Raw genomic sequence first — 41,955 nt, 5'->3', positions numbered from 1 at the left:
GCGCCAGACAGCCGTCTGGCAATCGTGGGACGCCGACGCCAGCACGGCCACGGGCGAGCGGCGCACGGTGCGCCTGCCGGACGGCGGCACGCTGGTGCTCAATACCGATAGCGCCATCGCGCTGCGCTACGACGCCAGCGTGCGCGCGGTGCGGCTGCTGCGCGGCGAGGTGCTGCTGCAGACGGCGCCCGATGCGCGGCAGCGGCCCTTCCTCGTGCACACGGCCGACGGCACGGCGCGGGCGCTGGGCACGCGTTTCATCGTGCGCCAGCACGAGGGCTACGTGCAGGTCGGCGTGCTGGAAGGGATCGTCGAGCTGCGGCCCGCGGCGGCGCAGGGCCGGCCGCGCGTGCTGCAGGCGGGCGAGGAGGGCAGTTTTACCCGCGATGGCGCGGGCGCGGCGCATGCGCTCGATGCGGGCGCGGGCGCCTGGGCCGACGGCATGCTGGTCGCCGCGCACATGCGCCTCGACGCCTTCCTGCGGGAGCTGTCGCGCCACCGGCGCGGCCACCTGGGATGCGATCCGGCGCTGGCGCACCTGCTGGTGTCGGGCGCCTATCCGCTGGCCGACACCGACAGGGTGCTGCTGGCGCTGGTGGAAGCCTTGCCCGTCGAGCTGCATTACCTGACGCGCTACTGGGTCACGGTGCGGCCGCGCGCCGCGAAAAAATAAACTGAAAATACATGGACTGTTTTGGCGCGCTGCCTTGTCAAGGGAAGTGAGGACGCGGGTTACGGCCCGTCCCACCCATTCCATGATCCGAGGGCATACCATGAACGACCGCAGCACACTCCATCCTTCCACGCGCAGCCGGGTACCGGGCCTGTCGACTATGAAACCGCTGGCCCTGCTGGCGCACGCCCTGTGCCTGGGCGCCCTGGCCAGCGTGGCCGGCGCGCCGGCGCAGGCGCAAACGGCAGGGCAGGCCGGACAGCCCGGGTCCCTGCGCCATTACGCCATCCCGGCCGGGCCGCTGGAAGCGACATTGAACCGGCTGGGGCGCGAAGCGGGCTTGCTGATCGCCTTCGGTTCGGCCGCGACGGAAGGGTTGCGCAGCGGCGGCGTCAGCGGCAGCTACACGGTGGACGACGCGCTGGCGCGGGCGCTGGCCGGCACCGGGCTGGCCGCCGTGCGCACGGCCGGCGGCGGCTATGCGCTGCGCGCCGCCACCGCATCCGCTACCGGCGCGGCGGCCGATGGCGTGCAGACGATGGCGCCCGTCACCGTCAGCGCCCAGGCGGAGGAGGAAAACCCGTGGGGCAAGGTCAGCGGCTATGTGGCGCGGCGGGCCAGCACGGCCACCAAGACCGACGCTTCCCTGCTGGAAGTGCCGCAATCGGTGTCCGTCATCACGCGCGACCGCATGGATGACCAGGGCGTGCGCACCCTGAACGACGCCATCCAGTACACGGCCGGCTTGCGCAGCAATACGGCAGGCGCCAACCCCGCCGACGACAGCCTGGCCGTGCGCGGCTTCAGCCAGTTCTCGGGCGCGTTCTACCTGGACGGCATGCGCCTGATGCCGATGGGGACGCTGGGCTTCTTCGGCGTCGAGCCGTATGGCGCCGAGCGCGTCGAAGTGCTGAAGGGACCGTCATCCGTGCTGTATGGCCAGAATGGGCCGGGCGGCATCATCAATTTCGTCGCCAAGCGTCCCACGGCGGAGCAGGTGGACCAGGTCGAACTGTCGCTGGGCAGCTACGCGCGCAGGCAGCTGGCCCTCGACGTGGGCGGCACGCTGGCGGACGACGACAGCCTGCGGTACCGCCTGGTGGGGCTGGTGCGCAAGGCGGACCAGCAGATCGACTACATGCACGACGACCGCCATTATCTGGCGCCCAGCCTGACGTGGGCGCCGAGCGCCCGCACCAGCATCACCGTGCTGGGCTTTTTTCAGAAGAACCGCGCCATGCAGTCGTCGAACGTGCAGTGGGAAGCCTTGAACGGCAGCAATCCCAACGGCCGCCTGCCGCTGACGCGCTTCCTCGGCGAGCCGGGCTTCGACCACGAGGAAACGCGCGTCGCTTCGGCGGGCTACGCGGCGCGCCACACCTTCGACAGCGGATGGACGGTCAGGCAGAATTTCCGCTACCTGCACGCGGATAACCATGAACAGTATATGTTTCGATATGGCAACTTAATCGACCATGCGGTGACCAACCGCGAGATCGATACGCGCGACGGCAAGGGCAGCGTGTACTCGCTCGATACCAATGTGACGGGCCAGGTGGCGATGGGCGCGCTGCGCCATGAGATCGTTGCCGGCATCGATTACAGCCGCAGCAATACCTCATTCAGCTCGTATATCGCCGACGGCCCGCAGATCGATATCTACCGCCCCGTCTACGGCAGCGCGCTGGACCTGGCGGCGCTGGCGCCGGACGCCCTGCGCCGCGAGCGTAACCGGCAGCTGGGTGCCTACCTGCAGGACCGCATGCAGTACCGAAGCTGGGTCTTCACCGTGGGCGGGCGCCAGGACTGGACGCGCCAGGAGCAGCGCAATCTGCTGGTATCGCCGTCGGCCACGACGGTGCGCAAACCCACGGCTTTCACGGGCCGTGCCGGCATCACCTACCTGGCGGCGAACGGCCTGGCGCCCTACGCCAGCTACAGCGAGTCGTTCTCGCCCGTCTCCGGCGCGGACCGCCTTGACCGTCCGTTCGAGCCGGAAACGGCCCGGCAAGTGGAGGTCGGCGTGAAATACGCGCCGGGCGCGCAGCTGTCCGTGACGGCCGCCGCCTTCGAACTGCGGCGGCAGAACGTGCTGACGACGGACCCGGACGAGCCGAATTTCTCCATCCAGCAGGGGGGGGTGCGCTCGCGCGGCATCGAGCTGGAAGTGGCGGCGCAGCCGAGCAGCCAGCTGAAACTGCTGGCGTCCCTCACCTACAATCCCCTGAAGGTGACGAAGGCGAATCCGGACATGTGGGGCACCAACGTGCAGGGCAAGTCGCCCTATGAAGTGCCCAGGCAGATGGCTTCCGCCTGGGCCGACTATGCGTTTGCCGGCCGCTGGCGCGGCCTGTCGGCCGGTGCCGGCGTGCGCCACGTGGGCGCCAGCTGGGGCGACGCGGAGAACACCTTCCAGGTGCCGGCCTTCACCCTGGCCGACCTGTCGCTGCGCTATGACCTGGGGCAGGCCCGCGGCGCCTGGCGCGGCCTGAGCGTGGGCGTGACGGTGAAGAACCTGTTCGACAAATACCATGTCGCCTCGTGTTTCTCTGCGCGGGCCTGTAACTATGGCGAGCAGCGCAATGTCGGTGTGCGCGTGGCCTACCTCTGGTAGCGCGCGGCCTTACGCCGGCGCAAACCAGGTCCGCAGCTCCGCCTCGGCCCTTTGCGCCGTCGCCTGCGTCAAGGTCAGCACGATGACCTTTTCCCGCGCCGGGCGAAGGTGCCCATCGCCGCCGGCCAGCTCGATGGCTTGCTCGAAGTTCGTGTAGCAGGCGCCGAACTCCTGCGGGCATTGCTGCACGATGCGCGCGGCCTTGCCGGTGCTCCGGTCGGCCAGGTTGACGATGGGATTGCCGTCTGCAAATGGCTGGCCATTGGCGAAGGCGCTGCGCAGATAGGCGTGCAGCGTCCGTCGAGGAAGGCCAGGCGCGCCTGCCAGTACGCCTGCAGTGCCGCATACGTGGCCTGGTCCTCGAGAAAATCGGCAAACAGGAAGTCGTCCATGGTCTGTTTTCCGGCTAGATGCCGAACACTTTCAGGATGGCGTCCGTCATCCCCTCGAACCAGCTGCCCGCCTTGCCCGGCTGCTTGCCGTGGCGCGGGGTTTCCTCGTACAGGTAGACGCCGTTGTCGCCGTCGAAACGGTCATTGAGCAAGGCTTGCTGGCCGCGCAAATACGGGATGAAGGTTTCGCTGCGCATGGTGGAATACAGCACGTCGGTGGTAAAGCCCAGGGTGGCGGACTGGCTGATGGAGCGGCCCTGGCCGGCCCGCTCCAGGCGCACGCCGCGGCAGCCGCGCACGATCAGGGTGACGGGGCCGCGAAAGACGATGAAGCGCAGCTGCAGGGTGAGCCAGGCGTGCAGGCTGCCCAGGCGCCAGTGGCTGGACATCGCCAGCGGCTGGCCTGCGTCGCAGATTATTCCCACCAGGCCCCGCGGCTGGAACACGAGCGCGCTGCCGGCCGGCAGGCGCACGACGGCGATTTCCAGCAGCGGGTCGTCGCTGGCGGATATCGTCACGGATGCCGGCACGTCGCTGTGCAGGCGGGTCAGCGCCACCATGCCGGCGGCCAGGCTGGTGAACGGGAAGCGCCAGTCCAGCAGCCACTGCGTGCGCTTGCGCGTGCTGACGGGCGACGATTGCAGGTATTCGGGATGGATCAGCATGCGCTGCCCGGCTTGTAGCCGCAGCGCTTGCGAGACGGCGGAAATGCGCGATTCGCCATGCGGCGGCAGGGGCAGGGCGGCGCCTTCGAGCTGCAGTTCGCGCGCGATCGACAGCGGCGGCAAGCGGGAAGCGACGGGCGCCAGCACGAAATAAAAGAAGGCCTTGATGGCGGCGGGCAGCAGGATGGCCGACAGCACCAGCAGGGCGGCCGTGGGCGCCACGTCCATGACGGGGCCGCGCCAGCGGCCGATCCAGTTGCGCGCCAGCTGCGCCTCGCCCGCCGCGATGGCCGCCTGCACGGGCGCCAGCGCGGCGGCCAGGGCTTGCCCGTCGATGGCAAATGGGGCGGGATGGGCGGCATGCGCGGCGTTGCCGGTGCGCGCGCGCTGCGCCAGCCAGGCGTTGTAGGCTTGCAGGTTGATTTCGCGCAGGCGCTGTCCTGCCATCTCCAGGCGCGCCAGCTGTGCGTAGGCGTCGCTGCCGGGCAGGTGGGCGGTCAGCGGGTGCTGCGCTGCCAGCAGCTGGCGCTGGTGCGCATTCTCTTGCAGCGCAGCATAGGCCTGCACGTGCTGCGCATGCAGGCGCGCCAGGGTCTGCCGCGCATCTTCGCCGCTGAGCGCCGCCTGCAGGGCGCTCAAGTAACGGGCTTCCTGCGCCAGCACTTCGATTTCCACGCGGCGTGTGGCTTCCTCCTGCGCGTGGCGGGTCAGTTCTGCGGAACCAGGCAGGGGAAGGGTGAACAGCGACGGTGGCTGCTGTGCGCGCAGCTGGCGCAATTGGGCCTGGACTTGCTCCAGGCGGGCCGCGATGGCGCTCTGCGAGGCGTGCTGCAGGGCGTTGACCCTCGCCGTGGCCGCAGCGGCCAGGCTGGCGCCATGGCTGTCGGCGCTGCCGGCAGCCTGGCGCAGCGCGGCCACGGCCTCGCTGCTGGCGCTGTAGGCGTGCCATTCGGCCAGCAGCAGCCGTCCGGCCAGCAGGATGGCGATGAACAGCGCGAACTGCAGCGCGTGGCGCAGCAGGAAGCGCAGCAGGGCCGTCAGTAGCTGGCGCAAGCGGGCGCTGCCTTAGTTCGCCGCGCTATCGGCGTCGGCGCAGCATTTCTTGTATTTCTTGCCGCTGCCGCAGTGGCACGGGTCGTTGCGGCCCGTCTTCGGCAGCTCGCGCAGCACGGTGGCGCCGGGCTGGCTTTGTTTCAGGTGGCGCTGGCGCGCCCAGGCCGCATTGATGGCGATGACGGCAGGAATCACGCCATCCATGGCCGTTTCCGCCGCCTCGTCATCGAGCTCCGTGGCCGTGGCCAGGTGCTGGAACGGCGCCAGATACGCGGGGTGGCTGACGGCCAGGGCCGCCCACTGGGGCTTGTCCAGGCTCGTGCCGAGGATAAAGCCGGCGCACCAGGCGGGCACGCTCCATTCGGGGCCGCACACGTAGATGGGCTCGAAGCTGTCCGGGTCTTTCGCCAGCCATTCGACCATGTAGGCGTGGTGGCGCTGCGCCAGGCTGGCCACCCGTTCGCTGGCGGCGTCGTGTGCGGGCGCCGTGCTGCCGGCCGACTTGTCCCACACCCATGGCAGCCATTGCTCCGCGGCAATGTGCTTCGGGCTGAGGGCGACGGCCGTCAGAAAACCTTCCAGCATCGACACGTCCATGGCGCGCGCTTGCAGGGCGGGCGCGGCCAGCAGGGTGTCGAGTTCGGCGTATTCGTCGTCGGAGAGGGGCGAGGTGGTGGAGATGCTGGACATGGGATTCTTTGCATAGGTTGGTGGGGTGGCCGCTGGCCCTGCCCGTATTGTACCGTCCGGCAAGGGGGAAGCGGCTGCCGGAATGAAAAACGGCGGCCCGCAGGCCGCCGTTCCGATTCACGACAAGGCGATTACTTCACGCCGTGCATCAGTTTGTTGATCAGCGGTGCGATCAGGAACAGCACGACGCCGGCGCCCAGCAGGGACCAGAAGCCGAAGCTGTAGCCGGACAGGGCCGACTGCACCGACATGCCGCTTTCGCCGCTGACGTAGCTGGCGAAGATGCCCGACAGGTTGTTGCCGATACCGGTGGACAGGAACCAGCCGCCCATGCCCATGCCGACCAGGCGTACCGGGGCCAGTTTGGTGACCATCGACAGGCCGATGGGCGACAGGCACAGCTCGCCGATCGATTGCAGCACGTAGACGGTGGTCAGGGTCCAGAACGGGATCTTGTTGTCGGCGCCAACCAGGCTCGACAGAGCGAAGATCAGCAGGCCAAAGGCCAGGGCGTTGCCCAGCAGGCCCAGGCCGAATTTGCGCGGGATCGACGGATTGACGTTGTGGCGTGCCAGGAAGACCCAGATGGCGGCGATGATCGGCGCGAAGATGATGATCGCTACCGAGTTGACGGTCTGGAAGTAGGCGGTCGGGAAGATCCAGAAGCCCAGGTCGCGGTTGACGATCTTGTCAGCCAGGAAAGTAAACGAGCTGCCAGCCTGTTCGAAGAACATCCAGAACAGGATGTTGAAGACGAAGATCAGCAGCATGGCGATGACGCGGTCGCGCGCCACCTTGCCATTGCGGATGCCTTCGACCATCAGCATCACGGCCAGGCCGATGAACAGCACGGTCAGGACGATTTGCAGCTTTTCAGCGCCGACCGTCAGCAGGAAGTACATCAGCGGGATCACGCACAGGCAGCCCAGGGCCACCCAGACGACGCGCATCGGGCTGCCGGAACCGGCTTCCGGCGCGCCGATGCCCTTCAGGGCGCGGCGGCCGATGGCGAACCACACCAGGCTGATCAGCATGCCGAAACCGGATGCCATGAAGACCATCTTGTAGGACGGCATGGCGCTGGTGCCGAAGATCGACTCGGCCAGCCACTGGGTGAAGACAGGGGCAACCATGGCGCCCATGTTGATGCCCATGTAAAAGATCGTGAAGCCACTGTCGCGGCGCGGATCGGCGGTCGTGTACAGCTTGCCGACCATGGTCGAGATGTTCGGCTTGAACATGCCGTTACCGACGATCATGGTGGCCAGGCCCAGGTTGAAGATGTCCTGGTTCGGCACCGAGATGCAGAACAGGCCGGCGGCCATGAAGACGGCCCCCAGCAGGATGGAACGCTGGTAGCCGATGATGCGGTCGGCGAGGTAGCCGCCGAACAGGGCGCCGGCGTACACCAGCGCGAGGAAGGAACCGTAGGTCAGGTTGGCCGCTGCCTGTCCCGAACCGTCGCCAGCGTGGAACTGGGCCACGATGTACAGTACCAGCGCCCAGCGAACTCCGTAGAACGCGAAGCGTTCCCAGAATTCAGTCATGAACAACATCCACAATGGGCTTGGATGGCCCATAATCTGCTTGAACTCGGGAATAACGGCTTCCTTGTTGGGCGTAGTCGCACCGCTCATGCGGTTCCTCCTGAAAAATTATTATAGTCAATCGATAAAACAAACTTATGGAAGCCTGCCGCGCTGCGGGCACTCTCATGAAGAACCGACCACACGGGAATTCCAATAGGCTGGCATTCTAATCTACAAATTGCGCTGAGCGAAGGTTTCCATTCGCATTAGCAAGAATGACTGTTTCATATTGGTCAAACCGGTTTGCAGGCTGGTGCGGCCCACGGGGATTTTGCGGCGCTACAGCACAACTGGCCTGACTTGTCGTATATTGAGGCTGCTACACATTCGAGGATCGATTTTTAAAGGGATTTTTCGCATTATGGAACACGACGTTATCGATACTCTGGTTTCACCGGAAGGCCGCCTGGACGTGCTCTCCAAGACTGAAGTCAACAAACTGCTCGATACCAGCCAGGGCGGCCTGTACAACACCTTCCGCCGCTGCGCGCTGGCGGTCCTCAACTGCGGCAGCACCATCGACGATGGGCGCGCCCTGCTTGAGCGATATCAATCGTTTGAAATCTCCATCATCCAGCGCGAGCGCGGCATCAAGCTCGACATCAAGGGCGCGCCCGCCATCGCCTTCGTCGACGGCAAGATGATCAAGGGCATCCACGAGCACCTGTTTGCCGTCCTGCGCGACATCATCTTCGTCAGCGACGAAGTGACGGGCAACCCGAAATTCGACCTGCACAGCACGGAAGGCATCACGGACGCCGTCTTCCACATCCTGCGCAATGCCAACGTGCTGCAAACCCAGCTCAACCCGAACCTGGTGGTGTGCTGGGGCGGCCACTCGATCAACCGCGCCGAATACAATTATTCGAAGGAAGTGGGCTACCAGCTGGGCTTGCGCGGCCTCGACATCTGCACGGGCTGCGGCCCGGGCGCCATGAAGGGTCCCATGAAGGGGGCCACCATCGGCCACGCCAAGCAGCGCCTGCACAATGGCCGCTACCTGGGCATCACGGAGCCGGGCATCATCGCGGCCGAATCGCCGAACCCCATCGTCAATGACCTCGTCATCATGCCGGACATCGAAAAGCGCCTGGAAGCGTTCGTGCGCGCCGGCCACGGCATCGTCGTCTTCCCCGGCGGCGCGGGCACGGCCGAAGAGATTCTGTACATCCTCGGCATTTTGTTGCACCCAGACAATGCCGAGATCCCGTTCCCCCTGATCTTCACGGGACCGGAAACGTCGCGCGAGTATTTCGTGCAGATCAACCAGTTCATCAGCGACACTTTGGGCCCGGAAGCGCAGCAGCGCTACAAGATCATCATCGACGACCCGGAACTGGTGGCGCGCGAGATGCTCGAAGGCATACGCCAGGTGCGCGAATTCCGCAAGGCGCACAGCGACGCGTATTATTTCAACTGGCTGCTGAAGATCGACCACGAGTTCCAGAAGCCGTTCCAGCCCACGCATGAAAACATGCGCAACCTGAGCCTGCACAAGAACCAGCCCACGCACCTGCTGGCGGCCCAGCTGCGCCGCGCCTTCTCGGGCGTGGTGGCCGGCAACGTCAAGGACGACGGCATCCGCTCCATCGAAGAGCACGGCAACTTCGAGATCCACGGCGACAAATCCATCGCCGGCCCCATGGACGCGCTGCTGGCCTCGTTCGTGGCGCAGCACCGCATGAAGCTGGCGGGCACGGCGTATGTGCCGTGCTATACCGTGATTCAATAAACCCAAGAAATACTGGGATCGGACCCTGAGGGTCTCGGCGACCCCGTCCGACCCCGGCCCTTGCCGTCGGGGTTAAAAAAAGCCGCGCTGTTCGCAATGAACAGCGCGGCTTTTTATTGGCCAGCGTTCGCGATTATTCTTCGCGGCGCAGGTGCGGGAACAGCAGCACGTCGCGGATGTTCGGCGAATCCGTGATGATCATCATCAAACGGTCGATGCCGATGCCGCAGCCGCCGGCGGGCGGCATGCCGTATTCCAGCGCGCGGATGTAGTCGGCGTCGTAGAACATCGCCTCTTCATCGCCGGCGTCCTTGGCGGCTACCTGCGCCAGGAAGCGGGCCGACTGGTCTTCCGCGTCGTTCAACTCGGAGAAGCCGTTGGCGATTTCGCGGCCCACCATGAACAGCTCGAAGCGTTCCGTGATGCCGGCCACCGTGTCGGAAGCGCGCGCCAGTGGCGACACTTCGACGGGGTAGTCGATGATGTAGGTCGGTTCCCACAGCTGCGCTTCGGCCGTTTCCTCGAACAGCGCCAGTTGCAGCGCGCCCAGGCCGGCAGTGGCAAACGGCTTGACGCCGAATTTTTTCAGCTCTTCCTTGATGAAGTCGGCATCGTTCAGCTGTTCGGCGGTGTAGCCTGGAGCATACTTGTTGATCGCTTCGACGATGGTCAGGCGGTGGAACGGCTTTGCCAGGTCCAGCTCGCGGCCGCCGTAGGTCAGGGTGGCGGTGCCGTGCGCGTCGATGGCGGCCTGGCGGATGACGGCTTCCGTGAAATCCATCAGCCATTTGTAGTCGGTGTAGGCCGCGTAGAATTCCATCATCGTGAATTCAGGGTTGTGACGGATCGACACGCCTTCGTTGCGGAAGTTGCGGTTGATTTCGAACACGCGGTCGAAGCCGCCCACCACCAGGCGCTTCAGGTACAGCTCGGGCGCGATGCGCAGGAACATCTGCATGTCGAGCGCATTGTGGTGCGTGATGAAGGGCTTGGCCGCGGCACCGCCGGGAATCGTGTGCAGCATCGGCGTTTCCACTTCCATGAACTCGTTCTTTTCCATGAAGCGGCGGATCGACGAGATGGCGGCGGTACGGGCCTTGAAGGTGCGGCGCGTCTCTTCGTTCATGATCAGGTCGACGTAGCGCTGGCGGTACTTGGTTTCCTGGTCGGCCAGACCGTGGAACTTGTCCGGCAGCGGGCGCAGCGACTTGGTGATCAGACGCAGTTCCGACACCTTGATGGTCAGTTCGTCCGTCTTGGTCTTGAACAGGGTGCCGGCAACGCCCAGGATGTCGCCCAGGTCATAGTGGTGCAGGGCGGCCATGGCCGCTTCGCCGGTGAGATCCAGGGTGGCGTAGATCTGGATGCGGCCGTCGGCTTTCGGGCCGGAAGCGTCCTGCAGGGTGGCGAAGGCGGCTTTCTTGCCCGCTTCGCGCTTGAGCATCATGCGGCCAGCCAGCACCACGTGTACGGGGTTCTCTTCCAGCTCTTCGCGCGTCTTGCCGTCGTACTGCGCGTGCAGATCGGCCGCCTTGTGCTCGGGGCGGAAATCGTTCGGGAAGGCGACGCCCTGTTCGCGCAGTGCGGCCAGCTTGACGCGGCGCTCGGCGATGATCTTGTTTTCATCGGGGGCGGCGGCTTGTTCTTGGATATCCGTAGTCATGGTGTTCTTCGTTGTAGATTATTGATGATGTGGTGCCAGCGCTGGCGCCACGCTGGCAAACAGTGCGTCGACGTCGAGCGCGGAGAAATCCGGCACGATGGCAATCACGTTGTCGAAGGCGGCAAACGCCGTCGCCGGCAGGGTGGTGGTCAGCACCACGGCCCGCATGCCGGCGCGCCGCGCCGCTTCCACGCCCAGGGGCGCGTCTTCGAAGACGATGCAGTGCTCCGGCAGGGCGCCGGCCAGCCGCGCGCCTTTCAGGAACACGTCCGGGTGCGGCTTGCCCCGCTCCACGTCGGCGGCGCCGACGATGGCGTCGAAGCGCTGGCGCAGGTCCAGGCCGTCGAGCGTGAAGTCGATGTTTTCCGTCGGCGCGGCCGAGCCGACCACCAGGCCCACGCCATGCAGGCGCGCGCTGGCCGTCAGGGCGTCGAAACCGGCGACGGTGGCCAGGTGCGGGCCATACATGTCGCGGTAGACGATTTCCTTTTCGGCCAGCAGGGTGGCGTGGTCGGCATCCTCGCCCAGGTACTGGGCGATGATTTCGCGGCCGTGGCGCCCCGCCGTGTCGCGGAAAAAGGCGTCCGCATCCAGCGCATGGCCCTGGCGTTCGAAGAACGCCAGCCACGAGCGCGTGTGGAAGGCCATGTTGTCGACGATCGTGCCATCCATGTCGAACAGGAAGGCACGCTGCGCCAGGGCCGGAGCGGATGCATTCATCCTTATACGCCCTGTTTCAGCGAAGCGGAGATGAAGTCGTCGATGTCGCCATCGAGCACGCCCTTGGTATTGCCCGTCTCGAAGCCGGTGCGCAAGTCCTTGATGCGGGACTGGTCCAGCACGTAGGAGCGGATCTGGTGGCCCCAGCCCACGTCCGTCTTCGAGTCTTCCAGCTTCTGCTGCTCGCTCATGCGCTTGCGCAGTTCATGCTCGTACAGCTTGGCTTTCAGCATTTCCATCGCTTCGGCGCGGTTGCGGTGCTGCGAACGGTCGTTCTGGCACTGCACCACGATGCCCGTCGGCGCGTGGGTCATGCGGACGGCGGAGTCGGTCTTGTTGATGTGCTGACCGCCGGCGCCCGACGCGCGGTAGGTATCGACGCGGATATCGGCCGGATTGACGTCGATCTCGATCGAATCGTCGACTTCCGGGTACACGAACAGCGACGTAAACGAGGTGTGGCGGCCGTTGGCCGAGTCGAACGGCGACTTGCGCACCAGGCGGTGCACGCCCGTTTCCGTGCGCAGGAAGCCGTAGGCGTGATCGCCCTCGACCTTCAGGGTGGCCGTCTTGATGCCGGCGACCTCGCCGTCGGATTGCTCGAGGATCTCGACCTTGAAGCCCTTGCGCTCGCAGTAGCGCAGGTACTGGCGCAGCAGCATCGAGGCCCAGTCCTGGGCTTCCGTGCCGCCGGCGCCGGCCTGGATGTCGATGAAGCAGTTGTTCGGGTCCATCGGATTGTTGAACATCCGGCGGAATTCCATGCTTTCGATGACCTTGCGGATTTCCTGCACGTCCTGCTCGATCGCTTCCAGCGTCTCTTCGTCGCCTTCCTCGCGGGCCATGTCGAACAGGTCGCGGGTATCGCGCAGGTCGGCATCGGCCTTGGCCAGGGTGAAGACGATGGCTTCCAGCGCCTTCTTCTCCTTGCCCAGGTCCTGGGCGCGCTTGGGATCATTCCAGACGGTAGGATCTTCCAGTTCTTCGTTGACTTGCTCTAGTTTCTCCGACTTGACAGTGAAGTCAAAGATACCTCCGAAGTTCGGCTTCGCGGACGGTCAGGTCGTTGAGCAGGGCGGAGATGGCGTTGATGCGTTCGGCTTCCATAATGTTCTGGTCTTCTATGGTGAAATCAAACCCTGAATTATACGCGAGCGCGGGCCGTTTCCCATGCCGGCAGCGCCGAATCGGTGGCGCGCGCAGCAATAAAAGCACGCATTTGCTGTATTTACGACAATGTTCTACTGGTCGCCACGCCTGTTTTATGCCTTGATAGGGGCTGCCGTGCTGCGTATGATGCTGGCCATATTGTCTTTCCACAGGAACACCTCATGTGCCACCCCCTGCGCCAACTTCCCCGTCTCGCCCTGTTACCGCTGCTGCTGGCCGGCTGCGGCGCCTTGCCGCCCGCCGCCACCGGACCCGCCCGGGCGCCATCGGCCGCGCCGGCCGGCAGCAGCGCCACCTTGGCCCTGCTGGAGACGACGGATTTGCATGCCAACGTGCTCAGTTATGATTACTACAAGCTGCAGGCGGAGCCCTCGATCGGCCTGGAACGCACGGCCACGCTGATCGCCCAGGCGCGGGCGCAATTCCCGAACAATCTGCTGCTCGACAACGGCGACACCATCCAGGGCACGGCCCTGGCCGACTACCAGGCATTGGTCAAGCCGCTGGCCTGCGACCAGACCCTGGCCATCTACAAGGCCATGAATCTGCTGAAAGTGGATGGCGGCGGCATCGGCAACCACGAATTCAACTACGGCCTGGCCTTTTTGAGCCAGGTGACGGGCAACCGCTTCGACGTCGACAGCGTGGACGCGGCCAAACCGCGCTGCGCCGGTCCCGCGTTCCCGCAAGTGCTGGCCAACGTCTACAGCGCCAGGACGGGCAAGCCCCTGTTTGCGCCCTACCACATCATCGACAAGCAGATCACGGCCACCGGCCCCGATGGCAAGGCCGTGAGCAGCAACGTGAAGGTCGGCATCATCAGCTTTGCGCCGCCCACCATCATGGCCTGGGACAAGCGCTGGCTGGAAGGGCGCGTCTACACGCAGGGCGTGCGCGAGACGGCGGAAAAGTACATTCCCGAGATGCGCGCCAAGGGCGCCGAACTGGTGGTGGCCATTTCGCACGGCGGCCTCGATGACAGCCCGTACTCGCCGACCATGGAAAACGGCAATTACTACCTGTCGCAGGTGCCGGGCGTGGACGCCATGCTGATCGGCCATTCGCACCAGCTGTTCCCGAACGCGACGAGCACGGTGCCGCAGTTTAATCTGCCCGGCGTCGACAAGGTCAGGGGACTCGTGAATGGCGTGCCGACCGTGATGGCCAATTTGTGGGGCAAGCACCTGGGCGTGATCGGCCTGCACTTGCGCCACGACGGCAAGCAGTGGGTCGTCGACAAGAGCGCCACCACGGTGGAAGCGCGCGGCATCCAGAACGCGGACAAGAGCTACGTGGCGCCCGATGCGGCCATCGCCCAGCTGGTGGCGGCAGAACACGCGGCGACGATTGCCTACGTGCAGACGCCCGTGGGCGCGACGGACTTCCGCATGTCGACGTATTTCGCCGACGCGGGCGACGTCAGCGCCATCGAAGTGGTCAACCAAGCGCAAGCGGCCTACCTGGCCGCCTACGTCAAGGCGAATCTGCCGCAGTACGCGCACCTGCCCGTGCTGTCCATGTCCTCGCCGTTCAAGAGCGGTTCGGCCGGCGTGTCCGATTACACGGACGTCAAGGCGGGCAACGTGGCGCTGAACAACGCGGCCGACCTGTATCTGTATCCGAACGCGCTGTACGGCGTGAAGATGAATGGCGCGGAGTTGAAGGCGTGGCTGGAACAGTCGGCGCGGCGCTTCAATACCATCGATGTCAGCAAGACGGAGCCGCAGGAGCTGGTCAACACGGCCCATCCGAGCTACAACTTCGACGCCATCACCAGCGCCGACGTGCGCTACCAGATCGACGTCACGCAAGCACCCGGCCAGCGCATCAAGGCGCTCACCTACAAGGGCAAGCCGGTGGACGCCAGCCAGGAATTCCTCATCGCGACGAATAACTACCGCGCCAGCGGCGGCGGCAATTTCCCCGGCCTCGACGGCAGCAAGACGGTGGTGGCCTCGCCCGACAACAACCGTGAACTGCTGATCGCCTATGTCACGCAGCAGAAAAACCTGACGCGCGCGAAAAACGGTTCGGCGCGCAGCTGGACCTTTGCCCGGGCCGCGACGAAAGGCCCCGTGGTATTTCATTCCGCGCCGAATGTGATCGAACTGGCCAGGGCGGCCGGCATCGCCAACGTCACGCAATTGAAGGCGGACGATGGCGCGGGCAAGGGCTTCGCGCTGTACCAGCTCGACCTGTCGAAATGAGGCTGACGGCCTGGCTGCTGGCGGCCGCGCTGGCGTCGCCGCTGGCGCAGGCCGGCGCCGATCCCGCCGCGCAAGTGGCGCAGGCGAAGGCGCTGCTGCGCGATGGCCCCGCATCCCAGCCGCAGGCGCGCCGCCTGTTCGCGCAGGCGGCGGGGCAGGGCAGCGGTCCCGCCGCGTACTACCTGGGGCTGATGCTGAAGAACGGCATGGGCGGAGCGCAGGATGGCGCCGCCGCCCTGCGGTCGCTGGAGCAGGCGGCGCGGCGCGGCGTGGCGCCGGCCATGTTCATCCTGGCGAACATGCTGCTGGAGACTGACGCGCAACAGGCGCGCTTCTGGCTCGACGCCGCCTGCGACGCGGAGTATCCGGAAGCGCTGCAGCAAAAATCCGTGGCCCTGGCGGAGGGGCGCATGGGCTATGCGCACAGCGAGGAGCAGGCCAACCTGTACCTGAAGATGGCCACGCACGCGATGGGGCACCGCGCCGCCGAACCCTGAGGCGGCCGCCTACGCCGCTTCGGCCTTCTTCGGCCTGGCCCGCAGGCTGGCCGCCGCCTCGCCGATGGCGAAGGGGTCGCGCGACAGGATGGCCGCGCCCAGGTCGACCAGCCTGGCCGCCGCGGCGATGGCCGCCTTGACGTCGGCGATGCGCCTGAGCTGCAGCTTGCCCTTGGCGATGGCGCCCTCGATGTCGCCGCGTGCCTGCTCGGCGCCTTCGGCGATCAGGCTGATGCCGTAGGCGCGGAACAGGGCCACCATCTGGTCCAAGTGATTTTCATACTGCTCCAGCAGCATGCGCTCTTCCGGCGCCAGCGCGTCCTGCTCGCGGATGCGCAATTCCAGCACCAGGCTCGATGCCTGCGCCAGGCTGTCGGCGATGGCGTAGGCCTGGTCCTTCGTCAGTTCGGTCAATGGGGGCATGGGATACTCCTGTGTGCGCGGGGCTTACCAGCGGGCGGGGCCATAGAAGGCCGCCTGTTTTTGCAGCGCGGCTACGTGGCCGGAAAACTGCGCCAGCTGCAGCTCCAGTTCCGGCGCCTGCAGCCGGTCGAGATTGGCCCGCAGTGCGGCCACGCTGGCCTGCAGGGCATCGACGGCGGCCACGTACGCGGCGACGATCCTTTCCCGTTCCTGCAGTTGCCGGCTTTCCAGGTGCAGGCGCGCGCGGATGTAGTTGGCCGCCAGCGGTTCGCGCTGCGCGGCGCTGTCGACGGCGCCGCGCAGCAGGGCCAGGTCGCGCAGTTCGTCCTGCAGGCCGGCGCGGTAGTTGCGCTGCGCATATTCCTTCAATGCATTGCTGAGTATCGTCACGGCTTCCTGCTCGTCGAGCAATTCGCGCAGGGCCGATTTCTGCAGCCGCTGCGTGGCCAGCCGGCTCAGGTGTTCGCTCAGTTTCACCACCTTCGACAGCTTGTCCCCGTCGAGCAGGGGGGCGCCGCCGCCCGGCTGCGCCAGGCCGCCCAGCGCGTCGCCCAGCGCCGTGAATTCTTCCTTGTGCACGGGCAATTTTTCGTCCGCCACGGCCGCCAGGGTCTGCGCGTAGCGCGCCAGCACATCGTTGAGCTTGCCGATCGCCACGCTGGCCTGCGCGACGGGCGCGCAATCGGCGCGCGCCGCCTGTTCGCTGGCCTGGGCGTCGAAGCGCTCGGCCAGGATCAGGCGTTTGCGCAAGGCCTTGTCGGTGCAGCTGTTGAACGTTCCGGCCAGCATGGGGTCGAAACTGCCGGACAGCTTGTGGGTTTGCTCGGCAAACGTGCGCACGGGCGCCAGGCTGGCCGTGCAGCCGGCCAGCAGCAGGGCGGCGAGCGTTGCCGGGAGCAAGGTGGGGAGCGGGATAGTCGACGGGCGCTGCATATCGCCTCCAAGGGTGGGGATGCTGGATGGGCCTGCGCACGGGCGCCGGTATGGCCGAACTTAGCATGCCCGGCAGGGGCAGCCTTGCGCCAGATCAGCAGCCCGCTTGATTGTCCAGTTTGCTTGCATCCGGCTGTGCCGCTGTGCCACAGCGCTGTTGCAGGTTGGCGCAGGGTGTGCCAATTTGGGCCATATTTTCCTTACAAAAGACTGACATCGGACGGGTGAACTGGCCTTTTTTGCATGCTGCGACGCGTCATATGTTGTTGTTGCTGGGGCATGTTTACTAACCTACAATGATTTATCGATGGGGCGGTTATCCAGCGTACGACTATAAAAATAAGTGGCATTAAAAACGTTGTATTACAGGAGATGACAATGAATTTGAAACAGAAATTGCTCGTGGCAAGTTTGGTTTTGGGTTTCTCGCAAGCGGCATTCGCAGCCGACCCCATCAAGATCGGCGTGTCCGGTCCGTTCACGGGCGGCTCCGCGCCGATGGGCGTGTCGATGCGCGACGGCGTCAAGCTGGCCGTGGCCGAAATCAATGCCAAGGGCGGCGTCATGGGCCGTTCGCTGTTGCTGATCGAACGCGACGACGAAGCCAAGAATGAACGGGGCGTGCAGATCGCCCAGGAGCTCATCAACAAGGAAAAGGTCGCCGCCACCGTCGGCTACATCAACACGGGCGTGGCCCTCGCATCGCAGCGCTTCTACCAGGAAGCCAAGATTCCCGTCATGAACAACGTGGCGACGGGGTCCATCGTCACCAAGCAGTTCGCCGACCAGCCTGAAAACTACATCTTCCGCAATGCCGCCAACGACCAGATCCAGTCGCACATGATCGTCGAGGAAGCCGTCGAGCGCCGCAAGTTCAAGAAAGTGGCGATCCTGGCCGATTCCACCAACTACGGCCAGCTGGGCCGCGAAGACCTGGAAAAAGCGCTGGACAAGAAAGGCATCAAGCCCGTTGCCGTCGAGAAATACAACATCAAGGATGTCGACATGACGGCCCAGCTGCTGAAAGCCAAGCAGGCCGGCGCGGAAGTGGTGCTGACCTACGGCATCGGCCCGGAACTGGCGCAGATCGCCAACGGCATGGAAAAACTGGGCTGGAAAGTGCCGCTGATCGGCAGCTGGACCCTGGCCATGGGCAACTTCATCGATAACGCGGGCAAGAACGGCGATGGCACGCGCATGCCGCAAACCTTCATCCAGGATGCCAGCACGCCGAAGCGCAAGGCCTTCATCGATGCCTACATCGCCGCCTACAAGCCGTCGGGCGGGCGCATGCCGTCGGCCGTGTCGGCCGCGCAGGGCTACGATTCCATCTACCTGCTGGCCGCCGCCTTCAAGCAGGCGGGTGGCACGGATGGCCCGAAAGTGCGCGCCGCGCTGGAAAACCTGAACGAAAAGGTGGAAGGCGCCGTCACCACCTACAACAAGCCGTTCAGCAAGACCAACCATGAGGCCATCACGGCCGACCTGACGGTCTTCGGCGAAGTCAGGGACGGCAAGGTCGTCCTCGCGAAATAAGCCGGGCGGACGCTCGCCGCGCAATGGCCAGCCTTGAGGAATCAGGACTGGCCATTTTTTTATCTTCCGTCCTTCGGGGAATACCATGGAAATCTTCCTGCAGCTCGTCTTCAGCGGCATCGCGCTGGGCATGATCTATGCCGTCATCGCCTTCGGCTACCAGCTGACCTTTGCCACTTCCGGCACCCTCAATTTCGGCCAGGGCGAATCCCTGATGCTGGGCGCGCTGGTGGGCCTGTCGCTGGTGGGCACCATCCACGGCGGCCCCTACATGAGCTATCTCCTGATGATCCCCATCGTCATCGCCTTCGGCGCCCTGCAGGGCGTGTTCGTCGAGTGGATCGGCGTGCGGCCCGCCATCAAGATCAAGTCCGAATTCGGCTGGATCATGTCGACCATCGCGCTGGCCATCATTTTCAAGAACGTGGCGGAAAACATCTGGGGCAAGGACGACCTGATGTTCCCGTCGCCCCTGTCGGCCGCGCCGTTCCAGGTGTTCGGCGCCAACGTGCAGCAGATGCAGGTGGCCGTCATCGTCGGCGCGCTGGCCATCATGCTGGCCGTCGAGCTCTTCAACCGCAAGTCCATCTACGGCAAGGCCGTGGTGGCGACGGCCAATGACCGCGACGCGGCCGGCTTGATGGGCATCAATACCGGCATGGTCATCACGTTTTCCTATGCGCTGTCGTCGGCCACGGCCGCGTTTGCGGGCGTGCTGGTGGCGCCGCTGACCCTGACGGGCGCCACCATGGGCGCCTCGCTGGGCCTGAAAGCGTTTGCCGTGGCCATCATCGGCGGCCTGACGTCGGGCGTGGGCGCCATCGTCGGCGGCCTGATCCTGGGCATCGCGGAAACCACCACGGGCTACTACATCTCCACCGGCTACAAGGAAGTGCCGGGCCTGCTGCTCCTGCTGCTGGTGCTGGCCATCAAGCCATCCGGCCTGTTCGGCAAAGCCGCGATCAAGAAAGTCTGAGGGATCCATGAACAAGAAAATCACCATGCTGGCGCTGAGCGCGGCGGGACTGGCCGTGCTCGCGCTGTTCCCCGTCGTTATCCCGAATCCCTATTACATCCACCTGGCCGAGACCATCCTGATCTACGCCATCCTGCTGTTCGGCCTCGACATCGTCGTCGGCTACACGGGCCAGGTGTCGCTGGGCCACGCGGGCCTGTTCGGCATCGGCTCGTACGCCACGGGCGTGCTGGTGTTCAAGCTGGGCGCGCCGTTCTGGCTGGCCATCCCCGCCAGCATCCTGGGCGCCGCCGTCTTCGGCGCCATCCTCGCCTTGCCGGCCCTGCGCGTGACGGGGCCCTACCTGGCCATGGTGACCCTGGCCTTCGGCACCATCGTGCAAATCCTGATCAATGAAATGAGCTTCCTGACGGAAGGGCCGATGGGCATCAAGATCCACAAGCCCGTCGTCATCGGCCACAAATTGAGCGAAGTGGAGTACTACTACATGGTGGCCGCGCTGATGGTCATCTCGCTCGTCGTCGTGCACCGCATTTTAAAATCGAACCTGGGACGGGCCTTCGAGGCGCTGCGCGACAGCCCCATCGCCTCCGACTGCATGGGCGTGTCCGTCTACCGCTACAAGGTGTATGCCTTCGTCATCAGCGCCGGTTTCGCGGGCCTGGCCGGCAGCCTGTACGCGTATTCGGAAGAGTACATCTCGCCCAATACCTACAACTTCGAGCTGACGATCCTGTTCCTGCTGGCCGTCATCATGGGCGGGCGCAAGACGCGTTCCGGCGCGCTGATCGGCGCCCTCATCGTTGTCATGCTGCCCAGTTTGCTGGCCGATATCGAGCTGTTCCGCAAGATCGCCGTCGGCGCCGCCGTGCTGGGCGTGATCGGCTCCGCGCTCATGCTGGCGAAAGGGCGTTCCACCGTGCGCGGCGTGATCGTGCCCCTGGTGGCCACCATCGGCCTGGCCGCGTTTTCCTACCGGCTGGAGAACATGGTCGACTGGCGCCTGACCATCTTCGGCCTGATGACCCTGTTCGTCGTGTACTACCTGCAGGACGGCATCGTCGGTTTCCTGATGAGCTTTGTCGGCAAGGGCCGGCGCCACGTGCAGTCCGTGGCCGCGAGCGGCGTCGCGCCCTTTGCCCACCTTGATCCGGCGCAAGGCGGCTCGCGCGGCGCGCCCCTGCTGCGCGTGGAGCAGGCCCTGATGCAGTTCGGCGGCCTGAAGGCGCTGAACCAGGTGGACCTGCAGGTCACGCAAGGCTCCGTGCATGGCTTGATCGGGCCGAACGGCTCGGGCAAGAGCACCATGATGAACGTGCTCACGGGGATCTACAAGCCGACAGCGGGCAAGGTGGAGTTTGCCGGCGCCGTCATCTCCGGGCGCACGCCGTCCGAGATCGCCCTGGGCGGCGTGGCGCGCACCTTCCAGAACGTGCAGCTGTTCGGCGAGATGACGGCCACGGAAAACGTGCTGGTGGGCTTGCACAACACGTTCAAGTCGAACGTGCTGGACGTGATGCTGCACACGCCCCGCTACAAGCGCGAGGAAAAGGCGGCGCGCGAGCGGGCCGCCAGCATCCTCGAATTCGTGGGACTGGCCGACCTGGCCGACGAGGAGGCGCGCAACTTGCCGTATGGCAAGCAGCGCTTGCTGGAAATCGGCCGCGCGCTGGGCCTCAATCCGCGTTTGCTGCTGCTCGACGAGCCGGCGGCGGGCCTGACGGCGCCCGACATCAAGGAGCTGATGGCGATTATCCGCAAGATCCGCGAGCACGGCATTACCATCATTCTGATCGAGCACCACATGGACGTGGTGATGGCCCTGTCGGACGTGGTGACGGTGCTGGACTTCGGCCAGAAGATCGCCGAAGGCGCGCCCGCGCTTGTCCAGAGCGATCCGAAGGTGATCGAAGCCTACCTGGGCGGCAGCGCCGACACCCTGAGCCCCGCGGCGCACTGAGAGGAAGACCATGCTGACCATTAACAATCTGCACGCCGGCTACGGTAAAGTCGAAGTCTTGCACGGCATTTCGCTGGACGTGCCGAAAGGCAAGCTGGTGACCCTGATCGGCTCGAACGGCGCCGGCAAGACCACCACCATGCGCGCCATATCCGGCATGCTCAAACCCAAATCCGGTTCCGTCACCCTGGGCGGCAAGGATGTCACGGGACTCGATTCGCACCGCATCGCGCGCGCCGGCCTGGCCCATTCGCCGGAAGGGCGGCGCGTGTTCGCCTCGATGTCGGTGACGGACAACCTGCTGCTGGGTGCCTTTCCCCGCTTCACGCGGGCGCGCCCGAAAGGCGACATCAAGGCCGACCTGGACAAGGCCATGGAACTGTTTCCCCGCCTGAAGGAGCGGCGCGACCAGCTGGCCGGCACTTTGTCGGGCGGCGAGCAGCAGATGCTGGCCATGGCCCGCGCCGTGATGCTGAACCCGGAAGTGATCCTGCTGGACGAGCCGTCGATGGGCCTGGCGCCCATCCTGGTGGAAGAAGTCTTCCGCATCATCACGCGCCTGAAGGCCGAAGGCGTGACCATGCTGCTGGTGGAGCAGTTCGCCGCCGCCGCCCTGAACGTGGCCGATTACGGCTATGTGCTGGAAAACGGCAGCATTTCCGTGCATGGTCCGGCGGAGAGTTTAAAGACGGACCCGAAGGTGATTGCCGCCTACCTGGGCGGCGGGCATTAGTGCTTCGTCGGCTTTTCCTGCTGCACCAGGATGAACGGGCTGACGACGACGGCCCATAGCGCGGCATCGGCGGCCTGCCAGTCCAGCGCCTGCTGATCCGACACCTTGGCGACCTTGCCATCGGCCATCCATTGCGCGATGGTGGCCTTGTCGTCGTGCGAGATGCGCACGGCCACTTCGACCAGGTCCAGTTCGTTGGCGACCCAGACGACGTTGCCCTGGGCGAAATGTTTTTCCAGCTCGCTCCAGGCCAGGCGGGCCGTTTCGCTGTTGACTTTGAGGCGCAGTTCGGTGTCTTTTTCGGGATTGGTTTGCATGCGAAATATCAATGTTCGGTGAGTCGGGTGCCGTTGCGCGCGGTTTGCTTGCCTTACAAGGCTTCCACGCGCGGCGTCGGCGTACCCTGCCATGTTAACCGATAGGCGGCGCCTTTGCGAACATTGCCCACCAGGGCAGGGCGGAAGCAGGCCAGGTTGGTGCCGCTGGCGTGCCGCACGCTGGGGAAGATCACGCCCATGGAACCCGCATCGAGCAGCACGGCGGCCAGGTCTTGCGAGGCGATGTAGCTGGCCGGGTCCAGGCAGGCGCGGTAGCGTTCCTGGCCGCGCAGGTCGTGGAAACTGGCGGAGAAATCGGCCAGCAGCGACTGGTAGCTGACGCTGTCGTCGAAATAGTCGATTTCCTGGTATTCCACGGTCTTGTGGAAAATAATCTCGGCCAGCGCCGTTTCCATGTCGAAGGCGCAATACCAGGCGCCCCGCTCGCCATCGTTGAAACGCGCCCCTTCCGGGCGGGCATACGTGTAGGCGGCGTTAATGATGCGAAAGTGCGGCACGCCAAACACCAGTTCGTCCACGCCGATGCCTGGCGCGCCGCCGTACTCGGCCACCAGGCGGGCGTTGGTCGCGTTATCGAGTTCGAACAGCTCGCGCAGGTGGCCGTCGTCCTCGGCCAGCGGCGCCAGCACGGAGTCTTCCATGTCGGCGAAGCGCGAGGGAATCAGCCGGCACGTGTCGATCTGGCGCAGGGCGGCCAGCGGCGGCAAGCCGTCGGTTTGCGGGCTTTGCGTGACAGGCAAGATTACAGCCCTCCGCGCCGCGCATCGAGCAGCTTGCGCACCGTCTGCATGGCCAGCAAGCCGCCGGCCAGCATCTGCGACAGGGGCGTGCGGCCGCCAAACACGGGATTTTTGTTGGGCAGGCTCACCCATTCGTCGGCCAGCTTGTCGCCGTACAGGATATGCAAGGCTTTATAAATGCCCAGCAAATACGAAATGCGCGTGATGCGGTCCACTTCCAGCACGCGGTCCGGGTGCTTCTTCCATTCGTACCAGGCGCTGCTGGACAGGCCGCCCAGCAATTCGCGCGCATCGTCGTCGCGCAGTTTCCATGCGGCGGCCAGCTTGAAAAAACCTTTCAAGGCCGCCTGCGACAGGCGTTCGCGCTCGGCTTTCGCATTCAGGTCGACGAGCACGGTCGGCTCGAAGCGGCTCTTGGGGTAGGCGTAGGCAAGATTCATGGCAAGTCCTTCAATAAAACTCTGTTTATGGACTATATATACTCCTTTTCTGGACTTCCTGCAAGATCCGCGCACATGAAAAACGGGGCGCAGGGGACGTGTGTCCCGCTGCGCCCCGCTGGCCGGCGGCGCCGGTTTATTTTGCCGTGACGGTCACGGGCACGCTCAGCTGCGCCGTCAGGCCGTTATTGTCCAGCGCCACCACCTTCAGCGTGTAGCTGCCGGCCACGGGCTGCGGCCAGTAGGCCGTGATGGTCATGCCGCTCATGGAAAACTGCATGCCCAGCGGCGCGCCGTCGATCGAGATCCGCAGCGACGTGGCACCTGGCGCCGTCAGCACGATGCTGCCGCTCATGGCCTTGCCCGCCACGCCCGTCATGGCGGCGGCGCTGATCGTGGGGCCGGCGGCGGCGATCTTCACCGTCGCCACGGCCTGGCCCGTCAAGCCCGTCTTGCTGTCCCTGGCGATGACGGTCACGCTGTAGCTGCCCAGCACGGGGCTGGCCCAGCTGACGACGCCGGCGGCATTGACGGTCATGCCGGAAGGCGCGCCTGCCAGGCTGTAGGTGACGGGATTGGGCGCCACCACCGTGGCCGTGAACGACAGGGCCACGCCCGGCTTGCCGCTGACGCTGGCGACCGTGACCACGGGCGGCAGCGGGGCGGCGATGGCCACCGTGTACAGGCCCTTGCCGCTCAGGCCAGTCTTGCTGTCCGTGGCCGTCACCGTGACGGCGTAGGTGCCGGCCACGGGCGCGGCCCAGCTCACCAGGCCGGCGCTGCTGATGGCCATGCCGGCCGGCGCGCCGGCGAGCGCATAGCTGACAGGGTTGGCGGCCGTGACGCTGACATTGAACGCCAGCGCCGTGCCCACCTTGCCCGTGATGGCGCCGGCGGCGACGACGGGCGGCGCGACGGGGGCGATGGCGATGCTGTACACGCCCTGGCCGGTCAGGCCAGTGACGGTATCCCTGGCCACCATGGTCACGGCATAGGTGCCCGCAATGGGGGCGGCCCAGCTGACCACGCCCGTGGCGGCGATGCCCATGCCGGACGGCGCGCCCAGCATGGCGTAGCTGAGGGGATTGGATGCGCTGGCCGCGACCGTGAACGTCAGCGGCTTGCCGGCCGCGCCGCTGATGCTGGCTGGCGCCACCACGGGGGCGGCGGGGGCGAGCTGCGTGCCCGACAGGCTGGCCAGCAGGCTTTTCGCGTTCGGCGTGCCCAGGCCGCCCAGCGGGTCATAGCCGACCCTGGCCGTGCACACGCTGCAGCTGCCGTTGCTGCCCTGCGTGATGTCGGCAAAATTGCTGGCATAGGTGCCGGGCACGGCGGCGATCTGGCCGTACAGCATGCCGTGCGGCACGCCGAGCGCCGCCTTGGCCTGCAGCGCGCGGCTGGCGTTGGCGATGGCGATCAGGCCGGCCCATTGCGGCGTGGACAGGCTGGTGCCGCCGATGCTGAGCCAGCTGGCGCTGCTGCTGCCCTGCGCCATCACGGCCGTGTACTGGCCCGTGGCGGGGTCGGCATTGAAGGCCACGTCGGCCACGTTGCGCCGCAGCAGGCTGCCCAGGCCGGGCAGGCTGCCCGTCTGGTAGGCGGGCAGGGCCGTGTAGGCGCTGATGCCGCCGCCCGTACCGGACCAGGCCGTCTCGCTGCGTGCGCCGCTGCCGTTGTAGCTGAGCGTGGTGCCGCCCACGGCCAGCACGTTGGGCGACACGGATGGCCACGACACGCCGCTGCCCGAGTCGCCCGTGGCGGCCAGGTACGTCATGTTCTTGCCCGTGAAGGCGCTGTCGACGGAAGCCGTCCAGCTGCCTTCGGCGGCGCCAAAGCTCATCGAGACGACGCCAGGCCCCATCAGGTTAGCCAGGCGCACGGCGCCCAGCAGGCTGTTGATGGAGGCGTCGGGCGCCTCGATCAGCACGATGCGCGCCAGCGGCGCCGTCGCATGCGCCCACTGCACGTCGAGCGCGATTTCCATGGCCCAGCCCGAGTTATAGGCGGGCGCCGTGGCCGTCATGGCGTTCGACGGGGTGCTGTACACAACGGACAGTTCGCAGCCGCTGGCCGGCGCGGCCGGCAGTGGCAGGGTGGCGCTGGTGGCGATGGTTTTGCTGGTGCAGGCGGGCAAGCCGAATTTCTGGTTGAAGGTGGCCAGTTCGGCGGCCACGTTCGGGTCATGCATGGCATCGATGATGTAGATGGTCTGTCCCGCGCCCAGCTGGGCCGCCTGGAGCGGCGTCAGCGCCGTGCCCACTGCAGGCAGGGCGGGCAGGTCGTAGGCGGCGCGGATCTGCGCGGGAGAATACGTGGCCACCACGCTGGCGCCGGCCATGGGCGCGACGGTATCGGCTGCGCCGCCGGCCAGCAGCGGGGCGCTATTCAGTGCGGCCTGCTCCGCGGCGGCGATCTTTTGCGCCGTCAGGCGCCGCGTGGCCAGGCCGGCCATGGCGCCGGGCACGCGCTGCAGGTGCGGGCGCCAGTGGGCCGAGCCGCTGCTGTCGGTACTGTCGCGCCCGTCAGGGGTTTCCAGCAGGGCGGGCGCCGTGTGGAACATCGGCTGCGCCACCAGCGCGCCGACGGCGGCGGGGACGACGGGCACCTCGACACTGAATTGCGTGGCCGCCGTGGCGAGGGCGGCGGGCGGCGCCGACGTTTCCTGGCCAGGGCCGCAAGCGCCCAGCAGGATGGCGGCAGTGGCGCCCAGCAGCAGGCGTCCGTGACGGGAAGGCAGGGGGATGAACTTTTTCATGGCAAGACTCTCCGAGTTGGGCGAGGGCCACATCTCGACAATGCTTCCGGGCCTGGCGCCGCGCGCTGGCGGTGCCGGCCCTGCATTGGCAGCCCCGCTGCCGTGGCGCTTGCGCGCGGTAGGCCGGTGGCTTTGCGTCCCCGCCTTTCGACGGGTTTGCCCTCAGAATTGATCATGCATCGCAATACTTTCTCTGATGCACAATCAATTCTAGCGAATTTGACAAATAAGTGTTAACTATTTTCAATCAATATTTTCATTTTTGCCATATTGTGTGGCATATTTTCCCATTATTCATGGCAATCTTGGCAGCTTGATTAAGTTTTAAAAGCAAGATTATCAGAGGGTTATCGGCTGATCACGGTGTTTTTTCCCGATAACGGCGACGCAAATGTCTGGCGATTCAATGATTTTGATGAATTTGTTGAATTTTGCGATTGTGCCTCTCTATCCTCGAACACCATGCCCCGATACGGCGCTGCGCGGCAGGCCGCCAGCCGCTGCGCCAGGCTGCCCGCATGGGCTTCCAGCTGGTGGCCGTCCGGGTCGAGGAAATTCAGGGAATCGCCGGCGCTGCGGTTTTGCCGCCATTCGGGCACGCCGGCGGCGCGCAGGCGGGCGGCAAAGGCGGGGAAGTCTTGCTGCGAGATGGAAAACGCATAGTGCGTGTAGGCGGGGCTGGCCAGCGCGGCGGTGGCCTGTCCCTCCAGCGACAGGCACAGCCACAAATCCCCGGCCGACAGATGCGCGCCCCCGTCCCAGCGGGCGTGCCGGCGCAGGCCCAAGGTGCCGCGGTAAAACACGATGCAGCGCGCCAGTTGTAATCGGTTCGCTTCATCGACGCGCACGAACCGGGAACAGGTCTCGTGGACGGCACTTTCCTCAGCTTGGCAATGCGCGCAAATCATTGGGTGTGCCGGATCGGCGCGTCCGGCGCCGAATCGCGTGCCAGATCGATGCCAACGAAAGCACGCATGGCTTGGCTGTCGTAGATCGAATCTTCGATACCTTCGTCCGACAAATCAAAGCATTGTAGGGCCACATACATCCGCAACATGCGTGCGATACCGATGGCCGACGACCGGTGCCTTCAACCTTCGGATAGAACGGCTCGACCAGTTGGTGCAGCTTACTCCACGGCGTAACGCTGTCGATCTCAGTAAGGAAACGGTCACGCCGCGTCAGTTTTTTCTTGGCGGCGTATTCGAGGTCAGAGAAGCTCTTTACATGATCGATGACGAGTGGGAACGTGGCGCTATTGCTTCAGGTTGTCGCGCCGGCGGGAACGCGAATGGCGGAATTAATCAGTGCTTCCTTAGCAAGGGCGTCCAGCACGCCGGTATCGTTCCGTTGCATCTCAAAGCCCAAAGAAGCCAGTTTCGTCGAAAACAGGAAAAACAGGGGTATGATCATGCAGTCATATCGATAACGCCACTCATCTGCAAAGGCCACCCATGCAAGCACCACTTCAAGCAAGAAATGACTCTGAAGCCGCCCAAACGGACATTGCCAGGACACAGACGCGGGTACTTGCGGACAAGCGGCCCGAGGCGGTGGCGCAACGTAAACTGGCCGAGATGATGAATAACGGCCCGGATGCGTTGCAGCAGCGGGCGCTAAGCAATGCCATTCACAACAGTCCGCGGATGGTGGCGCAACGTAAATTGGCCGAGATGATGAATAACGGCCCGCATGCGTTGCAGCAGCGGGCGCTAAGCAACGCCATTCACAACAGTCCGCAGATGGTGGCGCAGCGTCATGAAATGAATGCGCTCTTCGGAAGGACGGTGAAACCGCAAGGAGGCAGCGCATTGCCAGCTGAGGCATTGCCGGCGCAGAGCGAAGAAAAAATCAACAACACCGGCTTGCCCAATCAATTGAAATCCGGGTTAGAGTCACTTTCCGGCATGAGCATGAATCATGTAAAAGTGCACTACAACTCGGATATGCCGGCGCAGTTTAAGGCGCATGCTTATGCCCAGGGCGATGAGATTCATCTGGGGGCTGGCCAAGAAAAGCATTTGCCGCATGAGGCTTGGCATGTAGTACAGCAAGCTCAGGGTCGGGTTCGGCCTACTTTGCAGATGAAGGCGGGCGCGGTCAACGATGATCCTTCACTGGAGAACGAGGCCGACATGATGGGAGAGAGAGCCGCGCAGTTCGAGGGCGGCGATGTAGCACGGAACCTAGTGGCAGAGGAACGCGCAGCAGGCGTAGTAACACAGCGTGTCGTCGGTTTCAGTCCAAGAGCGAAAGACCGTGTCGGACGAGCGGCATCCCGCCCCACCGTCCAGCTGACGAGGTACGAACATGATGGCACCCAATGGGTCAGCCAGTCTTCTTCCAGTACCGACACCGATCCCTACCCTGCCCCGAGTGTGGCATATCCGAACGCAAGCCTCGGCGACACCTACGACCAGCAGACGGGCGCCTACAACAGCCCGGTGCGCGATGAACTCACGCGCATTGGCCAGTCGTCAGGCGCGATCGGCTTTTATGACCGGCGCGCCACGACCGGGTATCGCTATGCCTCGGGAAAGCGCCATCAGGGACCCCACTCGCTCGCGCATATTTCCAAGCGCGTCGCCATGGGCGCCATGGAAGGCGTAGGTCGCGACCCGCTGGACCTACTCGGGTCGCGAGCATTTCCGCGCCCCCGGCGCATGAACAAGATGATGCGCGACAGGCTGCGCACGCGCGGCCCCAACTGGGCTGCTGAAACGCGCAAAGAACGCACTCAATATTTGAAGGCCTACCGGCGTGCATACTTCGATGCCACTCGCAAGACAAAGCGTTCAGAGCGACTTAACGCACTACGAAAAGGCATCGAGCTGAATCCGGCCACCGTCAACAATATCGGCCCAGGCACTACGTCAGCGTCGCAGATTGCTGGCAAAGGCGAGAATCGGCAGCGTGGCGCTGAGGATTGGCTGAACTATCTCGATGACGCCGACCCGTCGGCAATGGAAACCATGGATCTATCCGGTGCAACTGCGCTGGAGCAGGAAGAGGCTGAAGGGCAGGTGGGTGCGTTCGGCAACCTGCTGCATCGAGGTTACGCTTCCGAAGACGATGGCGATAGCGAGTCCGATTCCGACATCAGCGATTTGGACGATATGTAGGCTCGTCAGAACGCTGGTGGCTTGAGCCAACAAACGCGCATCCGCCCTGTGCTCTTGAAAGCAGATCCATGGGGTGGAAATCAATTCGCCGAATCGTATCGACGACACTTCTCACAGTGGCCTTGGCCCTTACGACATGGTGCTGCTTTCGGCTGGAGTGGGGGCCGCTTACAGAGCTTCCGCAGTGGTTTCATGCGACATTGCTTCAGGCATAGCGATAAGACCACCGACGTCGCAACACTTGACGCAACCGTAACGAGCGGAAGGAAGAGGTGGCCGAGAAGCGCAACCGTACTTTAGTACGGTGAGCATCGCAGGCGACCTATGCCGACGTGCAGCAGCTTGTGTCAGGTGACACTACACAGGCTCGGCATGCTCCACCATGAGCTGCACCTTGGTCGTGCCATTGTATTCATTCGCATCGAGCCGGAAGGCGACGCGCGTGCGCTCGCCCAGGGCGTCCGTGTGGCCGAACCAGATGGCATCGAAGCGCACGCCGTTCTTTTCCAGCAACAGTTTCAAATGCCGTTCCTTGAGGATGCGCTGGCTGACGACGCGGAATTCATCGCAGAAGACGGGCGGGGCGAAGCCCTGGCCCCACACCTGGCCATCCATCAGCTCGATGAAGGCCGTCGTGTAGTAGGCGTCTTCCAGCGGCCCGTCCGTTTCCACCACGCGTTCGAGCTGCTGGGCGCTGAGCCAGGCCTGGCCCACGGCTTCGAAGGCCTGGGAAAACGCGTCGAAGGCATCGGCGCGGATGGTCAGCCCCGCCGCCATGGCGTGGCCGCCGAATTTGTCGATCAGGCTGGGCGCCCGTTTCGACACGAGGTCGAGCGCGTCGCGCAGGTGGAAGCCGGGGATCGAACGGCCGGAACCCTTGATCCAGCCGTCCGCGCCGGGGGCGAAGGTGATGGTCGGGCGATAAAACTTTTCCTTCAGGCGCGAAGCGACGATGCCGATCACGCCCTGGTGCCAGGAGGCGTCGAAGACGCTGATGGTGCTGCTGTTGGCCGGCTCGAAATCATCGAGGTGCAGCAGGGCCGTATCCTGCATTTCCGCCTCGATTTCGCGGCGTTTCAGGTTGATGTCGTTGAGTTGCTGGGCCAGCGCCCAGGCGCGGCCTTCATCGTCCGTGACCAGGCATTCGATGCCCAACGACATGTCCTGCAGGCGCCCGGCCGCATTCAGGCGCGGCCCCAGGGCAAAGCCCAGGTCGAACGGCGTGGCGCTGCGCGCTTCGCGGCCCGCCACGCGAAAGAGCGCCGCCACGCCCGCGTGCATATTGCCCTTGCGCATGCGTTTCAAGCCTTGCGCGACGAGGATGCGGTTGTTCGTATCGAGGCGCACCACGTCGGCCACCGTGCCCAGCGCCACCAGGTCGAGCAGGCTGTCGAGCTTGGGTTGCGTCTGCGCATCGAAGATGCCGCGCCGGCGCAGCTCGGCGCGCAAGGCCAGCAGCACGTAGAACACGACGCCCACGCCCGCCAGGTGCTTGCTGGGGAAGCCGCAGGCGGGCTGGTTCGGGTTTACGATGACGGCCGCGTCGGGCAGGGTGTCGGCCGGCAGATGGTGGTCGGTGACGACCACCTGGATGCCGCGCCGGTTGGCTTCGGCCACGCCATCGATGCTGGCGATGCCGTTGTCGACGGTGATGATGATATCGGGCGACTTTTCGCGGGCCGTCAGTTCGACGATTTCCGGCGTCAGGCCATAGCCGTACTCGAAGCGGTTGGGCACGATGAAATCGACGTCGGCGCCCATGGCGCGCAAGCCGCGGATGGCCACGGCGCAGGCCGTGGCGCCGTCGCAGTCGTAGTCGGCCACGATGACCATGCGTTTCTTGGCTGCAATGGCGTCGGCCAGGAAGACGCCGGCCGCGCCGATGTGCAGCAGGCCGGACGGCGGTATCAGGTCTTTCGCTTCGATCGACAGTTCTTTCGCGTCGGACAGGCCGCGCGCGGCGTACAGCCGGGCCAGCACGGGGTGGATGCCGCCCTGGCGCAGCAGTTCGGATTCGCGGTAAGGACAGGGGCGGGTGGCGATGCGGGTACGGGTCATGATGCTTTCAACTTGTTCAGGGTCATCGCGCGCCAGAACTTGCGCTGCGCGTTCTTGCTGGTGGTGCAGTCCAGCCAGGCGTCGCGGTGGCTCAGCACCAGGCGCAGCTGCCCCAGGCGGCCATCCTTGAGGGCCGCCAGCAGGGGCGCGAACCAGTCCGCTTCCAGCGCCTGCAGCCGCTGCAGCCACATGCCCCATTCCTGGGCCTGCGCCGCTTCGGTCAGGCCGCCCAGCACGACGATGGCGTCCTGCGGGCTGGCCAGTACACTGCTTGGACCGGCTTCGCGCTGCGCCGGTTCCGCCAGCGCGGCCAGCCAGCCGGGCACGTCCCTGGTATGCAGGCGGGCCGCGCAGCGTGCAGGGTCGCTCGTGGCCACGCTGCCGCCCCAGATCCAGAAGGAATTGATGGGTTTCAAGCCCCGTTCCTCGCGCGCCCCGTTGACGGGATGTTCATGCCACAGCATCTGCACTTCGTTCTGCAGGCGGCGCGCGGCGCGCGCGTGCCCGCCTTCCGGCATCCAGACGGACAGGTCCTGCGTGGTGGCGGCGTCCGGCGAAGCGCACTGCAAGTCGGACCAGGCATCGGCGCGCATGAACCAGGTGCCCGCGTCGCCATATGACAGGGGCTGGCCGATCTCCTCGAAATACGGGGCCGCAATGTCGAACAGGGCGCGCCCGTCCGCTTCGCTCAGCTTGAGCTGGCGCAAGTCTTCCAGGCTGATATGGCTGCGGGAAATGGTCAGGTGGGCTGGATGCAGCAGGAAATAGCGGCCACCCGGCTCGGGCGCCAGGCCGTAGCCGCGCATGGCCTGGGCGGCAAAGGCCGCCTGCGCCGCCGCGCCGCCGGACGCGGGCGCCAGGCCCAGCGCGTGCGCCAGCCACGCTTCGTGCGGCAGCAGGCGGTTGATGTTGTCAAAAAGTTCCAAATGGCTGCCGGATGTGCGCGACAGCAGGGCTGCCAGGGCGGGCGCTTGCAAGACCTTGAGCAGGTCGGCAGCCAGTTCGGCGTTGGGCAGGGCGAAGGGCAGGACGAGGGTAAGTTGATTCATCCCGAGATTGTAGGCGATTGTGGCAGCGGCAGAGAAGGTGCCATGCATATTCAGGGGAGCGGCGGCAACAGGGGGCGTGTCGGTAATGCGCAAATATTATAAAAATTTTATTGTTATTGGTGGAAATCAATTTGCTTTTGCAAATATCGACGATATAATTGCGCTAACTTAAATGTCAGAAAGACAATCACCCCCCGCTGTGTGGTTGCGTCGCTTGGCTCCTGTGTTCCCAGAAACTGCATACAAGGTGCTGCCGGCTTCATTTTTTTAAACAAGTCTCTTCTTGGAAGCCCACCCATGTATACATTCGCCGCTTTGCACGGCCAGGCTGACTGCGCCCTGGCCCCATCCGTCTCCTCCCAGGAGGCCGCATGACCACCTACAATCTGTCGACCACCGTCCACGTCTGCGAAGACACGAACAAGAATTTCGACATCCGCGACCTGCTGATCCAGGCCGGCTACACGGCCCAGGGCGACCTGAACATCAAGGCCTTCAACGTTGTCTTGCCTGACGACACGGAATCGAGCACGAATACGCCGCTGTTCGGCCTGCTCGACGCGGATACCGTCTACGTGCGCCCCGGCGACTGGGCCGCCAACTACAACGGCAGCTTTTCCACCATCGAGGTGACGATCGACAAGGGCAATGGCGACATCGTCCAGCTGGTCCTGCAAGTGGTCATCGACCCCGTCAACGACGCGCCCGATGCGGCCGACAAGACGTTTACCTTGCTTAACGGCAACAACGTGGTGCTGAGCGAAGGCGATTTCGGCTTCCACGACGACGTCGAGCACGACGGCTTCAAATCCATCGTCATCACGAATACGACGACGGCGGGCCAGGTGCTGCTCAACGGCGTGGCCGTGGCGGTGGGCACGGAAGTCTCCATCGACGACATCCGCGCGGGCCACCTCGTCTTCGTGCCCAGCCAGACGGTCGCGGGCGACTTCGACCTCGGTTTCAAGGTGCGCGACGACGGCGGCACGGCTGGCTGCAATGCGCAGGACCTGAGCCTGGTTCCCCATTACCTGACCTTCAAGGTGCCGATGGCGCACCTGGGCGACTTCGTATGGGAAGACAGGAACGCCAACGGCGTGCAGGATGCGGGCGAGGCGGGCATCGCCAACGTGGTGGTGCAGCTGAAGGACACGGCCGGCAACGTGGTGGCCACCACCACGACGGACGCCAGCGGCGGCTACCACTTCGACGTCAACCCGGGCACGTATTCCGTGACGGTGGTGGCGCCGGCCGGCTATGTGCCGACGGCAGCCAACCAGGGCGGCGACGCGGGCAAGGACAGCAATATCGATGCTGCCGGCAAGATGGCGCCCGTGACCCTGGCGCCGGGCGAGACCAACCTGACCCTGGACGCGGGCCTGTACCGCACGGCCGAGCTGGGCGACCGGGTGTGGTTCGATACGAACAAGAATGGCGTGCAGGATGCGGGCGAAGCAGGCGCCGCCGGCGTGAAAGTGACCCTGCTCGATGCGTCGGGCAACGCCGTCGGCAGCCCGCTGGTGACGGACGCCAACGGCAACTACCTGTTCACGAATTTGAAACCGGGCGCCTACAGCGTGCAATTCGACAAGACCACCTTGCCGGCCGGCTATGTCTTCACGGGCCAGGACCAGGGCGGCGACGAGCAGCGCGATTCGGACGCGAATGCCGATGGCCGCACGGCGCAGGTGCTGCTGGCCTCGGGCGACAGCAACCACAGCGTGGATGCCGGCATCGTCGCCCTGCCGGCCACCCTGGGCGACCGCGTATGGCATGACACGAACGCGAACGGCATCCAGGATGCGGGGGAGTCCGGCATCGGCGGCGTCACCGTGCAGCTGAAAAACGCGGCCGGCAGCGTGATCGGTTCGACCGTGACGGATGCCACCGGCTATTACAACTTCAGCGTCGATCCCGGCACGTATTCCATCGCCGTCGTCGCGCCCGCCGGTTACTTGAGCACCGTCAAGGATGCGGGCAGCAATGACGCGCTCGACAGCGACATCAATGCGCTGGGCAATAGCGGCCAGGTGACGGTTGTTGCCGGCCAGAACTACAAGGACCTCGACGCGGGCCTGTACAAGACGGCTTCCATCGGCGACCGCGTCTGGTTCGATGCGAATGGCAACGGCACCCAGGATGCGGGCGAAACGGGCGTGGGCGGCGTGAAAGTCAACCTGTACAACGGCAACGGCGCCGTCGTCGCCAGCGCCACCACGGATGCGAACGGCAACTATCTGTTCAGCAACCTGGTGCCGGGCAACTATTACCTGGGCTTCGTGCCGCCGGCCGGCTATGGCTTCACCAAGGCGGATATCGGCGGCTATGCCACGGATTCCGATGTCAATCCGGCCACGGGCTTCACCACCGCCATGGCCGTGTTGAAATCGGGCGACGCGCAGCTGGACTGGGATGCGGGCCTGGTCAAGCTCAACACGGCGTCCATCGGCGACCGCGTATGGGAAGACAATAACTACAACGGCGTGCAGGATGCGGGCGAACTGGGCGTGGCGGGCGTGAAAGTCAACCTGCTCAATGCCGGCAACCAGGTCATCGCCACGACGACGACAAATGCCAGCGGCAACTACCTGTTCAGCGAACTGGCGGCCGGCAGCTACAGGGTGGAAGTCATCCGTCCATCGGGCTTCTATTACACCAAGGCGAATGTCGGCAATGACGCCACGGATTCCGACGTCGATGTCAGCACGGGGCGCTCGGCCCTGATCAACCTGGCCGCCGGCCAAAACGACATGAGCTGGGACGCGGGCATCTACCGCAAGGCCAGCCTGGGCGACAAGGTGTGGCGCGACGCCGACCATGACGGCGTGCAGGATGCCAACGAGGCGGGCATCGCCAACATCAAGGTGCAGCTGTACTCGGGCAGCGGCGTGCTGCTGGCCACCACCTACACGAATGCCAATGGCAATTACCTGTTCAGCAACCTCGATCCGGGCAGCTATTCGCTCAAATTCGACAAGTCGGGCGTGTACCACGCGGGCTACGCCATGGATACGTGGCGCTGGGGCGCGAAGAACGTGGGCACGAACGACAACATCGATTCGGACGTCAACAGCAATGGCACGACGGCCAACGTGGTCTACACGGACATATTGAAACTGGCATCGGGCCAGAACGACATGAGCTGGGATGCGGCCATCACGCCCATCGTCATCGACTTGAACGGTGACGGCGTACACACGATCGCCCGCGCCGACTTCCACGGCAGCTTCGACCTGCTGGGCACGGGCAGCGCCATCCAGACGGGCTGGGTTTCGGCCCAGGACGGCTTGCTGGCCATCGACAGCAATGGAAATGGCAAGATCGACAACATCTCCGAGTTGTTCGGCGGCAACGAGAAGGGCACGGGCTTTGCCAAGCTGTCCAGCTATGACTCGAACGGCGACGGCGTGGTCGATGCGAAGGACGAGCATTTCGCGGAACTGCGCATCTGGCGCGACGCCAACAGCAATGGCGTGACGGACGAGGGCGAGCTGATGTCCCTGCACGACGCCGGCGTGGCGAGCCTGACGGTGAGCTACACGGCACTGCCTTTCCTCGACGCCAACAGCAATCTGCACCTGGAGCGCAGCAGCGCCACCCTGGCAGACGGCAAGACGGTCGACATGACGGACGTGTATTTCAACGTCGACGCCAAGGATGCGGCCGCCGCCGGCGTGCACCTGCCCAGCATGGCCGACCTGCTGCGCGACGACAGCACGCTCGACGTGGTACTGGGCCAGGATGGCACGGTGACGTCCGTTGCCGCCGCGCCAGCGGCCGCCCCGGCCGCGGAAGTCCAGGCCCAGTGCGACATGGCCGAAGTCCTGCGCCGCGCCATGGCCCACGCAACGACCCAGCCCCAGGAAATGGCTGCCTGATGTCCCGTACCAGGCCGCAACCGCGCCTGGCACCGCTGCCGGCCCCTGCCTCAGGGTGCCGGCGCCTTTCGATACTTACTATAAATATTTAGGGAAACACAATGAAAAAATCTATGCACCTGATCGTCCGCGGCACCCTGGCGGCCGCTGCCTTTGCCATGGCCAGCAGCAGCGCCGTGGCGGCCGGTTCCAAACTGACCGTCGACGATTTCTATGGCGTGCCCCTGTTTACGGCGGCCGGCGGCGCCTTCGGCAGCGGCAATGCCATCACCCCTTCCGTCTGGCAAGTCAGCTACGACAGCAACAGTTTCCTGGCGTTTTGCCTGGACCCGCACGTCGCCCTGAACAGCGCGTCGAACAGCTACAGCAGCGGCGCCTTTGCCGCCAGCGACGCCGTCAAGCGCCTGTATGAAGGCTTTTACACCTCGTCGGTAGCGAATGCGGCCAGCAACGCGAATGGCGCGGCCGCCTTCCAGCTGGCTCTGTGGGAATTAAATAATGACAACACCAACCTGCTGACGGGCGACCTGCGCTTCAAGAACCTGAGCAATGCCGTCGTCAGCCAGGCCAACACCATGCTGGGCGTGGCCACGGGCAATGGCACCATCCAGAACCTCTACAGCTATACGAGCTTGACCAGCGTCAATCCTGCCTCGCAAACCCTGCTTACCGTGTCGCCCGTGCCGGAAGCGCAGACCTGGGCCATGCTGGTGGCGGGCCTGGGCTTGCTGGGCTGCATGGCGCGCCGCCGCAAGGGCGCCGCCGCGCCCGTTTAACGCCCATTTAATTTTCGTTCATCGCTCATCGCGCAAGCGATAGCGTGCCCGCTGCGGCGCGCCCGACCGGCGCGCCGCAGCGTTTTATTGTGAATCCATCATGACCCCACCTTCCGACATTTCCCGCGCCGCTGCCGGCATGCCTCCCAATGCCATCGCCGAGGCCATCGTCTTCCTGGCGCGCCTGTTCGGCGTGGCCGTGCAGGCCGAGCGCCTGCGCGCCAGCGTGGCGGCCCAGGCCGATCCGGCCACCGCCGATGCCCTCGGCCAGGCGCTGGCGCACGCCACCCTGGCCGGCACCGCGTTGCCGATAGATAAGCCACGCCGCCCCACGGAAATGCCGGCCCTGCTGCTCAACGGGGAAGGGCAGGTGCTGGTGGTGCTGGCCATGGCCGATGGCCGGTATGAGTGCCACGTGCCCGGCATCGAAGGCAGTTCCTGGTTTGACGGGGCTGCGCTGGCGCAGGAAGTGCCCGAGGGGCGCTGGGTGGCCGTGCGTCCCGTGATGTTCTACGACCAGCGCAGCCTCCTTTACAGCATGCCGGTGGCGGGGCGCTGGTTCTGGGACGTCTTCAACCGCAACCGCTGGATCTTCCGCTGGGCCTTGCTGGGCACCCTGGTGCTCAATGTCATCGGCGCGCTGGTGCCGTTCTACGCCATGGCCGTGTATGACCGCGTGATCCCGAACAATGCCACGGCCAGCCTGTGGGTGCTGACCATCGCCGTGGTGGCGCTGACGGGCTTCGAGCTGGCCATGCGCCTGCTGCGCGGCGAACTGGTGGAAACGGCGTCGCGCCGCATGGACGTGGCGCTGTCGTCGAACATCTTTGCCCAGTGCCTGCGCCTGCGCGCGGCCAGCCGGCCCGCTTCCGGGGGGACTTTGGCCAATACCGTGCGCGATTTTGAATCCGTGCGCGAATTCTTTGCCTCCACCACCCTGACGACCCTGGGCGACTTGCCCTTTTTACTGCTGTTCTTGCTCGTCATCGCCCTGGTGGGCGGCTGGCTGGTGCTCGTGCCCCTGGTGGCCATCCCCATTCTGCTGCTGGTCGCCTTCGCCTCGCGCGCGGCCCTGGCGCGCCACGTGGCCGCCTCGATGCAGGAAAGCGCGCAGCGCACGGCGCACCTGTTTGAAACCATGAATGGCCTCGACACCATCAAGGCGCTGGGCGCCGAAGCGTGGAGCCGGCGCAAATGGGAAAGCCTGACGGTGGCCATCGCCGCCAACAGCGTCGAGACGCGCGAAATCGTCAGCCGCGTCAATTACATCAACACGGCCATGCTGGCGCTGTCCGGCGTGGCCGTGGTGGCCACGGGCGCCTTGTTGATGGGCGAACACCTGCTGACACTGGGCCAGATCATCGCCGTGAGCATGCTGACGGGCCGCGCCCTGGCGCCCGTGAGCCAGATCGCGGGCCTGATCATGCGCTGGGAACAGACCAAATTGTCCTACCACGCGCTGAACAAGATCATGGAAGCGCCCACGGACGACGACGCGGCCAGCCTGCAGGCGCCGCCCCTGTCCGGGCGCATCGAGTTCCGCGACGTGGGCTTTGCCTACCCGAACTCGCCGCCGCTGCTCGATAAGCTCAACCTGCACATCCGCCCGGGCGAACGGGTCGGCGTGATCGGCAAGCTCGGCTCCGGCAAGAGCACCTTGCTGCGCCTGCTGCTGAACCAGTACGGCCCGCAGGCCGGCAGCGTGCTGTTCGACGACCTGGCCAGCACCCAGCTGGACCCCCTGAGCCTGCGCCGCCAGATCGGCTACGTGCCGCAGGACGTGACCCTGTTCCATGGCACCCTGCGCGAAAACATCGAGCTGGGACGCAGCCAGCCCGACGACGGGCACCTGCTCGACGCCATCCGCCTGGCCTGCCTGGACGACATCATCACCCAGCTGCCCAATGGGGTGGCGACGGAAGTGGGCGAGCGGGGCGAGCGCCTGTCCGGCGGCCAGCGGCAAGCCGTGGCCATGGCCCGCGCCTTGCTGGCGAAGCCGCCCATGCTGCTGCTCGATGAACCGAGCAGCATGTTCGACCCGGCCACGGAGCAGCGGCTGATCGCCCGCCTGCGGACATTGCAGGATACGACCATCGTGCTCGTCACCCACCGCATGGCCATGCTGGCGCTGGTGGACCGGCTGATCGTCTTCGACAAGGGGCGCATCGTCGCCGACGGTCCCCGCGACGAGGTCATGCGCGTCTTGAACAGCCAGGCCGCCAGGCCTGCCGCCGCCAGCGCCGTGGTGGAACAGGGAGCGGCGGCATGAGCGCCGTGAACGCCCCCAACGCCCGCCCTCTGCCGGCGGCCCACCCGGACCCGGAACGCGAACCGCAGCGCATCGTCATCCGCATGCTGGCCTTGACGTCCGTGCTGCTGGTGCTGGCGCTGGCCTGGGCCATGTTCGCCCAGCTCGACGTGTCCGTGAATGGCCGGGGCGCCATCACGCCGCCGTCGCACCTGCAGGAAGTGCAAAGCCTGGAAGGGGGCATCGTGCGCGAGATGCTGGTGAAACCGGGCCAGCGCGTGCGCCGCGGCGACTTGCTGCTGCGCCTGGACACGGCCCAGTATGACGCCAACCTGGGCGCCAGCGTGCAGAATCGGCTGGCCGCGCTGGCGGGCAGGGCGCGCCTGGACGCGCTGCTGTCCGGCGGCACGCCCCAGTTTGCGCCGGAATGGCAGCAAGAGGCGCCCGAGCTGATCGCCAAGGAAACGCAGCTGTGGCGCGACGGCCAGCGCGAATTCGCTTCTGCCACGGCGGCCGCGCGCGAAGGCGTGACGCGCCGTCGCGGCGAGCTGGCCGAGGCGCACGGCCGCATCGCCCAGCTGGACACGGGCTTGAAAATCGCCCTGGAAAGCCTGTCCATCGAAGAGAGGCTCTTCAAAGAGGGGGCCGGTTCGCGCGGCGACTATCTGAATGCGCAGCAGCGCGTGCAGCAGCAGCGCACGGAACTCGACAGCCTGCGCACCTCCGTGCCGCGCCTGACGGCCACGCTGGCCGAGGCGCAGGCGCAGGCAGGCGAAGTGGAAGCGCGCATGCGCGGCCAGTGGGGCGCCCAGCGCAGCGAGTATGAAACCAAGGCGGGCGCCCTGGCCAGCACGGTGAAAGGCCAGCAGGACCAGGTGAGCCGGCGCGACGTGACGGCGCCCGTCGACGGCGTCGTCAACCGCGTGCTGGTGGCCACCGTGGGCGGCGTGGCGCAGCCGGGTAAACCTATCCTGGAAATCGTGCCGGCCGACTCGGAAATGCTCATTTCCGTGCGCGTGAAGCCGTCGGACATCGGCTTCATCCATGTGGGACAGAGCGCTTCGGCGAATGTGCTGGCGTACGACGCCACCACCTACGGCCGCATGCAGGCGCAGGTGGTGCGCGTGGGGGCGGACGCGATTCCCGACGAACGCAACGAGCCGTACTTCGAGGTGCAGCTGAGTACCGACCGCAGCCAGCTGACGGCGCACGGCAAGGTGCTGCCCATCACGCCCGGCATGCCCGTCGACGTGGGCATCCTGACGGGGCGCCGCTCGGTGCTGCAATATGTGTTCAAGCCCGTGCTGCGCGGCTTGCAGTCTTCCCTGCAGGAGCGGTGATGCGTGCCTATTTGATCTGTATCATGTTCGCCTGCGCGAACACGGTGGCGCAGTCCGCGCCGCCGGCCACCTTTCAGGCCCAGTCCATGCGCGGCTTGCCGGCCCTGCTGGCGCGCGCCGTGCCGCGCGATCCGCAGGTGGTGGCCGCGCAGGCGGCGCTGGCCGCCACCGAGGCGCGCTATAGGCAGGCCCGTTCGCGCCTGTTTCCGACTGCGGCGCTGCAGGCGACGCGGGGGCGCAGCAATGACCTCGATGGCACCCTGGAGGTCGAGCGCCGCACGCACCAGGTGGAAGCGAGCGTGCGCTGGAACGTCTACAACGGCGGCGCCGACCGCGCCGAACTCGATGCGGCCGAGCGCGAGATGGCGGGCGCCGCCTTCGACGTGGAGCGGGCGCGCGCGGAAAGCGCGGAAAAGCTGGCCGAAGCGTATTTCGACATGCAGCGCTTGGAACGCGGCCTGCAGCAGTCGCAGGAGCGTTTGCGCGACGTGACGCAGCTGGTGCGGCAGGTAACGCGCCAGGCGGAACTGGGCAAATCGTCGGAAGTGGACCGCGAACTGGCGCAAAGTTCGCAGCTGGACGCGGAACTGGTGCACGATGGCTTGCTGACGGACCAGCAGGCGGCGCGCATCAAGCTCGATGCGCTGGCCTTCGAGCCGGTGGCGCAGTTTGCCGATTTCGCCTTCGCGCCGCTGCCGGCGCAGGCGCTGGAGAATGCCGACACGCAGCAGGCGCAGTTGCGCGCCGCGCGCGAGCGGGCGGCGGCGGCCCAGCTGCGCGTGCGCGGCGTGGCGGCCACCCTGGCCCCTAAAATCGATCTGAATGTCAGCCATCTCCTGAATAACAAGACCACGCCGCCGCCGTCGACGATACAGCAGCGGGGCTGGTCGGTGGGCGTCTCCTGGGAAATCCCGCTGGGCGGAGGCAGCCTGGCGCAGCGCGACGAAAGCATCAGCCGCGCCCAGGCGGCCGAGGCGGACGTCGC

At 65.4% G+C, this 41,955-nt stretch carries 32 protein-coding genes, 2 pseudogenes and 1 riboswitch (1 of these 35 running past the window's edge); of the genes and pseudogenes, 15 read left to right on the top strand and 19 right to left on the bottom strand.

Annotation, left to right across the window (positions count from 1 at the left end; all coding sequences use genetic code 11):
• Together AC07VL_RS21700 and AC07VL_RS21695 are read left to right on the top strand one after the other, a co-directional pair.
• The coding region (locus tag AC07VL_RS21700; RefSeq protein ID WP_494807677.1) for a FecR domain-containing protein at positions 1 to 673 on the top strand (673 nt) is incomplete at its 5' end.
• A gap of 100 nt (positions 674 to 773) precedes the next feature.
• A complete protein-coding gene (locus tag AC07VL_RS21695) occupies positions 774 to 3,287 on the top strand; it encodes a TonB-dependent siderophore receptor (RefSeq protein WP_494807676.1) in 2,514 nt (837 codons plus the stop codon).
• 9 nt (positions 3,288 to 3,296) lie between these two features.
• On the opposite strand, the gene AC07VL_RS21690 is transcribed toward AC07VL_RS21695, so the two are convergent.
• From AC07VL_RS21690 to AC07VL_RS21675, 4 genes are all read right to left on the bottom strand, one after another.
• Positions 3,297 to 3,476, bottom strand: coding sequence for a hypothetical protein (locus AC07VL_RS21690; RefSeq protein WP_494807675.1), 180 nt, complete (start codon positions 3,474 to 3,476; stop codon positions 3,297 to 3,299).
• Between the two features lie 217 nt (positions 3,477 to 3,693).
• Entirely contained in the window at positions 3,694 to 5,397 is a 1,704-nt protein-coding gene (locus AC07VL_RS21685; protein ID WP_494807674.1) for an HlyD family secretion protein, read from the bottom strand.
• Between the two features lie 12 nt (positions 5,398 to 5,409).
• Positions 5,410 to 6,087 (bottom strand): UPF0149 family protein, encoded by a 678-nt coding sequence (locus AC07VL_RS21680; protein ID WP_494807673.1) that lies wholly within the window; start codon positions 6,085 to 6,087, stop codon positions 5,410 to 5,412.
• A gap of 131 nt (positions 6,088 to 6,218) precedes the next feature.
• Positions 6,219 to 7,667 (bottom strand): peptide MFS transporter, encoded by a 1,449-nt coding sequence (locus AC07VL_RS21675; RefSeq protein ID WP_494807680.1) that lies wholly within the window; start codon positions 7,665 to 7,667, stop codon positions 6,219 to 6,221.
• 370 nt (positions 7,668 to 8,037) lie between these two features.
• Between AC07VL_RS21675 and ppnN the strand changes: the two genes are divergently transcribed.
• Positions 8,038 to 9,408: a nucleotide 5'-monophosphate nucleosidase PpnN gene (gene ppnN / locus AC07VL_RS21670; protein ID WP_494807672.1), complete on the top strand. Its 1,371-nt coding sequence runs from the start codon at positions 8,038 to 8,040 to the stop codon at positions 9,406 to 9,408.
• Between the two features lie 133 nt (positions 9,409 to 9,541).
• Here the strand turns inward: ppnN and lysS are convergent, their stop codons facing one another.
• The 4 genes from lysS to AC07VL_RS21650 form a co-directional block, all read right to left on the bottom strand.
• Positions 9,542 to 11,071, bottom strand: coding sequence for a lysine--tRNA ligase (gene lysS / locus AC07VL_RS21665; RefSeq protein WP_494807671.1), 1,530 nt, complete (start codon positions 11,069 to 11,071; stop codon positions 9,542 to 9,544).
• A gap of 18 nt (positions 11,072 to 11,089) precedes the next feature.
• Positions 11,090 to 11,791 carry an HAD family hydrolase gene (locus tag AC07VL_RS21660; RefSeq protein WP_494807670.1) on the bottom strand — a complete coding sequence of 234 codons (702 nt, stop codon included), beginning with the start codon at positions 11,789 to 11,791 and terminating at the stop codon, positions 11,090 to 11,092.
• Positions 11,792 to 11,793: 2 nt separating this feature from the next.
• Positions 11,794 to 12,898, bottom strand: a protein-coding gene (gene prfB / locus AC07VL_RS21655) for a peptide chain release factor 2 (RefSeq protein ID WP_494807669.1) whose coding sequence is annotated in 2 segments (ribosomal slippage) — positions 11,794 to 12,816 and positions 12,818 to 12,898 — 1,104 coding nt in all. Because the reading frame shifts where the segments join, the coding sequence is not laid out codon by codon here.
• On the bottom strand, positions 12,815 to 13,111 hold the full coding sequence (locus tag AC07VL_RS21650) for a hypothetical protein (protein WP_494807681.1): 297 nt from the start codon (positions 13,109 to 13,111) through the stop codon (positions 12,815 to 12,817). The genes prfB and AC07VL_RS21650 overlap by 84 nt, the downstream gene beginning before the upstream one ends.
• Before the next feature lie 11 nt (positions 13,112 to 13,122).
• Here AC07VL_RS21650 and AC07VL_RS21645 point away from each other — a divergent pair, with 11 nt between their 5' ends.
• Both AC07VL_RS21645 and AC07VL_RS21640 read left to right on the top strand, forming a co-directional pair.
• Entirely contained in the window at positions 13,123 to 15,168 is a 2,046-nt protein-coding gene (locus tag AC07VL_RS21645; protein ID WP_494807668.1) for a bifunctional 2',3'-cyclic-nucleotide 2'-phosphodiesterase/3'-nucleotidase, read from the top strand.
• A complete protein-coding gene (locus AC07VL_RS21640) occupies positions 15,165 to 15,665 on the top strand; it encodes a tetratricopeptide repeat protein (RefSeq protein WP_494807667.1) in 501 nt (166 codons plus the stop codon). The genes AC07VL_RS21645 and AC07VL_RS21640 overlap by 4 nt, the downstream gene beginning before the upstream one ends.
• Before the next feature lie 9 nt (positions 15,666 to 15,674).
• Here AC07VL_RS21640 and AC07VL_RS21635 read toward each other — a convergent pair whose 3' ends face one another.
• Together AC07VL_RS21635 and AC07VL_RS21630 are read right to left on the bottom strand one after the other, a co-directional pair.
• Entirely contained in the window at positions 15,675 to 16,088 is a 414-nt protein-coding gene (locus tag AC07VL_RS21635) for a hypothetical protein (RefSeq protein ID WP_494807666.1), read from the bottom strand.
• 24 nt (positions 16,089 to 16,112) lie between these two features.
• Positions 16,113 to 17,021 carry a hypothetical protein gene (locus AC07VL_RS21630; RefSeq protein WP_494807665.1) on the bottom strand — a complete coding sequence of 303 codons (909 nt, stop codon included), beginning with the start codon at positions 17,019 to 17,021 and terminating at the stop codon, positions 16,113 to 16,115.
• Between the two features lie 378 nt (positions 17,022 to 17,399).
• Here AC07VL_RS21630 and AC07VL_RS21625 point away from each other — a divergent pair, with 378 nt between their 5' ends.
• The 4 genes from AC07VL_RS21625 (at position 17,400) to AC07VL_RS21610 (ending at position 22,226) form a co-directional block, all read left to right on the top strand.
• Positions 17,400 to 18,557 carry an ABC transporter substrate-binding protein gene (locus AC07VL_RS21625; protein ID WP_494807664.1) on the top strand — a complete coding sequence of 386 codons (1,158 nt, stop codon included), beginning with the start codon at positions 17,400 to 17,402 and terminating at the stop codon, positions 18,555 to 18,557.
• Between the two features lie 85 nt (positions 18,558 to 18,642).
• Positions 18,643 to 19,533: a branched-chain amino acid ABC transporter permease gene (locus AC07VL_RS21620; RefSeq protein WP_494807663.1), complete on the top strand. Its 891-nt coding sequence runs from the start codon at positions 18,643 to 18,645 to the stop codon at positions 19,531 to 19,533.
• Positions 19,534 to 19,540: 7 nt separating this feature from the next.
• A complete protein-coding gene (locus tag AC07VL_RS21615; protein ID WP_494807662.1) occupies positions 19,541 to 21,493 on the top strand; it encodes a branched-chain amino acid ABC transporter ATP-binding protein/permease in 1,953 nt (650 codons plus the stop codon).
• 10 nt (positions 21,494 to 21,503) lie between these two features.
• The gene (locus AC07VL_RS21610) at positions 21,504 to 22,226 is read left to right on the top strand and encodes an ABC transporter ATP-binding protein (RefSeq protein WP_494807661.1); all 723 of its coding nucleotides are present in this window, start codon (positions 21,504 to 21,506) and stop codon (positions 22,224 to 22,226) included.
• On the opposite strand, the gene AC07VL_RS21605 is transcribed toward AC07VL_RS21610, so the two are convergent.
• The 7 genes and pseudogenes from AC07VL_RS21605 to AC07VL_RS21575 all read right to left on the bottom strand — a co-directional run bounded on the left by AC07VL_RS21605 (position 22,223) and on the right by AC07VL_RS21575 (position 27,912).
• Positions 22,223 to 22,543: a DUF2288 domain-containing protein gene (locus AC07VL_RS21605; RefSeq protein WP_494807660.1), complete on the bottom strand. Its 321-nt coding sequence runs from the start codon at positions 22,541 to 22,543 to the stop codon at positions 22,223 to 22,225. The genes AC07VL_RS21610 and AC07VL_RS21605 overlap by 4 nt on opposite strands.
• Before the next feature lie 53 nt (positions 22,544 to 22,596).
• Positions 22,597 to 23,304, bottom strand: coding sequence for an RES family NAD+ phosphorylase (locus AC07VL_RS21600; RefSeq protein WP_494807659.1), 708 nt, complete (start codon positions 23,302 to 23,304; stop codon positions 22,597 to 22,599).
• Between the two features lie 2 nt (positions 23,305 to 23,306).
• A complete protein-coding gene (locus AC07VL_RS21595) occupies positions 23,307 to 23,744 on the bottom strand; it encodes an MbcA/ParS/Xre antitoxin family protein (protein WP_494807658.1) in 438 nt (145 codons plus the stop codon).
• A 136-nt stretch (positions 23,745 to 23,880) separates the two neighbouring features.
• Entirely contained in the window at positions 23,881 to 26,499 is a 2,619-nt protein-coding gene (locus AC07VL_RS21590; RefSeq protein ID WP_494807657.1) for a S53 family peptidase, read from the bottom strand.
• A gap of 84 nt (positions 26,500 to 26,583) precedes the next feature.
• Positions 26,584 to 26,670: riboswitch (cyclic di-GMP riboswitch) on the bottom strand.
• Between the two features lie 278 nt (positions 26,671 to 26,948).
• Positions 26,949 to 27,347 (bottom strand): annotated as a pseudogene (locus AC07VL_RS21585) (VOC family protein); the annotation flags it as partial.
• A 77-nt stretch (positions 27,348 to 27,424) separates the two neighbouring features.
• Positions 27,425 to 27,735, bottom strand: a pseudogene (locus AC07VL_RS21580) (transposase); the annotation flags it as partial.
• A 27-nt stretch (positions 27,736 to 27,762) separates the two neighbouring features.
• Positions 27,763 to 27,912, bottom strand: coding sequence for a hypothetical protein (locus AC07VL_RS21575; RefSeq protein WP_494807656.1), 150 nt, complete (start codon positions 27,910 to 27,912; stop codon positions 27,763 to 27,765).
• A 41-nt stretch (positions 27,913 to 27,953) separates the two neighbouring features.
• Between AC07VL_RS21575 and AC07VL_RS21570 the strand changes: the two genes are divergently transcribed.
• The gene (locus tag AC07VL_RS21570) at positions 27,954 to 29,621 is read left to right on the top strand and encodes an eCIS core domain-containing protein (RefSeq protein WP_494807655.1); all 1,668 of its coding nucleotides are present in this window, start codon (positions 27,954 to 27,956) and stop codon (positions 29,619 to 29,621) included.
• A 357-nt stretch (positions 29,622 to 29,978) separates the two neighbouring features.
• Here AC07VL_RS21570 and recJ read toward each other — a convergent pair whose 3' ends face one another.
• Positions 29,979 to 31,679 (bottom strand): single-stranded-DNA-specific exonuclease RecJ, encoded by a 1,701-nt coding sequence (gene recJ, locus AC07VL_RS21565; protein WP_494807654.1) that lies wholly within the window; start codon positions 31,677 to 31,679, stop codon positions 29,979 to 29,981.
• A complete protein-coding gene (locus tag AC07VL_RS21560; protein ID WP_494807653.1) occupies positions 31,676 to 32,728 on the bottom strand; it encodes a hypothetical protein in 1,053 nt (350 codons plus the stop codon). Before AC07VL_RS21560 ends, recJ begins: the two co-directional genes overlap by 4 nt.
• A 371-nt stretch (positions 32,729 to 33,099) precedes the next feature.
• On the opposite strand from AC07VL_RS21560, the gene AC07VL_RS21555 reads away from it, so the two are divergent.
• From AC07VL_RS21555 to AC07VL_RS21535, 5 genes are all read left to right on the top strand, one after another.
• The gene (locus AC07VL_RS21555; protein WP_494807652.1) at positions 33,100 to 36,606 is read left to right on the top strand and encodes an SdrD B-like domain-containing protein; all 3,507 of its coding nucleotides are present in this window, start codon (positions 33,100 to 33,102) and stop codon (positions 36,604 to 36,606) included.
• Positions 36,607 to 36,707: 101 nt separating this feature from the next.
• On the top strand, positions 36,708 to 37,382 hold the full coding sequence (locus AC07VL_RS21550) for a PEP-CTERM sorting domain-containing protein (RefSeq protein WP_494807651.1): 675 nt from the start codon (positions 36,708 to 36,710) through the stop codon (positions 37,380 to 37,382).
• A 100-nt stretch (positions 37,383 to 37,482) separates the two neighbouring features.
• The gene (locus tag AC07VL_RS21545; protein WP_494807650.1) at positions 37,483 to 39,651 is read left to right on the top strand and encodes a type I secretion system permease/ATPase; all 2,169 of its coding nucleotides are present in this window, start codon (positions 37,483 to 37,485) and stop codon (positions 39,649 to 39,651) included.
• Complete coding sequence (locus AC07VL_RS21540) at positions 39,648 to 40,970, top strand: HlyD family type I secretion periplasmic adaptor subunit (RefSeq protein ID WP_494807649.1); 1,323 nt, start codon at positions 39,648 to 39,650, stop codon at positions 40,968 to 40,970. Before AC07VL_RS21545 ends, AC07VL_RS21540 begins: the two co-directional genes overlap by 4 nt.
• Positions 40,970 to 41,955: the 5' portion of a TolC family protein gene (locus tag AC07VL_RS21535; RefSeq protein WP_494807648.1), read on the top strand. It continues 307 nt past the right edge of the window; the window shows 986 of its 1,293 coding nt (coding positions 1-986); its start codon is at positions 40,970 to 40,972; its stop codon lies beyond the right edge, outside the window. Before AC07VL_RS21540 ends, AC07VL_RS21535 begins: the two co-directional genes overlap by 1 nt.

Source organism: Janthinobacterium sp. GW821-FHT03C08, assembly GCF_059420905.1.
Note: the sequence above shows the minus strand (reverse complement) of the source record. Positions and strands in the feature narration are given on the sequence as shown.

Coding starts and splice junctions, on each gene's coding strand:
- AC07VL_RS21695 (WP_494807676.1), top strand. CDS start 774: ATGAACGACCGCAGCACACTCCATCCTTCCACGCGCAGCCGGGTACCG.
- AC07VL_RS21680 (WP_494807673.1), bottom strand. CDS start 6,087: ATGTCCAGCATCTCCACCACCTCGCCCCTCTCCGACGACGAATACGCC.
- AC07VL_RS21675 (WP_494807680.1), bottom strand. CDS start 7,667: ATGGGCCATCCAAGCCCATTGTGGATGTTGTTCATGACTGAATTCTGG.
- ppnN (WP_494807672.1), top strand. CDS start 8,038: ATGGAACACGACGTTATCGATACTCTGGTTTCACCGGAAGGCCGCCTG.
- lysS (WP_494807671.1), bottom strand. CDS start 11,071: ATGACTACGGATATCCAAGAACAAGCCGCCGCCCCCGATGAAAACAAG.
- AC07VL_RS21660 (WP_494807670.1), bottom strand. CDS start 11,791: ATGAATGCATCCGCTCCGGCCCTGGCGCAGCGTGCCTTCCTGTTCGAC.
- AC07VL_RS21645 (WP_494807668.1), top strand. CDS start 13,123: ATGTGCCACCCCCTGCGCCAACTTCCCCGTCTCGCCCTGTTACCGCTG.
- AC07VL_RS21640 (WP_494807667.1), top strand. CDS start 15,165: ATGAGGCTGACGGCCTGGCTGCTGGCGGCCGCGCTGGCGTCGCCGCTG.
- AC07VL_RS21635 (WP_494807666.1), bottom strand. CDS start 16,088: ATGCCCCCATTGACCGAACTGACGAAGGACCAGGCCTACGCCATCGCC.
- AC07VL_RS21630 (WP_494807665.1), bottom strand. CDS start 17,021: ATGCAGCGCCCGTCGACTATCCCGCTCCCCACCTTGCTCCCGGCAACG.
- AC07VL_RS21625 (WP_494807664.1), top strand. CDS start 17,400: ATGAATTTGAAACAGAAATTGCTCGTGGCAAGTTTGGTTTTGGGTTTC.
- AC07VL_RS21620 (WP_494807663.1), top strand. CDS start 18,643: ATGGAAATCTTCCTGCAGCTCGTCTTCAGCGGCATCGCGCTGGGCATG.
- AC07VL_RS21615 (WP_494807662.1), top strand. CDS start 19,541: ATGAACAAGAAAATCACCATGCTGGCGCTGAGCGCGGCGGGACTGGCC.
- AC07VL_RS21610 (WP_494807661.1), top strand. CDS start 21,504: ATGCTGACCATTAACAATCTGCACGCCGGCTACGGTAAAGTCGAAGTC.
- AC07VL_RS21605 (WP_494807660.1), bottom strand. CDS start 22,543: ATGCAAACCAATCCCGAAAAAGACACCGAACTGCGCCTCAAAGTCAAC.
- AC07VL_RS21595 (WP_494807658.1), bottom strand. CDS start 23,744: ATGAATCTTGCCTACGCCTACCCCAAGAGCCGCTTCGAGCCGACCGTG.
- AC07VL_RS21590 (WP_494807657.1), bottom strand. CDS start 26,499: ATGAAAAAGTTCATCCCCCTGCCTTCCCGTCACGGACGCCTGCTGCTG.
- AC07VL_RS21575 (WP_494807656.1), bottom strand. CDS start 27,912: ATGATCATACCCCTGTTTTTCCTGTTTTCGACGAAACTGGCTTCTTTG.
- AC07VL_RS21570 (WP_494807655.1), top strand. CDS start 27,954: ATGCAAGCACCACTTCAAGCAAGAAATGACTCTGAAGCCGCCCAAACG.
- recJ (WP_494807654.1), bottom strand. CDS start 31,679: ATGACCCGTACCCGCATCGCCACCCGCCCCTGTCCTTACCGCGAATCC.
- AC07VL_RS21560 (WP_494807653.1), bottom strand. CDS start 32,728: ATGAATCAACTTACCCTCGTCCTGCCCTTCGCCCTGCCCAACGCCGAA.
- AC07VL_RS21555 (WP_494807652.1), top strand. CDS start 33,100: ATGACCACCTACAATCTGTCGACCACCGTCCACGTCTGCGAAGACACG.
- AC07VL_RS21550 (WP_494807651.1), top strand. CDS start 36,708: ATGAAAAAATCTATGCACCTGATCGTCCGCGGCACCCTGGCGGCCGCT.
- AC07VL_RS21545 (WP_494807650.1), top strand. CDS start 37,483: ATGACCCCACCTTCCGACATTTCCCGCGCCGCTGCCGGCATGCCTCCC.
- AC07VL_RS21540 (WP_494807649.1), top strand. CDS start 39,648: ATGAGCGCCGTGAACGCCCCCAACGCCCGCCCTCTGCCGGCGGCCCAC.